A 56,714-nucleotide genomic window follows, 5' to 3' on the forward strand; every position below is an offset into this window, starting at 1 on the left:
CAAAGGAGCGGACACAAAGCGAACGCCTGTAGCCGTAAACCAGAGCCTCTGCCCGCTCCATGAACTCGAAGCCCGGATTCCACATCAGCGAACCGTAGCCAAATACCCAAAATTCGTCCATATCGCACGCCAGACCGGGAATCACATTTGCGATTCACCATTGGAGAACATCATGGCAGCGTCAAGCCGATCCGGCAGCAGCCAATCCGGCAGCGGTAAGAAATTCTGGTTGCTGGGTGGAGGTATCCTCCTGGTGATCGCGCTTTATACCGGCGGCTGGTTCTATGCGGCGTCGGCATTGAAGACCACGGTGCTGAAGGCGATCGCGCCACGCGACCAGGCAGGCGTCAGCGGCGAATGCTCCGATATCGAATTCCGCGGCTATCCCTTCCGTATCGGCCTGTTCTGCTCGAAGATCGACGTCGACGACAATGTCAACGGCGTCTCCGCCACCTTCGGCGCGTTGCGCTCGGCAGCACAGGTCTATGCACCCGGCAAGATTGTCTGGGAACTCGATTCGCCGGCCGAAATCCGCACCAGCAACGGCCTTTCGATCTCGGCCCAATGGACGAACTTGCAGGCGAGTCTTGCAACCCGACTGCAGGGCATCGACCACAGCTCGACCGTCATCGAGGGTCTGAAGGCGATGGCCGTCTCCTCCTACACCGGCCAGACCATCAGCTTCGATGCCGTCCGCACCGAAATCCATCTGCGCCAGAACGGCGCCGATCTCGATGGCGCGATCTCCGTGCAGGATGCGAATACGGCGATCAAGGACTGGCCGCAGATCTTTCCAAAAATGTCTGCCAGCATCGATCTGACCATCGCCGGCAAGGCCGGCCTGATCGACGGCAGTGATCCGAACGGGCTCAATGGCGCCACCGGCAACCTGCGCCGCATCGTCGCCGACATCGGCGACGGCAAGGTGATGACGCTGACTGGCCCGTTCTCCTTTGACGAACGGGGTCTGCTCTCGGGAAAATTCAAGCTGGAGATCGAACAGCTCGGCCCCTGGGGCGACAGCCTGAAACAGGCCTTTCCGGATATCGCCTCGACCGTCAACACGGCGACAAAACTGCTGAAGTCGCTCGCCGGTGGCGGCGACAAGGTCTCTGTCGATCTCGTCGTCGATCGTGGCAATGCCACCGTCAGCGGTTTCATTCCGCTCGGCCGGATTCCGCCGATCTAGCCGATTCGCTTGATGAAGAAGACTTCCGGCACCGATTGCAGGCCGGGCAACTCGATCGCGCCGGTTTCGCAAAATCCGTTGCGGCGGTGCCAGTCCTGAGGCCGGCTTTCGTCGCATTCGCTCGACGTCATCAGCAGGCGGAAGCCGTCGCCGCGCATGGCCTCTTCCCAGGCGAGAAACAGCGCCGTTCCAACGCCCGACCGGCGATGGCCGGGCAGAACGCGGATCATTTCCATATAGGGAACCCTGCCCCAGAAGCGGGAGAAGCGCAGGAAGCCGACAATCTCATCGGCCTCCCTGGCAACCAGATATTCGCCGAGCGCCACGCAACGCGATATCCACGCCTTACTGGCGCTGGCATCCTCGCGCACCAGCCAGTCGATATCCGCCGAGCCGGCGCGTGCCACCTCAACCATCGCGGTGGCTACTTCTTGTCCAGCGCGTGCCGGCCGAAATCAGGCGCGTCGACATCCTGGCCGGCCTGGACTATCGAACGGCGGATGGCGCGGGTGCGGGTGAAGAGTTCGAAAATCTTGTCGCCCTCGCCCCAGCGGATGGCGCGCTGCAGATAGGCGAGGTCCTCCGAGAAGCGCGCCAGCATTTCGAGGATCGCATCGCGGTTGTGCAGGCAGACATCACGCCACATGGTCGGGTCGGAGGCGGCGAGGCGGGTGAAATCACGAAAGCCAGAGGCGGAATATTTGATGACCTCAGACTCCGTCACCGTCTCCAGATCGTCGGCCGTGCCGACGATATTGTAAGCGATGATATGCGGCAGGTGCGAGACGATGGCGAGCACCTTGTCGTGATGCTCGGCATCCATTTCGTCGACCTTCGAGCCCAGCGTTTCCCAGAAGCTGCGCAGCCGCTTCAGCGCAGTCTCATCGGTATCCGCGACCGGCGTGAAGATGCACCAGCGGCCTTCGAAGAGGCCGGGGAAGCCGGCATCCGGGCCGGATTTCTCGGTACCTGCCAGCGGATGGCCGGGAATGAAATGCACATTATCCGGCATATGCGGTAGCATCTGTGCGATGACAGAAGCCTTTGTCGAACCGACATCGGTGACAACAGCCCCGGGCTTCAGGCTTCCAGAAATCTCCTTCGCCACACTTTCCGAAGCGCCGACTGGCACCGAGACGATCACCAGATCGGCATCCTTGACGGCATCCTGCGAGGACGTCGTGTAGCGGTCGCCGAGGCCGAGCTCTTCCGCACGCTTCAGCGTATCGGGGCTGCGCGTGGCGACGACGATCTCCCTTGCAAGACCAAGCCGTCTGATGTCGTAGGCAAGCGAAGAGCCGATCAGGCCGATGCCGATCAGCGCAATCCGATCGAACTGCACGCTCATGCCTGATGTCCCATGAATTCGGTGAGCGCGGCAATCACGCCGCGGTTGGCCTCTTCCGGGCCGATGCTCATGCGCAGCGCATTGGCGAAACCATAGCCGCGCACGGCGCGCAGGATGTAGCCGCGGCCCGTCAGGAATTCGTCGGCATCCGCGGCGCGCTTGCCGTCGATCTCGGGGAAATGAATGAGGACGAAATTGGCGACGGACGGCGTCACTTTCAGCCCGATCGCCTCGAGCGCCTGGGTGAGCGTCTCGACCCACAGCTGGTTGAAGGAAACCGCCTGCTGGATGAAGGCCTGGTCGCGGATGGCAGCGGCACCGGCGGCGATTGCCGGCGCGTTCAAGTTGAATGGTGCGCGCACCCGGTTCAGCGCGTCGACGATCTCGGCCGGCGCATACATCCAGCCGACGCGCAACGCCGCAAGACCATAGGCCTTCGAGAAGGTGCGGGTCATCACCACGTTGGCATTGGAGGATACGACCTCGATGCCGGCTTCATAATCGTTGCGGCGCACATATTCGGCATAGGCGGCATCGAGCACGAGGACGACATGTTTCGGCAGTCCGGCCTGCAGGCGGCGGATCTCGCTAACGGAAACATAGGTGCCTGTGGGGTTGCCGGGATTGGCGATGAAGACGATCTTCGTCCTCTCCGTCACCGCGGCAAGAATGGCATCGACGTCGACGGTATAGTCCTTCTCCTTAACGACGACAGGCGTAGCACCCGCACCCAGGATCTGGATCTTGTAGACGAGGAAGCCGTGCTCGGTGATGATGCCCTCGTCGCCGGCGCCGAGATAGACATGGCAAAGCAGGCCGAGCAGCTCGTCGGAACCGTTGCCGCAGAGGATGTTTGCCGGATTGAGACCGTGCACGGCGGCGATTGCCTCGCGCAGTTCGATCGCCTGCCCATCAGGATAACGCCCCAGATTGTCGGCAACCGCCTTGAAGGCTTCGATCGCCTTTGGGCTGGGGCCGAGCGGCGTTTCGTTGGACGAAAGCTTGTAGACGCGGGCGACGCCCGGCGCATGTTCCTTGCCCGGCACATAGGCTGCGATATCGAGAATACCGGGACGCGGAACGGGCTTGCTCATCTCAACGCTCATGGGTTCGACCTTGGAATTGCCGGAAATCCGGGCTGAAAAACACCAAGTGGCATTAAAGCGGAATGCGATTGTTGTCGAGAGCTACGGGCGTGTCACAAGCAGTTGGGGAACGCCGAGAGCGGCGTCACCTCCTGCATAATTCCTTAAATCGGAATCGATTTAAGGATAAAATTATGCAGCATTCAAAGTGCTACAACGTTCTTTGCGCGTCTCAAAAGACGCGCGGCGCTGTCGTGCGTGTGGTCGGCACGCCATGCGGTGCGAGAACCGGCACGAAAACGCGGCGGGAGGCCCGCGCCGCAACCGGCAGCCCCTGATAAAGCCGCTTCTGCGCCTCGACGATAATGACGCCTGAGAAGGCCGGCCATAGCGTTCGGCCGATCCGCTCGAAGGCGCGGCGAAGGCGCAATATGGCCCTGAGCTTCGAGGGCGGGAAGAACAGCGCTTCAGCAGTCGCGCCCGGCGTGAAATTCGTCTCGCGCAGCAGACTTGTCAGCTGACCGCGGGAATAGGGCCGGCCCGAACCGAAGGGCGTATGTTCCATCCGTGCCCAGACGCCGCGCCGGTTCGGCACGACGATGACCAGCCGCCCGCCCGGTGCCAGCACCCGCCAGAGCTCCTTCAGCGTCTCGCGCGGGCTTTCGGCGAATTCCAGCGAATGCACCATCAGCACCCGGTCGATCGAGGAATCCGGCAGCGGCAGTTCCTCGTCGAAAATCAGCGCCGTCGTCGAGAGCGAGCCCATCGGCCAGTTCACCGCGCCCTGCCCGGCCGGCATGAATGCGAAGGTGCGTTCGGTATCGGCCTGGAAGCGGTCGAGGAAGGGCACGGCATAACCGAGGCCGACCAGACGCTCTTGCGGCAGCCGCACCCAGAGCGATGACAGCGCCATGGCGATCGACTGCTCGGCAAGACGTCCGAGCTCGGAGTGATAGAACTGGCGTAGGTCGACGATATCGGCGTGCATTGCGACAAATGTTATCAGCGGGCGATTGGACTTCAAGGCCGGAACCTCTACATTTCCGCGAGACTCCTGGGATAAGGGATTATTGAACGATGAAACCTTTGGAATTAGACGTTTTTCTCTGCCGCACCGACAATTTCGGCGTTCTCGTGCACGATCCGGAGACAGGCTTTACTGCGGCGATCGATGCACCCGAGGAGGCGCCGATCCTGGAAGCGGCGACACGTCGCGGCTGGAAGATCACCCATATCTTCACCACTCATCATCACACCGACCATGTCACTGCCAACTTGGCGCTGAAGGAGCAGTTCGGCTGCGAGATCATCGGCCCGATCAACGAGGCCATCGCCATTCCCGGCCTCGATCGGGCGATGGCCGATGGCGACAGCTTCCTTTTCGGCGATCACACGGTCAACGTCATCGAGACGCCCGGCCACACCGCCGGCCACATCTGCTATCACTTCGTCGACGATAAGCTGCTGTTTGCCGCCGACACGCTGTTCGCGCTCGGCTGCGGCCGGCTGTTCGAACGCCCTGCCGCCGATATGTGGCATTCCCTGCAGAAACTCGCCGTGCTGCCCGATGAAACCGCCGTTTACTTCGGCCATGAATACACATTGTCCAACGCCCGTTTCGCATTGACCGTCGACCCCGACAATGAGCGCCTGAAGAGCCGTGCCGCCGAGATCGAAGCCTTGCGCGCCGACGGCAAATTCACCATCCCGACGACATTGGGGCTGGAAAAGGAAACCAACCCGTTCCTGCGCGCCGCCGATCCGGCGATCCGCCGCAATCTGCTGATGGAAGGCAAGACGAACGAGGAAGTCTTTGCCGAGATCCGCAAGCGCAAGGACAATTTCTGATGTCGCCCGAGGACATCATCCGCGAACTCGGCATGCAGCCGCATCCTGAAGGTGGCTGGTACGTGCAGACGTTCCGCGATACGGCGGGCGGGGAACGCGGCCATTCGACGGCGATCTATTATCTGCTGACCAGGGGACAGCGTTCGCATTGGCATCGCGTTCATGACGCGGCGGAGGTCTGGCACTATTACGCCGGCGCGCCGCTCTCGCTGCACCGCTCGGAAGACGGAACGGCAAGCGAGACCCTGACGCTTGGAACGAATCTTCCTGCCGGCGAGCGGCCGCAGGCAATCATTCCCGCCAATTGGTGGCAATCGGCCGAAACCCTCGGCGATTTCACCCTGGTCGGCTGCACAGTCTCTCCCGGCTTCGAATTTTCGAGCTTCGAGATGGCGCCGCCCGATTGGAAGCCCGGCGGCTAGAGCATGATGCCGAAAAGTGTGAGCGGTTTTCGGGCAACATCATGCTCAAACTATCTAATTTCGAACATCCTGTCCTAAGGCCTACTCTGCTGCCGCGGACTGCGCCGGAATTTTGCGGCGCAACATCTCCTGGGCGGCGAGCACCGCCCCGCCGGTGACGAGCAGACAGGCAAGGGCGATGCGCCAGTTCGGCTCGGCATATCCGAACAGCACCAGAATCAGTGTCGATAGCAGTGGTGCTGCGTAACTGGCCGCGCCGAGGATCTGGATATCGCCGTTCTTGACGCCGTAATCCCAGGCGTAGAAGGCAGCCCCGACCGGAAAGAGCCCGAGCCCGGCGACGGCGACCCACTCGAAACCCGTTGCCGGCCAGACGGTCGTCTCCAGTCCGAGATGGCAGAAGAACGACAGGATGGAGGTCGCAAGGCAGAAGCCGGTGACGACATCCGTGGAGACGGCGTCGAAGCGCCGCGTCAGCAGCGAATAGCCGGACCATGTGAAGGCGCAGAGAAAGGCAGCCCCGTAACCGATGGCATAGGCGCCGTCGAAATCGATGCCGTTGCGGCTAACGATCAGGAAGGTGCCGCAAAGTCCGGCAAGCGCACCCGCCACATGATACCAGCGCAGCCGTTCGCCCGGCAGCAGCGCCGAACCGACGACGATCAGCAGCGGCCAGAGATAGGCAATCAGCCCCGCCTCCACCGCCGGTGCGTTCCGGAGCGCGGTGAAGTAGAGGAAATGATAGCCGAACAGCCCCGCAATGCCTGTTATCCAAACCTTGGCCGGCTGCTTCAGCAGCGCTAGCCGCGAAGGATTGAGGATAAGCACCACAAGGCCGGGAATGCTACCGATCGCAAAGCAGATGGCCGAAAGCTGGAACGGCGGCATCTTGCCGGAGGCCGCCGTGAACAACGCCAGAAACGACCACATCAGAATGGCCGTAAAGCCGATCAACGTCGCGCGAAGCTTCACCTGTCCCCCTTCACGGAGGCAGAAGCCCCGTCAGCTGTTGCTGCCGTATTTGACGGCAGTGATCGTCACCATTCCATATTCGGTTGGAATGCGCACATAGACGGGAGCATATACATTTGCCGCGTCCGACTTGGCAAACCAGATTTCCATCCGGTTGCTCTTGCTGAGATAGTCGATGTCCTTGCGGCCCTTCTTGTAGCCCGAGCGCGGCACGAAGCGCACGCTGCAGACGGTTGCCTTGCCCTTGAAGCCGTTGGTGGAGAAATCCTCGTCGCCCTTCGGCGAGAGCACCAGATCCATGCGCGTCTCGCCGTCGAAGATCGGCAGCGTCTGCGAGCAGACCTTGGTATCGCCGGTGAAGACCAGGCCGGAGATCGGGTCGAGCACCGAGCGCATGTCGCGCGGTGTGACGTCGATCCAGTTCTTCGGACGCTTCGGCGCCGGTGTCGTCGTCGCCGAGATGATATTGCCGTTGCGGTAGCTGACCTCGTAGACGCGGGCCTTCTTCTTGCCGCTCTTGTAGTAGAGCGAATATTTCTGCGCCTGCAGCCTGTCATTGCGCACGACACCGGTGACGCTGGTCTTTGCCGAAATCGTCGTGACGAGATCGGCAAGACCGGCGGAATTGATGTCACCGGCGATCTTGTAACTGTGATCGTCCTCGATCTGCGTCAGGAACGCGGCGCGCGCGATCGGCAGGCCGGCGAGCGCCACCCGGTATTCCGTCCGATGCTGGATTTCGGCCGCCGATGCCGGTATGGCAAGGAGCGCGGCAATGGCCGAAATGAAAATCCGTCTGCCCGAATGAGCCATGAATCAAGCCTTGTCTTGCCGCGCGCCGGCAGCTCTTGTTAAGCGCTCTATACTCCTGCCGCGAAGGGAAGAAAACAGCAGCTTTTTGACAGAATTGCGGGAAAGGCCAAGGTTTGGCTTGACGCGAGCAGCCTGTCTGACTATAGAACCGCAACTTTCCAATCATGCCCGTTGGATTGCGCGCCTGGCTTTGCCGGGAATGGCAATTCGATGGCCCGAGAAAAAACAAGAATAGGTGTTCCATGTCCCGCGTGTGCGAATTGACCGGCAAGGCCGTCCTGACTGGTAACAATGTCAGCCATGCCAACAACAAGACCAAGCGCCGGTTCCTGCCGAACCTGTGCCAGGTCACGCTGATTTCCGACGCTCTCAACCAGCGTTACCGTCTTCGCGTTTCGGCTGCCGCTCTTCGCACCGTCGAGCATCGTGGCGGCCTCGATGCCTTCCTGCTGAAGGCCAGCGAAAACGAACTGTCGATGCGCGCCCGTCTGCTGCGCCGTCAGATCGCCAAGAAGACCGCCGAAGCCGCTGCTGCGTAAGCTTCTGCCCTTCTTTCATACGGCTTCAAAAGGCTTGAACGGATAAAACCGGACAAGCCTTTTGCTTTGCCGGTCCGTCTCTCCAACTGGTGGCATCACCCAGGATAAAAAAATGCTGAAGACCCGCTCTACCATTGCCTATGTCGCGCTGATGACGCTCGTCGTCGTCGCCTCCAACTTTCTCGTCCAGTTTCCGCTGAACGCCGAAGTCGCCGGCATCAACCTCGCCGACATCCTGACCTGGGGCGCCTTCTCCTATCCGATCGCCTTCCTGATCACCGATCTGACCAATCGTCAGTTCGGCCCGCAGGCAGCCCGCAAGGTCGTCTTTGCCGGCTTCGTCGTCGGCGTGACGCTCTCCTTCTTCACTTCGGTGCCGCGCATCGCCATAGCCTCCGGCTCGGCCTATCTCGCCGGCCAGCTGCTCGATATCGCCGTCTTCAACCGCCTTCGCCGTCAGGCCTGGTGGCGCGCCCCACTGGTCGGCTCGCTGATCGGCTCGGCGCTCGATACGGTGATGTTCTTTTCGCTTTCCTTCGCCGCGTTTTTCGTCCTCCTCGGCCCCAACGATCCCTTTGCGCTCGAAGCAGCCCCCGTCCTCGGCGTCTTCGCCACGGAGGCTCCGCGCTGGATTTCCTGGGCGATCGGCGATTTCGCCGTGAAGATGATCGTCGGCCTCGTCATGCTGCTGCCCTATGGCGCGCTGATGAACGTGCTGCGGCCGATGCAGGCCGCTCGCGCCAGCTAATTGAAGTTACCGACGCCGCCGGATCGCACCGGCGGCGATGGCCGGGTGCAGCAGCACCTCTGCCGCCAGATCGTCGATACCTAGCGATGAATCGAGCCGCAGCACCGGCACTGTCTGCGTTTCCAGCCATTGCTCATGTGCCGCAAGGCTGCGGCGTTCGGGGCCGGCCGTATCGTAGCTCGCCGCCCATTCCAGAAACTCCCCGCTCTTGACGGCCATGTCGCCGCCGGGCCTGATTCTGTTTCCGTATCGGGCAATCTCCCGCGTGAGGATGCGCGTCATTCTAAGCTCCGGATCGATCCTGAGGAACACGATCAGATCGTAGAGTGGCTCAATCGGCCCTCCCCATTTCAGCGCCGATCCGGAGAGAACCCAGCCTTCATGCCGCGCCACCTCATCGAGCAGCAGCCTGATGCGGTCGTCGGCATCCCTCGGCGTCGTGAACGGCGGATCGGTCGGCAGCCAGAAGAAATCGTCGGTGTCGAGATGGGCAATATCGAGCTTCTGGGCGAGCACAAGGCCGAGCGATGTGGTGCCGGAACCGGACGCGCCCATGACGTGAATATGCACCATGATTTCCTCCGCAGGCCAGCCACCGATGCCGCGGGCGGGATAGCCGCGACCTATGACATCAGTTTGACGCTTTGTGTTCGGCCTGTTCGGAAAGCCGGAACTCCAGCATCAGATTGCGCTGCAGGATCGAATGATTGTCGTCCGACACCAGGATGATATGGGTGGTGCCGTCGGCGGCATGAAAGGCATCGAGCCCTTCCATATTGTCGATCTGCGAGTTGAAATTGCCTTCCAGCAGCAATTCGCCGTCAACAATGGCGCCAGGCCTGATATCGGCACCCTTGATGCGCCGAAGACGCATGCCGATGCCTTCGGCCATGTTGAAGCGGCGCTCCAGCAGCAGCAGGTCGCCGTTCGGCAGGAAAGCACCATCGGTGATGTCGAAGCTGCCGTCCCGCTCGACCGAGAAACGCCCTTTCAGCGGCCCGCTGAGAATGGCCGCCAACCGGTTGCCGTCGCTGTCGAGACCGCGTTCGGTGACGATGACCACACCGCCCCGCAGCGGGCTGGATGCCGGCGCCACGGCGATAGTCTCGATGCCGCGGTTGTCGTCCAGCATCTTCCGCGGGATAATAATCGGCAGAGTGGCGATCGCTCCCGAGCCGGTAAAGCCAGGATCGGGATAGATATCGACGCGATGATCCTGCTCGAAGGAGACCAGAATCCGGTCGCCGTCGAGTGCCAGGCCCTCGGCATCCATATGTCCCTTGCCCTCGAAGCTGCGCCCGGCGCTGTTCTTCATCGGCGTGATCTCGACATCCGAGAGACCCGAAAGCCTACCCTTGACGTCACGCTCGATGCCGCCGGTCAGCCACTGGCCGGTATCGAGCACAACGACGAAATGTTTCTGGTCCTGCCGGAAACGGATGGAGGAGAGCGAGCCGAACAGCGCTCTGCTGGAGACCATCTCCAGCCCGCCGAGAAATTCCAGCGAGCCGAATGTCGTCTCCGAAGAGCCGATCCTGAAATCGGAGATTTGCCGGCTAATTACCGGCACGTCGTCGCCGGCCCATGACGAGGAAGCGCCGGCTGCGAGGCAAAGAGCGATCGACGCCGCACGGCAGAGGCGCTTGACCGTCATTCTTCCAGCGGCGTCAGCCGGCACGGCGTATCCGGCCGCCGCGCGGCTGGACGGATTGGTCCTCGAACAGCGAGGCAAGCTGCTCGGTCATCGCACCGGCAAGTTCGTCCGCATCGACGATCGTCACGGCGCGGCGATAGTAGCGCGTCACGTCGTGACCGATGCCGATCGCCAGCAGTTCGACAGGCGAACGCGTCTCGATCTGCTCGATGACGGCGCGCAGGTGCCGCTCCAGATAATTGCCCGGATTGACCGACAGCGTCGAATCGTCGACCGGCGCGCCGTCCGAGATCATCATCAGGATGCGGCGCTGCTCGCGGCGTGCAAGCAGACGATTATGCGCCCAGATCAGCGCCTCGCCGTCGATATTTTCCTTGAGCAGACCCTCGCGCATCATCAGCCCGAGATTGGCGCGTGCCCGCCGCCACGGCGCGTCGGCCGATTTGTAGATGATATGGCGCAGGTCGTTGAGGCGGCCCGGCGTTTGCGGCTTGCCGCCGGCAAGCCAGTTTTCACGCGCCTGCCCGCCCTTCCAGGCCTTCGTCGTAAAGCCGAGGATCTCGACCTTGACGCCGCAGCGCTCCAGCGTGCGCGCGAGAATGTCGGCGCAGGTGGCGGCCACCGTGATCGGCCGGCCGCGCATCGAGCCGGAATTGTCGATGAGCAGGGTGACGACGGTGTCGCGGAACTGGGTGTCGCGCTCCATCTTGAAGGAAAGAGCCTGCATCGGATCGATGATGATGCGCTGCAGCCGGGCCGGATCGAGATAGCCCTCTTCCAAATCGAAATCCCAGGAGCGGTTCTGCTGCGCCATCAGGCGGCGCTGCAGCCGGTTGGCGAGACGGCCGACGGCACCTTGCAGATGCGCCAGCTGCTTGTCGAGGAAGGCGCGCAGGCGCTCCAGCTCGGCAGCGTCGCAAAGTTCCTCGGCGGTGATGATCTCGTCGAACTCTTCGGTAAAGACGTGATAATCGACCTTCTCGTTGAAATCGGCGAAGGGCGTATTTGGACGGCGGGTCTCGCCCGGCGTTTCCGAATCGTCCTCGCCCTCTTCCATCATGTCGTCGTCGGAGATTTCGGCGCCTTCGGTCTCGCCGTCCTCCATCTGCTCGTCGGCGACCTCGCTGTCCTCGACAGGGGCGGCATCCGTGCCGGCATCCTCGTCGACCTCGTCCTGATCCTGCTCGTCGCCGCTCGACTGGTCTTCCTGCTCCGACTGGTCGTCATTGTCGGCATCGCTGTCGTCGTCGCCGTATTCCTCGGCCATTTCCATGGCCGACAGCATGTTGCGGATAACCTTGGCGAAGGCCTGCTGGTCGTTGATCGCGCTCGACAGATTATCGAGTTCGGACCCTGCCTTGTCTTCGATGAAGCCCCGCCAGAGGTCGAGCACCTTGCCGGCGGTTTCAGGCGGGCGCTGGCCGGTCAGCTTCTCGCGCACCATCATCGCAACGGCTTCGCCGACCGGTGCGTCTTCCTGGCGCTCGATGCCGGTGAAATTCGCCTTGGAATATTTCTCTTCCGTCATGGAGCGCAGGTTCGACGCCATGCCCTCCATGCGCAGCGCGCCGATCGATTCGACGCGCGCCTGCTCGACAACATCGAAGATCGCCCGGGCGTCCGAGCCCTGCGGCGCCATCGTCGCGTGCACTTTCTCGTCATGGCAGGCAAGGCGCAACGCCATCGAATCACCGAGCCCGCGGGTGACCGCCAGCTCATGCGCCGTCGGCCGCTTGGAAAGTTCCGGCAGCCGGATGCGCTCGCCGGTCATCCCCGGCCGTTCATTGGCAAAGGTCACCTCGACATCGCCGTCGCCGGCGATCGAGCGCACGCAGCCGGTTATAGCCCGGCGCAGTGGCTCGACGTCGACAGGCGCGCCGGGCTTTGCTTTCGAATTGTCACCGCGAGCTGCCATGATCGGTCGGTCTCAAGCTCCGAGAACGATGTTGGCGGCACTTTCCTTCAGCTCGACGCCGAAGGCGCGCTGATAGTGCTCGGCGACCAGCGGACGCTCCAGCTCGTCGCACTTGTTGAGGAAGGTGACGCGGAAGGCGAAGGCCAGATCGCCGAAAATGTCGGCGTTTTCGGCCCAGGTGATGACGGTGCGTGGGCTCATGACCGTGGACAGATCACCGTTCATGAAGGCGGCGCGCGTCAGGTCGGCGACACGAACCATCTTCGAAACGGTCTCACGGCCGCCTTTGTCCTTGCCGAAGCTCTTCACCTTGGCGGCGACGATATTCACTTCGTGATCATGCGGCAGGTAGTTCAGCGTCGTGACGATCGACCAGCGGTCCATCTGCGCCTGGTTGATCTGCTGCGTGCCGTGATAGAGGCCGGTCGTGTCGCCGAGGCCGATCGTATTGGCGGTCGCAAACAGCCGGAAGGCCGGGTGCGGCCGGATGACGCGGCTTTGATCGAGCAGCGTCAGGCGGCCGGAGGATTCGAGCACGCGTTGGATGACGAACATCACATCGGGACGGCCGGCATCATATTCGTCGAAGACGAGCGCGACATTGTGCTGATAGGCCCAGGGCAGGATGCCGTCCTTGAATTCGGTGACCTGCAGCCCGTCCTTGACGACGATCGCATCCTTGCCGACCAGGTCGATACGGCTGACATGGCTGTCGAGATTGATGCGCACGCAAGGCCAGTTGAGCCGCGCCGCCACCTGCTCGATATGCGACGACTTGCCCGTGCCGTGATAGCCGGAGATCATCACGCGGCGGTTATGGGCGAAGCCTGCGAGAATGGCGAGCGTCGTGTCGCGGTCGAAAAGGTAGTCGGTATCGAGGTCCGGCACATAGGCGTCGCCCTTGCTGTAGGCGGGAACGCGGATGTCGGAATCGATACCGAAGACCTCTCGGACCGAAACGGTGGTATCGGGCAGTTCTGATATATCCAGGTCGATCTTGCTCATCATGTCTCCAAGGCGGGTGCTGCCACCCGGCCATACTGTCTCAGGCCATGTCGCAACCCAGACGCCGCGTTTTTTATTCCGCGCCCGTCCAGGTCGGAACGTCGGCGATACTTCTCCGGGACTGAAACGAAACCTCGGCGGGATAATGACCGCGTGCGAGCATTCTTGAAAGAGTCCCAGACAAGAAACGCCGCGTCCGGAAGGTCGGCGGAGGCGATGTCGGGAAAACGCACAAATATGAGCCGCGTTTGCCTGCGGCCTCAGCCGATTTGGACCATACCCGATTGAAGCCCAAGAGCAAGGACGGGAATTAACAAAAACCGTTCTGCTTCAACAATTGATAGGCCTGTATGACGGCGCGGAAACGCTCCTCCGAGCCACGGTCGCCGCCATTGGCATCCGGATGGTGTTTCTTCACCAGTTCCTTGTAGCGGCTCTTGATCTCCGCCGATGTCGCATTGGCGTCGAGGGCCATCGTTTCGAAGGCCTTGGTCTCCAGCGATTTTAGCTTGCGCGCCTGGGGGAAACGCGGTCCGCTGCCCTTGCCGCCTTCCTTGACGAAGCCGAAGGGATCGCGAACGCGGGTATAGGCGCCGGAGCGGATCTCCGAATGCAGCGGACTGTCCTTCGCCGCCTTGTTGACGCCGACCGTCCATGTCGGCCGGTGGCCGGTGATCGCCTCTTTCTGGTATCGCGCGATCTCGCCGTCCGAAAGACCGGAGAAATAATTGTAGCCCTTGTTGTATTCCTTGACGTGCTCGAAGCAGAACAAGAAGAACTGGCCTTCCGCATTGCGGCCGACCGGAGCGCGATGCGCCCCCTTCTTGTCGCACCCGTCCCATTGACAGGTAGGCGGCGCCTGCTCTGTCTCCGGCTCGCGTTTGCGGCGTGTTCGGATGCGATCGAAATATTTGGAATCAAGTCTCATGACGGCGCTAATTATGGGGCTGTCGCGAAGCGACAACAAGAATTGACAAACGGGAATGTTGCAGGCTTGGTAGGAACCCTTTTCGCGAACCAGCAAGACCGGATGATGACCCTGCGAACCCGCATCGAAGAAAAACTTATCAAAGCCTTCGCGCCCGAACGCCTGAGCGTCATCGACGAAAGCCATCTGCATGCCGGCCACCAGCCTGATATCACGGGCACCGGCGAAACCCATATGCGGGTGAGGATCGTTTCCGGAAAATTCGCCGGCATGTCGAGGCTGGCCCGCCACCGGGCAATCACCGACCTGTTGAAACCGGAGCTCGATGCCGGCCTGCATGCGCTGGCCGTCGAACCGGCTGCACCTGATGAACCGACCCGCTGGTAGCGGCACGCAAGCCCATATAGGCGTTGGCCGTCCAAGATCCAAGCGGAATCAGCCTGGCTTTGCGCCGTCTTCTCCGGCCGGGCGGATGCGCAGCTTGGTGATGCGATTCTTTTCCCGCTTCATGACGACGAAACGCTTGCCGTAGAAGGTGAAGGCTTGGCGCTCTTCCGGGATGGTCATCGATTCGTGGATGACGAGGCCGGCGATCGTCGTCGCCTCCTCGTCGGGCAGATTCCAGTCGAGCGCCCGGTTCAGGTCGCGGATCGGCACGCCGCCATCGACGACGACGGAACCGTCAGCCTCCTGACGCACGCCCTGTATCTCGATATCGTGCTCGTCGGAAATATCGCCGACGATTTCCTCGAGAATATCCTCCAGCGTGACGATGCCCTGCACCTCGCCATATTCGTCGACGACGACCGCGAAATGCTGCTTGCGCCGCAGGAAGGCGTTGAGCTGGTCCTCCAGGTTGGTGCTGTCGGGCACGAACCACGGCTTCTGCGCGATCTTCACGATATCGAGGTTCTGCGGCTCCATATTCGGCTCGGCAAGCGCCCGCAGCAGATCCTTGGCGTGGACGACGCCGATGATGTTGTCGATCGTGCCGCGCCACAACGGCATGCGCGTATAGGGGCTTTCGAGGATGACGCGCACCACCGCTTCCGGCGGATCGTCGGCGTTGATCGCCCGCATCGCGGTGCGATGGACCATGATGTCCGAGAGTTCGAGCTCGCCTAGATCGAGCACGCCGCCGAGACGGTCGCGGTCGGCCTTGACCACCGATCCCTCGCGGTGGAGCAGATCGACGGCGCCGCGCAGCTCTTCATGCGCCGTCAGCATCGATATCTCGCGTGAGAGATTGATGCCGAACAGCGAAAGAATCTGCCGCACGATCGCATTGACAAAGGAGGAAACCGGGCCGACGACGGCAACGAACAGCCTGGCCGGCAGCGCGATAGCGAGTGCGAAACGCTCGGGCGCTGAAATCGCCCAGCTCTTCGGCAGCACTTCGGCGAAGATGACCAGGATGACGGTCATCGCGAGCGTCGCCAGTGCCACCCCGGAACTGCCGAACAGTCCGAGGAAGAGGCTGGTGGCGATCGAGGAGGACAGGATATTGGCGAGATTGTTGCCGATGAGCAGCGCACCGATCAACCGGTCGCGCCGCTCGATCAACTGCCGGACGAGCCCGGCGCGGTCGTCGCCGTTGGCCTCGAGCGTATGGATACGGCTGCGCGAAACGGCGGTCAGCGCCGTCTCCGAGCCAGAAAAGAAGGCGGACATCAGCACGAGCGCCGTGATCGAAAGGATCTCCGGCCAGTATGTCGCGAGAAATGCCAGAGCGCCTTCGACCGTCATCAGGCGTGTTTTTCCTGGAGAAAGCTGATCACTTCGGACGCCGGAACGTCGTCGGCGACGAAGGACTGGCCGATGCCGCGCGTCAGGATGAAGGTGAGCTTGCCGCCCTTGACCTTCTTGTCCTGGGCGATCGCGTCCATTAACTTTTCGGCCGGCGGCAGGTCGCCCGGAATGTCGGAGATGCGGGTCGGCAGGCCGACCTCCTTCAGATGCCGCTCGACGCGGCGCGCATCGTCAGGGCTTGCAAGGTTCATTCGTGCGGAGAATTCGTGCGCCAGCACCATGCCGATCGAAACGCCCTCGCCATGCACGAGGCGGGAGCTGTCATAAGCAGTCGCCGCTTCCAGCGCATGGCCGAAGGTATGGCCGAGATTGAGCAGCGCCCGCGGCCCGTTCTCGCGCTCGTCGGCAACGACGACATCGGCCTTCGCCTGGCAGCTTGCGGCAATCGCCTCGATGCGCGCGGAGCCGCCTGCAAAAACCGCCTTCCAGTTCGCTTCCAGCCAGGCAAAGAAATCCGGCTTGTCGATCAGCCCGTATTTCGCGACCTCGGCGTAGCCTGCGCGGAATTCGCGCGCGCTCAGCGAATTCAGCACATCCGTATCGGCCAGAACCAGGTCCGGCTGGTGGAACACGCCGATCAGGTTCTTGCCGTGGCGGGAATTGATCCCGGTCTTGCCGCCGACGGAGGAATCGACCTGCGACAGCAGCGAGGTCGGCACCTGGACGAAGCGCACCCCGCGGCGGACGATGCCGGCCGCAAACCCGGAAAGATCGCCGATGACGCCGCCACCGAGCGCGATGACGTAATCGTTGCGCTCGACGCGGGCTTCGAGCACCTTGTCGCAGACCGTGATCAGATGCTCGAAGCTCTTGGTCTTCTCGCCGGCCGGCAGGACGACCTCAGCCGAGGCGATACCCGCTTCCTCCAGACTTGCGACGAGGGCCTTGAGATAGAGCGGCGCGACATTTTCGTCGGTGATAACAGCCGCCTTGCGGCCCTTGAGCCGGGAGGCGATCTCGGCGCCGGCCCGCGCAATCAGCCCCGGCCCGATCAGTATGTCATAGGCGCGCTCGCCGAGCGGCACATGCACCGTTCGGATGGCGGAGGCGGAGGTTATCGCATTCATGACGCTGCACTTTCCTTCTGAGCTTCGATCAAGGCCTTCAACACCTCGTCGGCCATGATTTCCTTGCGCACATCGCGCGAAAGCACGGTCAGATCGGCCTGCGCATAGATCGGATAACGCGCATTCATCAGGCCCTCGAGCGTCTGCTTCGGGTTTTCGGTCTTGAGCAGCGGCCGCGTGTCGCGCTTGGCGACCCGGTCCCAGAGCACGTCGAGATCGGCCTTCAACCAGACGGAAAGGCCGCCCTTCTTGATATGTCTGCGCGTCCGGTCGTTGATGAAGGCGCCACCTCCGGTGGAGACGACCCGCGGCCCGCTCTTCAGCAACCGCTTCATCACCCGCGCTTCCAGCGCCCGGAATTCCTGCTCGCCATAGGCGGCGAAAAGCTCGGCGATCGTCATGCGCGAAACCCGCTCGATCTCGAGATCGCTGTCGATGAAGGGAATGGCGAGCTGGTTGGCGACGATGCGCCCGACGGAGGATTTTCCGGCGCCCATCAGGCCGACAAGGATCAGATTGCGTGAACCGAGCGCGGCGCGAGCTCTGTCTTTCAAGCTGTCAGCAACGGTCAGCAGTTGTTCACTCATCGGTCCATTCACACTTTGTTTGCAAACGGTATCGACAAATGCAGGTGGAGCGTCAAGTCGCGGACAAGGGAATCATGGCGTGAATACCGCTTCTTGCACTTGCAGATAGGCTTCTTATAACAGAAGCAGAGCATGAAGGAGTTGCTGAATGCCGACCCTGTTCCGTTTCCTGTTCGTCTGCGCGATCCTCGCCGGGACGGTCTACGGAGCGATGCTGGCGCTTGTGACCTTCGTCGAGCCCGAGCCGCGCGACGTGACGATCCGCATTCCGTCCGAGCGGGTCAATCCGCCCGCAACGGGCGCGATCAACACGACCAGGAAGTGACCGGCATGGTGGATCTCGGCCGCGTCCATGTGGAATCCTTCCTGGAGATGATGAGCGCCGAGCGGGGTGCTGCCGCCAACACGCTGCAATCCTATGAACGCGATCTCGACGATATCAGATCCTTCCTGAAGGAGCGCAGCATACGGCTCACCGAAGCCGCCTCCGCCGATCTCGCCGCCTATCTCTCCTCACTCGCCCGAAAGGGCTTCAAACCCTCCTCCCAGGCGCGCCGGCTTGCGGCCATGCGGCAGTTCTACAAGTTTCTCTACGCCGAGGGCCTGAGGACCGACGACCCCACAGGCATTCTCGACGCGCCGAAGAAGGGCCGTCCGCTGCCGAAGACGATGGGCGTCGAGGAGGTCGGCAGGTTGCTTTCGCAGGCCGAGGCCGAAGCCGATGATGCGGCTCCGGGCCAGCTGCAGCGCCTGCGCATGCTGGCACTGCTGGAGCTGCTCTATGCCACCGGCATGCGTGTCAGCGAACTTGTCTCGCTTCCTGCCCGCGTGCTCGATCAGGAAGGCCGTTTCCTGATGATCCGCGGCAAGGGCAACAAGGAGCGGCTGGTGCCGCTGTCGCAATCGGCGATATCAGCGCTGAAATCCTATGGGCGCCTGCTGGCGGCCGAAAATGCAGCGGCGAAGGAGCCGCAGCAAAGCCCCTGGCTGTTTCCCTCCGTCTCGAAGGAAGGATATCTGCCGCGCCAGGTATTTGCCCGCGACCTCAAGAACCTGGCAATCCGCGCCGGCCTGACGCCGTCGCTGATCTCGCCGCATGTCATGCGCCACGCCTTTGCCAGCCACCTGCTTGCCAACGGCGCCGATCTGCGCGTCGTACAGGAACTCCTCGGCCATTCGGACATTTCGACCACACAGATTTACACCCATGTCCTCGAAGAGAGGCTGCAGCAGCTTGTCCAGACGCATCACCCCCTTGCCAAACAGGCGAAAAAGCACGAATAGGACCGGCGACAAGGGGCGGAGCCAGGAAAACGCCCCGGGCACAAGGAACGGAAACGCACCTCATGCACAATTATCTCGACTTCGAAAAGCCGATCTCCGACCTCGAAGGCAAGATCATCGAGCTGAAGAAGCTCGCAACGGAAGACGAGAGCATCGACACCACCGATGAGATCGGCCGGCTGGAGGTTCGCGTCCGTGAGGCCATCGTTGAAATCTATTCCAGGCTCAATCCCTGGCAGAAGACGCAGGTCGCCCGCCATCCGCAGCGCCCGCATTTCGTCGATTACGCCAAGACGCTGTTCCAGGAATTCACGCCGCTTGCCGGCGACCGCAAATTTTCCGAGGATGCCGCGATCCAGGCGGGGCTTGCCCGTTTCCGCGGCCAGCCCGTCGCCGTCATCGGCCAGGAGAAGGGCAATGACACCAAGAGCCGCCTGAAGCACAATTTCGGCAGCCCCCGGCCGGAAGGCTATCGCAAGGCGATCCGCATCCTTGAGATGGCCGACCGTTTCGGTCTGCCGGTGATTTCGCTGGTGGATACGGCAGGCGCCTATCCCGGCGTCGGCGCCGAGGAGCGCGGCCAGGCCGAAGCGATCGCCCGCTCCACGGAAATGTGCCTGGGCGTCAAGGTTCCACTCGTCTCCGTCGTCATCGGCGAAGGCGGCTCGGGCGGCGCGATTGCCATCGCCACCGGCAACAAGGTCTATATGCTCGAGCATTCGATCTACAGCGTCATCTCGCCGGAAGGGGCAGCCTCCATCCTCTGGCGCGATTCCACCCGCGCCCGGGAAGCGGCGACCAACATGAAGATCACCGCCGAAGACCTGAAATCGCTTGGCGTCATCGACGGCATCATTTCCGAGCCGCTCGGCGGCGCGCATCGTGATCCCGACAGCGTGATCGCAGCAACCGGCGACGTGATCGCCAATGCTCTGGCCGAAATGGCACCCCGCTCCGGCGAGCAGCTGCGCAACGACCGCCGCCAGAAATTCCTCGCCATGGGCCGCAATCTCTAACAGACATTCGGTTTCTCATCGATTGGGGCCAAATCTTGGCCACATTGATGTTATCTGTAGCATTTCGCGCTTGCGGGGATGTTCCAGGCACGTCATAGGCTGGTAAGGACTTATAAAGTATAAGCCGTCTATGATTCCGTTTGATGCCCGGACTCCATGGGCGGACCGGGTCGCATTATCTTTATGGGCTAGTTGGGATGCGCATACGTTATTTTGCCTATATTTCCCTCATGGCGCTGGCTCTCTCCGGCTGCAATGACGCGTTGGAAACCGCGCAGGTCGATCTTTCCAAGGTCAAGAACAAGGTCGAGCAGCCGCTTCCCAGCCACATCCTCACTGCCATGGCCGCCAAGGGCATGGACCGCAATTCGCCGATCATGATCCGCATCTTCAAGGAAGAAGGTGCCATGGAGATCTGGAAGGCGAAGACCGACAACCGTTTCGACAAGATCGCCGATTACAAGATCTGTGCCTGGTCCGGCCGTCTCGGCCCGAAGGTAAAGACCGGCGACCGGCAGGCGCCGGAAGGTTTCTACGACCTGACGCGCGCCAACCTGAATCCCAATTCGAAATATTATCTGGCGATCAACACCGGTTTCCCAAACCGCTACGACGCGGCGAACGGCCGCACCGGCTCCGATCTGATGATCCACGGCGCCTGCTCGTCCTCCGGCTGCTACTCGATGACCGACCAGCAGGTGCTGGAGATCTACGCCTTCGCCCGCGACGCCTTCAAGGGCGGCCAGTCGACCGTGCAGCTACAAGCTTTCCCCTTCCGCATGACGGCGGAAAATATGGTGAAGCATCGCCTCGACAGCAGTTACGACTTCTGGAAGATGCTGAAGGTCGGGTACGACAATTTCGAAGTGACGAAGCGCCCGCCTGAGGTGAACGTCTGCGAGAAGAAATACGTGTTCAACCAGCAGGCAACCGACGGCAGCGCCTTCAATGCCGCCGGCAAGTGCCCTGCTATGTCGACGCCGCCGGCGCTGACGGCGGCCCTTGCCGCCTACGGCAAGACCTACGATGCCGATTATGCCAAGGCGATGAGCAAATTTGACGGCATGGCCTGGTACGACCCGTCTGAAGCCGAACGCAAGGCGGTGGTCGCCAAGACGCGCAAGGGCCGTGAACTCGCTTACGCCCCGACCGGAACCTCGCTGGAAGCCGGCCGCATGGTCAAGGTCGCCGAACTCGAAGACCTGATGGCCAAGCGCACCGAGCAGGGCCTCGCCGCCAAGACGGCACCGGGTGCCACGCCTGTCGCCCCTGCCCAGCCGCAAGCCGTCGCTGCCGCGGCACCCGCGGTCGTGCCGGTGCCGATGCAGAACCCGCTGGCCTTTGCGGCGCCCGAACCGCAGGAAACGGCGGAAGCCACGGCAAAGAAGCCGTTCTGGAAATTCTGGGCGAGGAACTGAACGGCTTGAACCCCGTTCTCTACGATCTTCGCGGCCTGAAATGCCCATTCCCCGTGATCAAGACACGCAAGAAGCTCGCCGCCATGGCGAGCGGCACGCTCATTCGCGTCGACACCACCGATCCGCTTGCGGTGATCGACATGCCGCATTTCTGCAATGAGGACGGCCACGAACTGATCGAGACGGAAAAGACCGAAAACGGCCACCGCTTCCTGATCCGCAAGCGCTAAAGCGCGTCGCGATCTTTCAGATTCGCTTGCCGCGCTTTAGGTCTTTGTTTTCCGCATGTCTTTGGCGCAAAATCGCTGCACACTTTTGCGCGACATGCTTTTAAATTCTGAGGCCGGGGATAGCGAGCGGATTGTCCGACAGCGCCGCACGATCCGGCATGTCGATGCGCGGCTTGCCGAGGAAGGCGTCGAAGAGATCCTTCACGAAGGCTTCCGGCAGATCCCGGGTGATCAGCACCATGCGTGTGCGCCGGTCTTCCCCCGGCCAGGCGGCAAGCCGCACCGGCGGATGGAAGATGCTCTGCACCCCATGCAGCACCAGCGGCCGATCCGGCCGGTCGGAGACCGAGACGATCGCCTTCATCCTCAACAGCTTCTCGCCATGGGCAGAGCGCAGGAGATCGATGAACATCTCGAGCGCCATCGGATCGATCGGCTTCTCCTCGACGATCGAGAAAGAGCGGATCGAGGCGTCGTGACGATTGACGTCATGCGGATCCTGATGCGCGTGCTCATGGTGATCGCCATCACGATCATGATTGTGATCGTGATGATGATGCGCCTCGTGCGCATCCTCATCCTGCAGCCAGCGGCCGACATCGGCGATCTTCGTTGCCGGATCGTAGAGCCCGTTGACCAGCACTGCGGCAGTACCCGCCTCGGCACTGTCGGCATCCATCATCACCGCACGCGGATTGAGCGCCCGCAGGTTTTTTTCCAGCTCGTCCGTTGCCTCGGCCATCGCCTTTTTCGAAACGATCAGCCGATCCGCGACCGCCGCCTGCTTGCGCGCTTCCTCGTGATTGTCGAGCGTCTGCAGCCCATTCACGGCGTCGACGACGGTGACGACGCCGTCCAGCTCGAAATTCGTGGCGATGACGGGATTGCCCATGATCGCCTGCATGACCGGTGAAGGATCGGCAAGACCCGTCGTCTCGATGACGACGCGTTTCACCGGCTTGACGCGGCCTGTCTGCACCGCGTCCATCAGGTTCGCCAGCGTATCCACCAGCTCGCCGCGCACGGTGCAGCAGAGGCACCCGTCTGATAGTTCGATAATCGAATCGCCGGAGCTTTCGACTAGCAGATGGTCGATGCCGACATCGCCGAATTCGTTGATGATGACCGCCGCATCTTTCATCACCGGATCTTTGAGGATGCGGTTGAGCAGCGTCGATTTGCCGGCGCCGAGAAAGCCGGTCAGGATGGTGACCGGAATCCTGTCGTTGAGCGCGCTCATGTCATCTACCTTAAAGCTTAGAAGGATGTCGGGCGCGGCATCGGCACCGGCACGTTGGCGATCGCTCCCGCGGTATCGCCCCGCGCCATTTTTTCCGGCTGCGCTGCCGGCTGCGGGTCTTGGCCCGGAATGAGCCCGGCAAAGACGAATTGCGGATCGTGGTCCATCGGCTGGATATAGGGCGACTGCACTCGCATGCGGCCGACTTCGTCGCGCGTTTCGCTGCGCACCTTGGCGCCCTTGGCGCTGCAGATATCGGCGGTGATGTCGGCAACCTGGTCCTGTCCCGGGCCATAGGGCCTCAGCGAACCCAGCGTGTCGTTGCTGGCAGGCTGGGTGGTGAAGCCCTTCTGCAAGAGGTTCGCCGTCGCATCGGCGCGCGCCGCAAGGCTGTCGGTGCCGAGCACGACCGAGACCAGCGTGCGGCCGTTGCGCGTCGCCGAACCGATCTGGTTGAAACCCGAGGCGCAGATGAAGCCGGTCTTCATGCCGTCGGCGCCGGCGAAGCGGCCGATCAGCATGTTGAGGCTCGGCACGTTCTGCTGGCCGGTGGTAAAGCCTTCCAGCGAGAAATAACCGGCATATTGCGGAAAATCGCGGCGCAGCGTCACCGTCAGCACCGCAAGGTCGCGCGCCGTCGTATACTGCCCCTTGCCGGGCAACCCGTTCGGATTGACGAAATGCGAATCCGTCATGCCAAGCTTCAGCGCCTCGCCGTTCATCCGCGTCACGAAGCCTTCCTGCGTGCCACCGATGGCTTCGGCGACCGCGACCGCGATGTCGTTCGCCGATTTGACCATCAGGATCTTCAGCGCGCTATCGAGCGTCAGCTTCTGGCCCGGTTTGAAATACATCTTGGCAGCCGGCTGCGCGGCGGCGCGCTTGCTGATGACGATGGGCGTATCGAGGCTGATCTGACCGGCGCGGATCGCGTCGAACACGGTATAGACGGTCATCAGCTTGGTGAGCGAGGCCGGATACCATTTGCGGAAGGCTTCTTCATGCTCGAGCACGCGGCCGGTCTGCACGTCGACGAGAATATGCGGATTGGCCTGGGCCAGCGGAACCGAGGCCAGAAAAACGGCAGTCGCCGCTGATACGAAAGAAAGCGGCCGCAAGGCAGCAAACAAACGGAAGTGGCTCGTCGACACGGTTCGTCCTTCGGATATCAGGAAAATCTCGAAATCTTCCCCTATTTAGCCTATATGGCTATGACATGGCAAAGGTCATTGACTAAGTAATTTCCACAGCCTCACACCCTTGTGATGCGATGAAAGATTGTCGAGATTTCATAACAGGAACGCCGATATGCCGATTTTGAACAGAGCCGCGGAGTTGCAGGACGAGGTCGCCGAATGGCGCCGCCACATCCACGCCCGGCCCGAACTCCTCTTCGCGGTGGAAAACACGGCCGCCTTCGTCGCCGAAAAACTCAAGGAATTCGGCGTCGACGAGATCGTCACCGGTATCGGCCGCACCGGCGTCGTCGGCCTGATCAGGGGCAAGGGCGAAGGCCGCCGCACGGTCGGCCTGCGCGCCGACATGGACGCCCTGCCGCTCACCGAAATATCAGGCAAGCCCTGGGCTTCGAAGACGGCCGGCAAGATGCATGCCTGCGGCCATGACGGCCACACCGCCATGCTGCTCGGCGCCGCGAAATACCTGGCCGAAACCCGCAACTTCAACGGCAATGTCGCCGTCATCTTCCAGCCCGCCGAAGAAGGCGGCGGCGGCGGCAATCTGATGGTCAAGGACGGCATGATGGAGCGCTTCGCTATCGAAGAGGTCTACGGCATGCACAATCTGCCGGGCCTGCCCGTCGGCCAGTTCGCCACCCGCAAGGGCGCGATCATGGCGGCAACCGACGAATTCACCGTCACCGTCAAGGGCCGCGGCGGCCACGCCGCTCAGCCGCACAAGACGATCGACCCGATCGCCATCGGCGCCCAGATCGTCGCCAACCTGCAGATGATCGCCTCACGCAGTGCCGATCCGCTGCGCTCGGTCGTCGTCTCGGTGACCAAGTTCAATGCCGGTTTCGCCCATAACGTCATTCCGAACGACGCGACCTTCGCCGGTACGGTCCGCACCCTAGACCCCGAGGTGCGCACGCTCGCCGAGACGCGGTTCCGGCAGATCATCGAGGGCCTGGTTGCGGCCCACGGCGCCGAGGCCGAAATCAGCTTCCATCGCAACTATCCCGTCACCGTCAACCACCCCGTTGAGACCGAGCACGCGGTCGCCACCGCCAGCGCCATCGCCGGCGAGGCGAACGTCAACGCCGAGATCGATCCGATGATGGGCGGCGAGGATTTCTCCTACATGCTGAACGCCCGCCCCGGCGCCTTCATCTTCATCGGCAACGGCGACAGCGCCGGCCTCCACAACCCGGCCTACGACTTCAACGACGAAGCCATCGCCCACGGCATCTCCTACTGGGTCCGCCTCGCCGAACAACGCCTCGGCCTCTAGCAACAATTAAGGCTTGGCTTCACGCCAAGCCTTTTGTATGCATGGCGTGCAAGTGGTCCCGTAGCTCAGCAGGATAGAGCAATTTTAATAGCCTGCAAACTTACTGATTTGCCGCGATACCCTGTCGCGTACGGCGCTACTAAACCAGTAAATTTACCGATGTTGCTCAAGAGTCGAGCGGTTCCTGCGGCTTGCCGCTAGAAGTGATCCAACGTACTCCAGCGCCAAACGACGTGGTCTCAGCAGTAAACTCGATATTCCGAGCTTTTAAAGCAGCTTCCAACCGGTCCAGTTTCACTCGACTTACGGCCTCAAAATCGTCGAGTTCGAGCCGGGCGATGAACTTTTGGTCTACGTCGGCGATCTTCGCCAGCTGCGCTTGTGATAGATTGGCCAAGCCTCTTGCCGCAGGTAGCATCGCTCTCCTGTAAGGGTCTTTCCTACCTGGTACTCGCCACCTGATACCCTGACCGAAGTCACTGCCCGCATCAGTGAATTCGACGCCTTCTTCCTCGTATTTCTCTTTCAGGAGGTAGGCGAAGCGCGGCGTGAGCTTATACCGCCCTGCTTCGAGGGTGTAGACCGACCGGGACTTCAGTTTGAACAGGTCTTCGATGCCAGTTTGGGTATATCCCAACAGGCAACGCGCAGCTCTGAGGAGGTCTGGAAGGCTGTCCATATATCTGGATGAGCAGGCCAACCAAGGAAATGTCAATTAATTCTGGTTGATACATAAGCGCCATTAAAACTAAGTCATAATATTTGCAAATAAGTCATTTCCTTTGCAATTGAGGCGCGAATCAGATTTTGTGTTGCCAACGCAGCGGCTTCGCCGCCGAATCAGAGGGCAACTTGTGTGATGGATAAATGGTTAGGCACGCCACCGGATTTGATAATCCCAAGACTAAGATCGCTGGTCGAAGATTTGGAACGCGTTGCCGCTCCCGGCGGCGTTGCCGGTATCAATGACGCGGTCATCATCAAGAACTGCATCCTCACAAGTCGATCTGTCCCCTGCTTGATCGGCCAAATGCATGGCCACCCGACAATCAAAGACGGGGCGGGTATCACGAGCGAACTTTTCTACCTCGACCGAAAGCGGCGCGTCGCTAGGACACTGAGCCGATGGTATCGGTTCGACGATGGCCTTTTGATCTGATCTCACGTTACGGAGACCACCAATGGAAAAGGCTCTCGCCGACCAGCTTGACCGGTACATTTACAAACTTCAGGAAGCATCGCGAAATTTAAAAGGCTCGCGGTCTATTGGTGCGATAAGAACGAAGCACGACAATGCAGCAATTGCGACGAAGTCCGCAGCGGATTTCTTAGCCTACTGCGCCCTCATCAAGTTCGTTCGACGGAATATCGGCAGCCTGTCGCAACCGTCATGCGTCGCCTTGGTCTGTGTTCCAAGTCAGTGGCTGCTTTCAGATATTGAAGATGCGGCAAAGATAATCTTCAACAACGCGAAGCAGTTCAAAATCTGCCTCCACCCTACGTCAAAGCACAAGCGGGGTTGGGAGATCGACGCAGATGAACTCCTTGCCTCAGACAAACTGATCATTTTCGCGCGGGCTGGCTCGATGGTTCACGAGGATTTCGAATTGGCAGCGACAGTTCGTGACCGGCTTAGCTTGTGCGATGTCAGGCATATCCGCGCACTCAGCGGGCTACGAGGATGTGGCGCACTCACCGACGAGCAGGTGGCGGTGATCGCACCGCAGCCTTCGGAACGAATGGAAGCGATTTTCCGACGCGGGCAACCCGCAAAGCGTGCAGCCGAAAGGCTCATGGATGCTCATAGTAAGTCAACTGACCTGCCCGCGCAGCACCTCGACTTGTCGAAAGGCTTCGGTGAAGCAGGCGTGTGGGCCAAGGAATTGAAAAGAGATATCCAAGAGTGGCGTGAAGGAAAGTTGCCTTGGCCCGAGGTAGATAAGGGGTGTTTGCTCTACGGCCCGCCCGGCACTGGAAAGACACGATTTGCCTCCGCACTCGCTGCAGAATGCGATCTGCATTTGGAGGCGGCTTCGATCTCTAAATGGCAGAGCTTTAAGGATGGCGACCTGGGAGATATGCTGAAGGCAATGTACCAAGCCTTCGGGGCTGCCAGGGAAAATGCCCCTGCGCTGTTGTTCATCGACGAGTTCGACTCCATCGGTGATCGCTCAAAGTTTCCGTCGCAGCACGAGACCTACTCGACAACGGTTGTCAACGCCCTTCTTGAATGTCTAGACGGCATCGGAGACCGAGAAGGTGTCGTCGTGCTTGGAGCATGCAACCATCCACAAAAAATCGACCCCGCACTATTGCGAAGTGGTCGGCTGGAAAAACATGTTTCATTTCCTTTACCAGACGCCGCAGCTCGTTCAGAAATCCTTGCGTTTCATCTTCCCAGCCTATCTGAAGAGGCCGCCCTCAAGGAAATTGGAGCCCGATTGCCAGGCAAAAGCGGGGCTGATCTCGAACGATTGGCAAGGGAGGCTCGGCGCATTGCGCGGCGCGAAAATCGATCAGTTACCATCGACGATGTCAGGGCAAGGATAAAGGTACCTGCGCCGCTCGACGCAGCCACTTTGCACCGAGTGGCGATTCACGAGGCCGGTCATGCCATCGTGGCACACGCTCTTTTTATCGGAAAAATCGAACGTGTGGAAATCTATGACAACGTGCATCGGTTCGCGACCGTCATGGACGCCAACGGGCTGACTACAGTGGAGATATCCGCCAGAGAGTTCACGACACGGTGGGACATCATCAAAATGATCACGATGCATCTCGCTGGAGCGGCGGCAGAAGACTTAGTCTTGGGCCACCGGTCAAATTGGGCGTCGGGCACTCGGGACAGCGATCTCTCGCAAGCGACAACCTTGGCAATCAAGATGGTTACGGAATATGGCTTCGGTAGTTCACTTTATTTCCTTCCTGGTTCCGTCGACATTGAGGCAGCCGTCACACTTTGGGAAGATCAGCCGCTCCGGGATGAAGTTACCGAGATTCTGCAAGAACAGTATCAACGAGCGAGAGACATGCTTGATGGTTTGCGCCCCACCCTACTCAAGCTCGCGGATGCACTTGTAAAAGAAAAGTCCTTGGACGCGGCTCAATTAGAACCGTATTGGCCAGGTGCCCCCAAACGCACGAACGTTTTGCGCCAATAGTGCGGCGCAACGACATCCGGCGACTATCAAGGAAATCGAAATCAACGAGGCAAGGAAACGTCGCGGAAATTGCGGCGCGGTCCCGGACTATTTTGCCTACACGGAAGGTATGACATGCGGGCTTGGATCATCAGCGATATCCACCACGCGCGGATGGACGTTCTCTGGAGCAATCTTGCGGTCCCAAAAGCGGACGTTTGCATTTGCGCCGGGGATATCACGAATTCAATAGTTGATAGCATCGCGCATGTCCGGCGCTTCATCGAGCCACACATGCCTGTGGTCCTTACCCTTGGCAATCACGACTACTATGGTTCGAGTATCGATTTCGCCCTTGAGCGGGCGCGACGCCTCATCGAAGGTACGCGTATTCAACTACTTGAAAATGAGACCTGCATTTTCCACGATTGCCGCTTCGTCGGCGCGACACTGTGGACAGATTTTGCGGTTTCGGTCGGCGACGATGATCACGTCCCGCCAGAGGAGCGACGAGCCAAAGCCTTCGCGTTGGTTCCTTGGCAGATAATGGACTTCCACTGCATCCTTCGATCCGACCCGCGACACCCGGGTGAAAACGGGCTGATCACAGTTCAGGAAATCCTCAAGCGCCACATCGCGAGCCGATCATTCATTGACCGCGAACTGGAAAAGCCATTCGACGGCCGCACTTTCGTCGTGACGCATCACGCACCGCTCATCCAGAGTTTTGACGCCCGATTCTTTGGCCACGTAACCAATGCGGCATTCGGAAGTGATCTGTCCGATTTGATCGCGCGGCGACGGCCGTCCGTTTGGATTCACGGCCATATCCATCGATTCCGCGACTATATGGCTGACGGGACCAGAGTGATCTGCAATCCTCGTGGTTATCGAGGCGAGCGAGATTTGAATGGATTTCGGCCGGGTTTCGTCATCGATCTATGAGAAATCCTGACGAGGCAGTCGATCTTGAGGACATGGCGAGTTATTACGCTAAAGCATCGACATGGGCGCAGTCCATGGTTGGGTAAGGTTAGAAGGCCTCCCGCTCTTCACCCGTTTGGCGATTCCAGCGCAATTGGCGGCGTCGGCGCAATTCCAAGCAAAGTGCCAACGACGGGTCGCCGCCTTCCGGTTAGGACTGCCGGTGTCCATGGTGCCGTTCGGGTAGACAACGGTAAACGTCCAGCCTGCATTGTGGGCATCGCCTGCTAGCCGCGATAGAGAACAAGACAAGAACAAAATTCCTTATGGATGCGAGCACAGATTTTGGCATTAAAGTATACATGCCCGAGTCAGAGGCACGATAGCCATCGAAGGACGAACAGTGAGCACAATAGGCAAAGTCTTCATCAGCCATGCTACCGCAGACGCCGCCTTGGCAAAATTGGTAGTGAATTTCCTGAAGGAAGCCGTAGGCGTGCGGGATGCAGATATTTTCTGCAGCAGCCTCCCAGGTCACAGCATCCCGTTGATGGAAGACTTCAATTTATACCTAAAGAACCAAATCGAGCAGCCCTCTATCGTCCTCGCACTCCTGACACCCGCCTATTTCGATAGCGACTTTTGCTTGATGGAGCTGGGAGCGGCCTGGTCGAGGTCACTGAAGACGCTCGCCGTCGTCGCTCCAGAAATATCGTTCGACCTCGTGACAAAGACCTTGGGACTGAAGCAGGCATGGCTGATCAACGATCACTCCCGGCTTTCTGAATTCAGAGACGCTTTTAAAGAACTAGCGTTGGAAAGCCGAAGCTCCGCAACGTGGGAAGGGAAGGCGGCTGAATGGCGGAAGAGGTTGCCTGCGATCCTTCGCGGGCTGCCGTCATCCAAACTCGTTTCAAAAAAAGACCTCGATGCTGCGTTTTTTGAGATCGAGACGATCAAACGAGCCTCGGCCGCAGAAGCCGAACGGCTATCTAATCTACATCAGGAACTAGCCGGGCGCTCTGCTCGGAAACATCAAGAACTTGAGGAGGAGAACGCCGCACTTCGAAAGCGGCTGGCCGACAAAGAGGCAGGATTGCCCCGCGCCATAATTGTCGAGCCGGAACGCCTTATTGCTCTCGATCTGCAAGAGGTCCTAACGCGGGCTCGATACGATGTTGTTGGCGTTACAAAGTCAAAGCAGGAGGCGATCATCATGGCCCTTGCTGAAAAGCCAGAACTCATCGTTACGGAAATAGACCTTGCTGACGGCTCATCAGGCATTGATCTCGTGAATGCCCTCTACCCACATTTGGAATGCTTCGCGATATTCGTCACCAACCATCCGGAGAAGCTGTTGACAGGCAATCGACCGGAGCCAATCGAACTGATAACGAAGCCGTTCTCACCCGATAATCTGCTAGAAAAGGTCGCTGGCGCGAGGAAGCGCCTTATTGAGAGGCGGGCGCTGGCCGAACGCCAAGCAGTTCGTTGATCACCGTCGCCTCGCGAACCACACCACTGGAAATGTTATCCTTACCGTGCAATTTCTTGGGGCAGGGGCATCTTGGGGACATCGATGATCAGCAGCAAAATTATTGCCGTGGCAGCCGTGATGGCGCTCGCTGCATGCAGCTCCACGTCGCAAGGCGTCGCTCTCGGCGTTCGAGGCAGCCCAGCATGGAACAAGACAGCTCCGAAAGCCGATATCGTGGCCTACTATGACCAGAAGCGCGATTACGAGCTGTGCACCAGCTGGCAAAAGCATCCTGACAGTCCGACGCTGCGGGCAAACATCGCCGATGCCCTGGAACGTCGAGGAAAGCCCGCTGACATGTGCTACCGGCCGGACCTGGATGCGACGCAAGCCGCTGCCGAAGCTTCGCGACCGAATTCGTATGTGCCTCCGCCCGCTGCCCGAAAGCCCGTGAATTGCCAAGGCTACACGATTGGGAACATAACGCAGACGTATTGCAACTGATGGAAAAGCCCACCAAAACGTTCGGTCTGGATGAGCCCATCGACCTTTATCGAAAGCTGCTGTTCGATATCGAGCGCCTTCGAGTCGGAGGCTCCAGCAGAGCCGTGCAGTTTTCTGCATTCGACTGCGCCGTCGATGCGTTCCACTTGATCGACTGGGTCCTGCATGCCGTCAATGATGAGGCTCATCTTCGCCTGACGGGCAAGGGGCGCGGCAAGCATGGCGTAATCCCAGGCTTCATTACGACGAATGCGATCCGACTGCCTGACCTAGAGCTATGCCGCCAGATAGCCAACTCGGTAAAACATGTCGTCATGACATTTGGTCCGAAGATGGAGCACATGTCGACAGGCTCCACGGTGAAGTTCGAACCCGAATTTATACCCGATCAACCGCCTCCACCCGGCTTCCGGATGTTTGCGTGGGTCTACATCGAACTTCACGGCACCAAATATGCTGTCATCGAGCTTTTCGAGCACATGGCGCGACAGTGGGAACAGTTCCTAAGACAGGAAGGCCTGTTTGTTGAAGAGCCACCGGACTGGGAGCCATCTGACGAAGCGTAGAGCGCACATGTCTAACGGGGAACTGCAAAAGGGGCAGCTCGCGCCTTTGTTACCAAAACCCCTTCCGTGGTAGCTCCGCTTCGGGAAATGGAATGTACTTAAAATATTCTTTTTTACATCCAGAGCTGGTGGTCATTTCCATGTTGCTGCCGCCATCGATCACTTCGAACATTACAGCCCTTTGAGGCACCCGCACCCTTTCGGTCTTGCCAATCACAACAGAGTATTTAGCGCAGACGACTGAAACCCCGTTGTCGTATGTGTGCATCCCCGAGATTTCGGCCTGCTTTATCGTATCGGGATAGGCGAAATGTTTGTGCATGTAGTCAGCAAGCAATTGTCTTTGCTCCGGCGTCGAGGGGAAATCCTGCTCAGCGAATGCGGGTGAATAAAACGCCAGAGCCAGTGCTAGTTGGAGAAACATTCTCACGGTAAATCCTCTACTTTTCCGAGGTGTCTTTTAACTGCGCAGCGAGGATTGTCGATATCCGAAGCTGTTCAAACGAGACTCTTAAAGGATTTGGTGCTGGAATGGCTGCATGACGAAACCGCCGCGCCCTCCTCGATCTAAGCCGCTGCTCCGCGACGACGGCGGGCCCTTGCAATCGCGCCCGATCCGAAAGCGGAATCCAGCGCAACCGGCGCTGCCTTTCGATCCCATGCCGCCAAGGGTCGAACCGGCGCTGGCGTTGCTGAAGCAAAAGCCGCCGCCAGGTGATGATTGGGGCTGGGAAATCAAATGGGACGGATACAGGCTGGCCGTTCACGTCGAACCTACCGGCGTGCGAATCTTGACGCGAGGCGGTTACGATTGGGCCGATAGATTTCCGGGTATCGAGGCGGCTGCTCGGTCGCTCGGTCCCGCGTCCATGATTCTCGACGGTGAAGGCGTCGTCTTGGACGAACAAGGGCGCTCCGACTTCAACGGACTCCAAAATTCCTTGGGCGCGGTCGGCCGCCGTTCCGGCAATCTGACGGCCGGAAACGCGATCTTTATGGCGTTCGATTTGCTCTATCTCGACGGCCACGATTTGCGCGGCCTCGAATATCGAGACAGGCGGCATCTGCTTGAAGAGACCTTGGCCGGTTTCGGGGGTGCTATTCGGCTATCGGAAGAAATCGACGCCGATCCCGTCGCCATCCTCGATCATGCCTGCCGCCTCGATCTTGAGGGGATAGTCGGCAAGAACCGAAACAGCAAATATCAATCCGGACGAACCGGCGATTGGGTGAAGCTGAAGTGCGCCCAGTCGGAACCATTTCTGATTGTCGGTTACGAGCCGTCGACAGGCGCATACGGCGGTTTCGGTTCGCTCCTCCTTGCGGCATATCAAGGCGACGATCTGCGCTATGTCGGTAGCGTAGGAACCGGATTCAAAGAGCGACCTTCGGTCGCGCTGCGGGCCATGATGGACAAGCTACCGTGGCGGCGGAAAGCGCCGCCAGTTGCGTATGAAGGGAACCGGCGGGTCGTATGGGTCCAGCCGACGTTGATTGCAGAAATCGAATTTCGCCAATGGACGCCTGACATGCAGCTGCGGCACGCCGCTTATAAAGGGCTGCGAGACCGCCAGGACAACGCGGACGTTTTCCGGCTGGACGATGACGAGGGACGATGAAGCGATCTATCCCAAGGGAACTATTCGCCCGTGACTCCGGGTGACGAAAGATCGCCAGCATCGACAATCAAACGAGCGCGTTCATAGAGTTCGTCGAATGTAACGACTTCTGGCCGCAGCAGGTTTCTTCGGAAGCGCTCGAAACATCCGAATTTTCGTTCGTTGATGCCGTGTTCAGTTTCGAACTCATTGAGGCGGCCGCAGATGACAAAAGATCGAGGTTCAGTCGTATAGATGGTCTCGCCGGTCGGATCGCCGTCCCTGTCCGTTATCCGCACGGAGGAGCCCCACTGTGCTAGGGCTGCGGCAACAGTTCCTTGGACTTGTGCGACCGCGCCGGAAAGCTCCTTGGAAGGCGTCCAAATGCCCGAGCGATACTGGTCTGGCGATACCAGCTCCGTCCTATGATGCTTCAACTCCACGAAAGCGGCCGTATTCAGGATGGCCCGGGATCGAAGCAAAGCGTCAACCCGCTTTCCGGGTCCCCCAAGGTCGTGTCCCCTAACCGTCTGCTCTAACTTGCGGTCGTCCAGTGGACCGAAATTGATCAAGCTGAGCGAATATCCTAGAATCCACGGGTTCTTCTCTAAAAACTGTTGCCAGAGCGCTTCAGGTCCCTTGCCGCGCTGGGCTGCGCATTTGTCGAAGTAGTCGTCATCAGACAGCCACCGTTCGAAAAGAGCGAGCTGCTTCTTTCTATACGATAAAGCGACGACGTCTTCGGTCGTGATCTCATTGCGAGCAATGGCAGCTAAGAGCTTCTGGTTGTCGGCTGCGATCCTCCGCATCTGGTCAGGTTTGAGAAGCAAGTCTTCAAGGTCACGGTCTGAGATATTCAGGCGGCCATCATTTGGAAAGTGGATGCGCTTGATGTTCGCCATGAACTTAAGAAGGGCAGTCATCTCATGCGGACCGAGCGTGAAGTATTCCTTCGCATTGCCCTTCGAGGTAAATTTTTGGATGGTGACCGATCTGAACAACCTGTCGTCTTCGAGAAAACTGGCTTTGATCTGGAAGCGACCAGCTTCGGTCTGCCGCAGAACAAGTTCGTCTTTCACCTTTACAAATTCGTAGCCGGGCTCGCCATCGATCACCTTGTTGGCGACACGGAGTTTTCGCCCCGTGTAATCCTTGAGCGCCGGACTAGCATACGTTTTGTCTGGCCGGGAATTGCGGAATATTTCCTCTTCGCTGCTCATAATCTCAACCCGTTGGAAACCATTTTGGGTTGTAGCAGATAACCAGACGCGATACTTCACAATACCAGATAGTTGACTAGGCTTACCTCACCAAATCCCCTTAATTTTACTCGTCCGCTATCTGAACGTGCGCAGCACCAATTCGAAGAGGGCAAAAAATGCCGGAGTTTTCTTCGCCCCAGAGCGGCTTCGACTTCGTTCCGCTGATGAACTATGCGCCAATTGCGTCTATCGAACTGCTTGGCGATTGCCCCCACTTGTTCCACGGTGACAGGATCGGATTCCTATCCATATAGTGGTCTGCTAGCTTGGAGAGAGAATGTATGGGCGGCGTTGCAAAAAGCATCGATGAAGTTATCAAGCGTGGGTTTGCGCAATTGCTCAAAGGTGAGGAGTTTAAGAAGTCGGGACGCAACTGGCACCGGCCTCATGGCGAGGATTGGCTGATCGTGAACCTGCAAGCGAGCAACTCCAATTTTGGAGAGAACGGCAAGTTTACGGTGAACCTCGGCGTGTTTGTGGCTGCGGTGGCCTCCATGGCAGGGCAGAATGCGATCGAGGGAAAACCTTCAGAGCCGAGCGCGACCCTTCGCGCCAGATTGGGAGAACTGGTTCATGGCCGAGACCATTGGTGGGACGTTACGGCGGCCACGGACCTGGATTTGGTTGCGGCTGATCTGGTTGACAAGATGCAGTCCATTGGCATTCCATGGCTCGAATTTCACCTTGATCGCTCGCACCTTGCAACGGCTCTAAAAGACAGCCCCTCTTTGCTATCATTCAGCGCCGCCTTGCTTTCGGGCGACAGGGACGAGGCAACTCGGCGACTGCGGGAGGCAATAAGACTTCGGCCTGCGGGCAGAACGCATTTCCTCGCCTGGGCGAGCAATAACGGCATTTCTCTTTGAACTACCGAGATTGAGCGACACAGGTCGACCGTCCGCCTCGGGCCGTCAGCGTTGGCATTATCGCATCATATTGGCGATTTTACCCACTGATTTAACGTGGCTGCAAGCGGACCGGCCAAATCACCACGGGATAATTCTGCAATACTGCCGTTAGCTGCTTGCGTCGATCTGCACAATTTGGGCAATGTGGAATCACGCGATTTGCAGATACGGCGGCTTCCACCCCCGTCGCTTGGATAGGTCCAAACTATCCGTGAAAGAACCGCAACTGGCGAAGCGGAGAGAGAGAAGGAAACGGCATCCAAAGCCCTTCCTTCCCCTCTGCGGTCCTTATCCCCTTGTGAGAGGATGGGGTTATCTGTGCCGCTGTTCGCCCTTCGTGGCAATAGTTGACGGTCTAAAAGGTTGTGCAAATAGTCTAAAGTTTATACGCCAGCACATACTTTCGACCTTCCCTTGCGCATTGATCCATCAATCCGAAATCGATGGGATAGCGGAACGATAACCGACGAAGAACTTTAAAACTTCCGGTTATGGACCACAGGTCGCTCACTTCTGAAGATGGATCGTGTGGGTTGTGTAGCAACCGCCCCATTGATCGGGGAGCCAAAAAACTCATGAGCGTCAACTGTCAGTGTTGGAGAAATGACGGTCTTGCATTGTCTTCAGATTGGAGCTGAATTTCTCTTTTGATTCCGGAGATAAGAAGCCGGATTCTCGTGAGTTCCGGAGCAGCGCCGCATGTTGAAACCTGATGGTAGCTGCAAGGGCAATCCACATGGCGAGTGCTTCAAAGGTTTTTGATCCCAACTTTTTCGCCTCGGCCATCAACCGCTCATGGTCGTTTAGCCAGCGGTTTGCCTCCCAGTTCCGAGCCGTAAAAAGGTCCGTCATAAACTGTTCGTAATAAACTTTGCCGGACGGGTCCTCCATCAGGATGTTCCACTCGGGTGAAAATACTGGCACGAGCCAGCTGTCGGCATCGGCTAAAGATGTGGCAACACCGATTCCTGGGCACGGCGCTAATGGGTGATCGGTCACCAGCTTTTTTATGAGTCCTGCGACAGCGATGTCCCAGCTCTCGCTTGTCTCTTTGTCCACCGTCCCGTCGAATAACTGGCGGGCGAGGTCGTACAAATTGAAGGGCGTAGCAAACTGCGACGGCAATCGCTGGACACATGTGCCGAGTATGATTCTCTCGTAGTAGTTCCCCTTCTGGAGGTATTCTTCATAGGATGCCCCCATCAGGGTTGCCACCGCTGAATGGGTTGCCCTCTCTACCGTCTGAACTGCCTCACCAATATCTGCCAAAACAGAGGAGTTCGCGAGATCACTCGGCTTGCATTCCCATGGGGGAAGCTCTGAGACTGGTGATCCTATGGACTCGTAAGCGGCGGCGGCAAGTTGTGAGCAGAAGTAGCCAGCATCCGTCTGGTCGCGCAGGAAGGGCAATATCGTTCCCACTGCGCCTTTCGTGGAATATGGACGGAACAACAGCGACCAAACAAAATCTGCGAGTTCGTCCCGCTGCTTCTGAGATAGGCCCGTCGCGCGAAGAACGCGAAGCTTCACATTTGTCTCATAGCTGACCGCCGGAAGAAAGACCGGTATCACACCAGGATCATTTGCTTCGACTGCGATGCCATTGCCAACGTGCAGGGCAGCATGACTAAACGATCCAAGAGTGGCTGCCCGGATCAGCCAACTTGTCTTGTTCTCTCCCGTCGAGAGGATGATGTCTCCGGGCAACAGCGCAGCAGTATTGATAACTGTAATGCTGGTCATTCATACGGTCCTTTGCCTCAGGCGAGAACCCATCAGACGATGCGAACTGAACGTTAACGGCACAACTACTGCGTATTCAAGCTGTTCGCATTAGGCTCCACGCGACCAACTGAATCCATGATAGCGCGATTGCACGCATCATCCAGTGGCAATTGCGTCCTAGCACCCAGGGTATGCGCCGCATCGCCGTGCGCTCGCACGATCTTGCGCGTTCTCGTACCGCGCAAGGTTAGTCCGTCGGCGTGGACCCGAATAGTGCCACATGGGGCTGCTCCCGGTTTAAACCCTGGTAAATGCCGATTTACGAAATGGGTCTGGCCTGCGGGGCAAGTGGTCGAGGATCGTTGCTAAAGAATGACCGCGCCCCGGAAAAGACGGCGCGATTGTGATGCCCATTGCCTAGAGGAGAATCGGCTGGGACACCGGCTCCCCGGACGAGGTCACGATGGTCGAACCATAGCGTTCCCGTGACGTCACCACGATCTGGTCGTTCGGAAGCGGCCGGGCGAGCGCCTTCGCCTCCTCCCAGGGTGCACGCATCCATACATCCACCTCTTCCTGCGTCAGCAAGAGGACCGGCATTGCCTTTGGGTGAATCGGTTTGACGATGTCGTTGGGATCGGTCGTCAAAAATCCGTAGAGATCATCTGTGGTCAAGCCGTCTTTGACCTTCCGAACGCTCTGCCACTGCGGAACGTGCACGCCCGCGAAGAACATAAGCGGCTTGTTTTCGTCGCGAGCGAACCACGCATTCGGCGTGCTTCCACCGTCCTGTTTGCTGGCGGGGTCGGGTTCGGCAAAGCTGGTTACCGGCACGATGCAACGGCTCTGCACACCGAACCATTTCTTCCAGTGGGCAACATTGAGGTTCCGGACGTTGGTGACGCCCTTGTCCGGCTCCATCCGGATGAGCATGTCCATGTCGACGGGCTTGCCCTTCTGCCGCAACTTCTCTGCCCGAGCCTCGGCCGCCTGCTTGATCACGAAAAATGGCGAAGGAAGGCCCCACCGCGCATGCACAAGCTGCTTCCGGCCGTCCGCCGTATTGCGAACGATTGGTCCAGCTTGATCCGGATTCATCTGGTAGGCGGGCATCAAGTTAATCAGGCTCTCGGCGTCCAATGCCCATTTGCTGACCCAGTCCTTATCCTCCATGCGGTAAAGATTGCACATGATCGCGACTACCTCCATTTCGCTTGGTTGATAGCCTAATCGTTCCGATCAGGACGTCAAATATTACCCAGCACACGATATTGGTGGGCTGCGATGCTTAAGGCCCCGGCCAAGAAGTCCGATGGACACCGTCACCTTCGAGCGTTTTTGTCTAATAACGGCGACGTTGCCCCTCATGGTGGCAGTTGGTAGACGTGATGCCGTTATTGGAGCACAAAAGAAGAATGCGAACCGATCTCACCAATGCAGAAGAGACCGTCAAGGTTCTTGAGGCCAACGACGGCCTAAAGCGTGTTTGGATCGTCCAGCGATCTGATGCCGTGTACGTCCTTCGACCGGAAGAATGGTATCAAGACGTGTTCGAAGGGGAGATCGTCGCAGAAGGGTGGAAACCCATATATGGCAATTTCGGACTATTCGGAAGCGCTGACTTAGCCGAGAGTGAAGCGATCACCAGTTTTGAATGGCTAGCGCATTCTCCATGTAAGAATGCCTAGTATGCGCCCTGGATCGCACATTGATCGCACGCCCTTCTCACTGATAGCAGCCATTCCTTTCGGACAGGGCGTCAAACTGTCGGCCGAGAGTCCCTATCATCGCCACCCGTGAGGGCCACTCCAGTTTTTGCTCAACTTAGGCGTTTGGCGGAAACCGCTTGTAAGCCCACCATCTCTTGGCGACAGGAGCCTTCGGCCCATCTGAAGGAAGTGACGTAAAGACCGTCCTTATCGTTTCATCGCCGAAGTCCGCGACGACCTCAGATGCGACGACTTCCATACGCTCTCGATCTTCATCGTTGAAGTCCGGGTCAACCAAGAATTCGAGGACAATCTCGTTGCCATTCCAGCCGCACGTAACAGCGGCTACGGCTGATGAGACTGCCCCAAGCAACGCGCGTTGCACGCTAAGTCGAAGTCTTATTTCTCGATCAAGTGTGGGCATCGAACCTCTGTTATGGAGCGCTTTACCGCAACATTCCGACGGCCTCTTCAACAGGATCAATCCCGGTAAAGCTATCGAATATCACTCCGTCCTTTCCCTGATCAGCTCGACGTCCGCCACCGGGATAGAAGGGTGCGAAGTCCCTCGACAATGACTTGGTGCTGAGGAATGGCATCCTTATCGAAGCTCAGCCGCGCGTACATTCGCAAATCCTTCAAGTCGACATTTCCCTCACATCTATGGAATGGGGCATAACATTCGATCACGACATCCTCCCCGGGACCGAATTTATACCAATAGGTCATCTGCAAGCTGCCTATCGGAACCACGGTATGCCAAAGCCCGTGCTCCTCGACGCTCCCCGGGGAACGACCATCGAGCTGTCTTGCCCCCTTCAGCCATTCAATCGATCTTCGCCCATGTGAACGATCATCATCGTACCCAACGATCCAAAAAGCTTCCACGACCGACTCGTCGGGTCCCGGGTTAGGCCTGGCACGCTCCTTTGGTCGGTTTGTCGCTCCGTTATAGATGATCTCTGCTTCAGGCATATCGAGGCTGGGTATCCAATATTGGAGACTGGCCTGTTTCCGTGGAGGGCAGTTGAAGCTTGTCGGGTTCGGGCGACTAGCATAGTAGCCCCACGGAATATCATAAGGTTGCGAGGCAAGCACGACCCGAACTGGATGGCTCAGTTCAATGAGCGAACGCCGCCGCCATATCAACTCCCGCTCAGCAAGTGTTCCACCGGAGTATCCCTTGCTGCATGGCAGATTGTAGATTTGCTCTGTCGTCTCATTGCTCGGCAGCACTAGGGCCGGAGCCCTGGTCGCCATCAGCAACATGGGCAAGAGGATTATGGCGGCGCATACCATGAGGATCGCCCAGAGAACAACGCGCAGGACTAGACGGCTCAACGAGTGGAATTTTGAGGAGAGCACGATCTAACGAACTTTCATGGTTTGAGAGAATTGAAGATCGCTCGGGCATTGGCCGCGACAGCCGCCGACTGCGTTATGAAAAGCTCGGCGGTGCTTCTGAAATCGTACGAGATGGCGAGCTTGTCTGATAGTTCCTCTGTTGCCGTGCAGGAGAGCCAAGGTTGGCTCTTCGAACGATGGTCGTGGCATTGGGCGAAATATCCATCCGGCCGCTGCAGATAAGAGTCGTTTTGCGAGCGATAGGTTCTGAGGCCGTCGGACGCCACAATGGCCTGGGTCTTCAACATAGCCTCACGTTCGCGCACCGAAGGATCAAAGCCCGGAGCCTTGACGGAAACGGTCATTTTCACAGGCTTGCCGGGAATAACGTCGGTCGGGATCAGGTGACAGGCCATCTCCGCCCAGGGATATTCAGGGTGCGGGCGCGAACAGAACGGTCGTTTGGTTTCCATCTCTCTCCGCGCCGGGATGCCATCCAGCATAAAGACTACTGACTTCAACGTCGCGGTCCCTCCATCTGCCTTCCCGCAGAAGGCCCTAGCATCAGGATTGTTCCAAAGAAGATAATGGTCGCCATACATGCCGTCGCCGTACAGCAGGAGGCCGGGCGCAACCGGAAGCGCGATGTCGACATCCGCGATCCGGGCAGGATGCAGGTTGTCGAGGCATGCCGCAGATGGCGGTGCATATCGAGCTTCTCTGGTTTTCTGCTGGGTCCAGGTGACCGCGAAAAAACTTCCGAAGCCTAAAATGAAGACGACAGGAAGCACGTATACGGCCCGCAGCGCATTCAATCGTGTCGTGCGGCCGATTAATACGACTCCGCTTGCGACGAAACCGCTGGCGGCCCCGATCATCGCGAAGATCACGAGGATGATCCCGAATGCTGCGCCAGCCCCGTCCGAGGCATTGACACTGGCGAATTCGACTTTGGCCAGAACTGCCGCCACGAGCCCAGCGGGTACGAGCAACCACCAACGCCACCAGAAACACAAGGCGAGGAAGCCAATGAGGTATGGAGTTGCCGCCAACGTGGCGAGCGATCCGAAATGATCCATGAACGGCAGTCTCCCCAGTCGCCACCACTTGCGGTGTCGCCAGATAGCTATCTGTTCAACCTGAACCCGGCGTAAAACTCCTTCCTCAATTTTTAATGGCCATTTGCATCGCTGACCAGAGGCGCTCTCCACTCACAACTGTCCCAAATTAACCCATAATTTAGCATTCGCTTGCATGCGCGAACTCCGATGCTACCGTCGCAGACATCGTGGGGGATCGCGCATGACAATTGAAGAGCTGATCGATATACAGGAAGCAGGTTCAAGAGCGCGGGTGCTCGGGCTGAAGGCCCACGAGAACCCATACCTAGCGGCCGATAGGATGCCCACTGGTGATGCCGGTGCTCTCGGGGATTGGCTTGCGCGTCACGACGCTTGGAAGTTCGGTTGGGAGGCGGAGGACGCGAGTCGCGAGGATAGGATTGTTACTCACTTCAAGGAACTGATCTCGTTTGCCAACCGACGTCCACTCGATGCGTAATGTCATAGCGCGTTCCAATGAAAAATGAACTCATCCACGAAGTCTGGCTCGATCCCGAACCTGATGGTCAGACGCTTCCTGGTCTTTGTCTTGCTGGCCCCATGGGCAATGATTTCAGGGCTCTCCTTAAACCAGAAGCGGTAAAGGTCGCCGAGCTGAGGGGACATAGCCATTTCGACGCCATGACCAAGTATTGGAAGCTTCAAGGCTGGGGCGAGTACGAGGCGGAATGTCCGCAAGATCACGAGCCCTATCCAGATGAATGGGCAGCAATTCAGCGCACTTTTCTCGATGGCCGAGATTGAGGTGCGGTCCGCAATCAGTGGCCGCAGTCAGAACCTTGTTTGCGCATCCCTCTCCTAATGGAAGTTTCGGCTCTTCACCTTGAGCTGATCAACGTGAAGGTCCGGCACGAAAATATCCCGCGATTTCATTCCCTGACCTAACGGCTCGCGCGAATCCGGCCTACCGGGCGTGCCATGAGCGAACTCATCTCCTCTCCCGGTCGGCAGCCGAAATTCCAGATCGCGATCTGCAAGGCCTGCCAGGCTTCCCGAGAGATCGAACAGCTGCTGGGCAACCAGATGAACGACACCGCCTTCCCGCTGAATGCGCCCATTGATTGCCAGCATTGAGGCTCCCAGCGCAACGCGCCGCGACCGCTCGAACAGCTTGGGCCAGATGACGACGTTGGCAACGCCTGTCTCGTCTTCGACGGTCATGAAGATCACGCCCTTTGCGGAGCCGGGCCGTTGGCGCACGAGAACCAGCCCAGCCGCCATCAGCCAGCGGCCGTCGCGAGCAGACATCGCCTCCGTGCAGGTGACGATCCGGCGTTCCGCGAGTTCTCGACGCAGAAAGCTGACAGGGTGTTCGCGCAATGTCAGGCCGGTATGCCCATAATCGAGGACCACGTTATGACCTTGTGTCATCTGTCGAAGTTCGACTTGGGGTTCCTGCTGCTCTGCAATCGTTCTCGCCTCCCGCTCGGCGGCCGCCGCAAACAGCGGCAAAGGCTCGTCTCGCAATGCTTTGATCGCCCAGAGCGCATCGCGGCGCTCCAGCCCGAGCGAGGGCAGAAAGGCGTCCGCTTCTGCCAGCTCTACCAGCGATGCAGCCGGAACGCCCGAGCGCCGCCACATGTCGTCGACGCTGTCGAAGGGCTGATCGGCACGCGCAGCAACGATCCGGGCAACGTCCGCTGTGGCGAGGCCGCGCACCATCCGCATTCCAAGCCGCACTGCATGTCGGTCGGTGTCCTCGACTGGTTCCAGCGTGCAATCCCATCTTGAGCGGTTGATGCATACCGGGCGAACCTCGACGTCGTGCTCCCTGGCATCGCGCACGATTTGGGCTGGAGCATAGAAGCCCATCGGCTGCGAGTTTAGGAGCGCTGCGCAGAAAACATCAGGGAAATGGCATTTGATGTAGCTCGACGCATAGGCGATCAGGGCGAACGATGCTGCGTGGCTCTCCGGAAAGCCGTAGCTGCCGAAGCCTTCGAGCTGGCTGAAGGTCTTCTCCGCGAACTCCGGCGAGTATCCGTTTCGTACCATGCCGGAGACAAGCTTGTCCTTGAAGCGGCTCACCCCTCCGGTGAACTTGAACGTCGCCATCGATTTTCGGAGTTGGTCCGCCTCACCGCCAGTGAAACCGGCACAAACCATGGCCACCTTCATTGCCGATTCCTGAAAAAGCGGCACCCCAAGCGTTTTGTGAAGCACCGCTTCCAGTTCGGGTGTTGGGTATTCGACCTTCTCCTTACCCTCCCGGCGACGGAGATAGGGATGTACCATGTCGCCCTGGATCGGACCGGGGCGAACAATGGCGACTTGGATCACCAAATCATAGAAGGTTCGAGGCTTTAGACGCGGCAACATTGACATCTGCGCCCGGCTCTCGATCTGAAAGGTGCCGAGCGTGTCTGCCTTGCGGATCATCGCATAGGTCTTGGGCTCCTCCTGCGGGATCGTCGCGAGATCGAGAGCGATGTCCTTCTCCTGGGCGAGGAAAGCAAAGCTCTTGGCCATACAGGTCAGCATACCGAGAGCAAGGACGTCCACTTTCATGAACTTCAGCGCCTCGACATCGTCCTTGTCCCACTCGATGACCTGGCGATCCACCATAGAGGCCGGTTCGATTGGAACCAGGTCGTCGAGCCGGTCATGGGTGAGCACGAAGCCGCCCGGGTGCTGGCCGAGATGGCGTGGGGCTCCCATCAGCTGTTGCGCCAGTTGAAGCGTCAAGGCGAGCCGCCGATCATCAGGATTGAGATTGAGTTCTCGGACCTGCTTTTCGCCGACGGCTTCCGACCATGCCCAGACGCCGGAGGACAGAGCCTTGATCAGGTCCTCGGGCAGGCCCAGCGCCTTGCCGACATCCCGTATCGCGCCCTTCGTCCGATATCGCGTGACCGTCGCGCAGAGCGCAGCCTTATGGTGTCCATAGGTGTTGTAAATCCATTGTATGACCTCCTCGCGGCGCTCGTGCTCGAAATCGACATCGATGTCCGGCGGTTCATCGCGTTCCTGGCTGACGAAACGCTCGAACAGAAGATCGTTGGTTTCAGGATCGATGGAGGTGACGCCGAGCACGAAACAGACAGCCGAGTTGGCCGCTGATCCCCGTCCCTGACACAGAATGCCTTGGGACAGCGCGAACCGGACGATGGAAAAAACTGTCAAAAAATAGGGGGCGTATCGCATCGTTTCGATCAGCGCCAATTCATGCCGGATGGTCTTTTCGACATGGGTGGGCAAACCATCAGGGTAGCGCACCTTCACGCCTTCCCAGGTGTAATGCTCCAACGACTGCTGGGCTGTCATGCCGGGGATCAGGGCTTCTTCCGGATACTGGTAGGTCAGCTCTTCCATGGAGAACGTACAGCGTTCGACGATCTCCTTGGTCCTGGCCAGCGCCTCCGGATATCGCGGAAACAGACGCTCCATCTCCTCCGGCGGCTTCAGAAACCGATCCGCGTGGCGCTGCCGTTCGAAGCCGACGTCATCGATAGTGGTCTTCGTGCGAATGCAGGTGACGACGTCCTGGAGCTGGCGGCGGGACGGCTCATGGAACAGCACGTCATTGGTGACGACGGTCTTGACCTTATGCCGAACCGCCATGTTCGAAATCTCGTGCAGGCGAACCTGGTCGTTCGGTCGACGGCGCAGGCATAGTGAAACATAGGCCCGGTCTCCGAAAACTTCGGACATCTTTCGGAGTTGGATAGCGCAGGTCTCATCCGGCAGATCGGGAACAAGCATGCCGAGCAAGCCCTCGGCGTAGAGTGCAACGTCTTCAAGGTTCAGAATGCATTTCGCCTTGCCGCCGCGCGACTTGCCGAGGGTCAGCAGCCGCGTCAAACGCGAATAGCCCGAACGATCCGTCGGGTAGACCAGGATCGACATGCCGTCCTGCAGATCAAGGCGACAGCCGACAACCAGCCGCAGGCCTGTGGCACGCGATGCCTCCAGTGCCCGGACGATACCGGCCAGGCTGTTGCGGTCGACGACGCCAAGAGCTTCGATGCCCATGAGCTTTGCGGTCGCGAACAATTCCTCAGCCGAGCTTGCGCCCCTGAGGAACGAGAAATGCGTGGTGACCTGAAGTTCGGCGTAGCGCATCAGGCAAAGACCCCGTGTAGGAACCACCGATGCGATCCCGTGTCCGCGTCAACGCCGTCACCTGATCGATAAATCCAATAACGTTCGCCGGTCTCGTCCTCGACCGTGAAATAGTCGCGGACGGCCGTCCACTCGGATGTTCGCTGCCACCATTCTCCGAATATCCTCTCAGGACCATCGGCACGTTTGACGCGCCTGCGTTTGCCGCGCCAGACGAAGGACACAGGGGGATGGTCGGGCAGGAGAGCGATTACCTCAATCGGCTCCGGGCGATCCATCAGGCGCACCGGCCGGGGCCAGGTCAGCGGCCATGTCCGCCCGTCTTCATCGGCGACCGGCGAGATGCGCTGTACTGAGCGCTCCGGCACATCACTGGAGACTGGGGCTTGCCGATAAATGCGGTGCGTTCCCCGGTTGCCCAGTACATCGATCAGGGAGGTGACATCGATTTCAGTGGCCTCCACGAGACTGGAAACGATCTGTCTGTCGTTCAGCGGCTCCACCATAGTTGCCGCAAGACTGAGTTTCTCGATGCCAAAGCCGGGATCGATCTTCTCAATTCGGTCGTGCAGGAGCTTCGTCAGCCAGGCGACATCTCGCACCGGCTTTGCTGTCCCCGCTCTGAGCGCCTGTATCGTGTTGTCGACACGATGGACAATAAGGTCGGTGCGCCGGACACCTAGCCCCTTGGCCTGCAGTTCGAGGCAGAGTGCTGGCACAAGCCGCGAGATATATTTTCCAATAGTCTCCGCAGCGCCAATCGGTTCAGCGAAGGCACGATGGACTTCGATGATCTCGGGACAGCGGATGGGATCGATGGGCTCGGCGATCCTGCCAAACATCTGGTCGAGACGACGGCCGATCTCTGGGCCGAAGCGCAGGGCAATCGGCGCACGAGGTGTCGCCGCCAGCTCGCCGACGGTTTTGAAGCCGAGCGTGCGTAGGCCGACAATCGTCTCGGCACTCAACCGCAATGCCGAGAGGGGAAGTCGTACAACAGCGTCGGCCGTCTTCCCTGTTGGAATGACCTTGATTTCCGCCGTCATGGATCGCGCCAACCCGAATGCAGCTCCCCAGGTATCGGCAATGACAGCACGAGCTGCCAGCCCGCGTGCACGAAACCGGTTCACGAGACCGGACAGCATCAGCTCTTCGCCGCCTTGCAGGTGATCGGCCCCTTCCGTGTCCATGACGATGCCATCAGGAGGATCGGTTGCCACAACCGGCGAATATTGCGACAGCGCCCAAAGCGTCAGGCGTTCCAGTGCTGCAAGATCGGCGACGGGGTCGGCGTCGACCATGTGGAGACCCTGGACCAATGCCTGTGCTTTTGCGGCTGCCATGCCAATGTACAGGCCGACCTTTGCTGCGTTCTGATCGACGGCAGACAGCCAGCGTTTCGAGCCACTCCGGGCGACAATGACAAGCGGCGCTTCAGCCGGAATTGACAGATCGGCGCGTCTGATCCGATCCGTTGCCAGCGTCGGAAAAAAGACTGATACGACCCTGGGCATCGCATGCACCTATTTCAAAATCCGCACTCTCGCCTGCCTTGACCCTGATCAGTTCTGCCAGCCATCGGGCCCGGCCGATACCGGGCACTGGAAGCGGGTCAGATGGCAGGACGGATATTCGCCATCGTGTTGCCGCCGCTGTTGGATGGCCAAAGTCTCCGGCCTCGGTCTGCCGCCGCCATCGTCGGATCACCAAGCCGATGGTGCCCGAGCTTTCGGCAGCAAGCTGCAGACGGCGAGATGCGACCATTGGCAAGCGCACCAGCTCGGCAACGACGGCTGCGAGCCCACCGAACCGCAGCGCTTCCTCGAAGGCTTCGAGAACAAGTTCTTCGCGGATCGCCTCAACGTAGATGACGCGATCCGGGTGGAGGCCGACTTGGGCCAGCGCCGGAGCGAAGAGGTCGGGGCGTGCCAGGCACCAAACGACCTTGCCTTTGGTTCGGGCCGCGACACCGGCCACAAAGAGCGCGGCTGCGGCTCCATCAACCGCCCCTGATCCGCCTCCGGCGAATTCGTGCAACGCGCCGTAAGCTAGCCCGCCACCCGGAAGCTGCGCGTCGATGTCGGCAACTCCGAATGGGAGGACCGTTTTAGGGCGAGCCACGGCCCCTTCAAGGTGCTGTATGCGATCTCGAAGGTCGGAAATGATCGGGTTCGCGCCGTTCTGCGCCATTCGAAGCCTTCTTCAAAACCAGTTTTCATCCCACTCGAAAGCGAGTATGTTCCTCTTTTGTTCCTTATCGAAATGTGAGTCAATGTGCATATAAAGGTGAGTGCTCCACGAACTGCAACCTGTCCACATGCCACTGAAGCCGAACTGCGAATGGATTCAATCGCGTAACAAGGAGCCGTCCATAGGCTCGAAAAATGTCATCGATGAGAAAATATACCTATGAGGAACAGCCCGCACTCCATGTCTACGGAGACTCGCAATTACTATCGAATGCAAGGCAGCTGGACATTCAAGGCGGATATCGCACCTGTTCGACCGGATTGCCGAGCTTGAATAATGAGCAGGAAATGCTCAGCTCACCGGCCGATGACCAAGGATATTGAGTGCGATGTCGCAACCTGATGCGGTGATATGCGATCTAACCCCCATCGCCGTGCAAAAACAGCGCAAGGTCATTCATGTCGACATGGATGCCTACTACGCTTCCGTCGAGCAACGTGATAACCCCGATCTTCGCGGCAAGCCAGTCGCTGTCGGCGGGTCAGACGCGCGTGGCGTCGTTGCTGCCGCAAGTTACGAGGCCCGCAAGTTTGGCGTCCATTCCGCAATGCCATCAGTGACTGCCAAGCGCAAATGTCCCGACCTAATCTTCGTCAGGCCCCGTTTCGATGTCTACAAGGCGGTCTCGCAGCAAATTCGGGAGATATTCGCCGAATACACGCCGATGATCGAACCACTATCGCTCGACGAAGCATATCTCGATGTCACCGACAATCTGAAGGGAATGAAAATCGCGACTGAGATCGCGCAGGAGATACGCGCCAAGATCAAGGCAGCGACCGGGCTGAACGCGTCTGCCGGAATTTCATATAATAAGTTCCTGGCGAAAATGGCGAGCGATCTCAACAAGCCAAATGGACAGGCGGTGATCACTCCGAAGAACGGCCCGGCGTTCGTGGAGGGCCTTCCCGTCAAGAAATTCCATGGCGTCGGTCCAGCAACGGCGGAGAAGATGCATCGACTTGGCATCGAGACCGGAGCTGACCTCAAAGCCCGCAGCCTCGACTTCCTGATCGAACACTTCGGCAAGTCTGGGCCTTATTTCTATGGCATCGCACGCGGCCTCGACGACCGGCAGGTCAAGCCAGATCGCGTGAGGAAATCCGTTGGCGCAGAAGACACGTTTATGGTCGACATCCATTCGTTCGATCCGGCCCGGGAAGGCATCCAACCGTTGATCGAGAAGGTATGGACCTATTGCGATGCCAATGAAATTAGCGCCAAAACGATAACGCTGAAGGTGAAGTACGCCAACTTCTCTCAGGTCACGCGCAGCAAAACCGTGGCCCTGCCATTTGAATCACTCAGTGACCTGGAGAATGCGGTGAACTTGCTTCTGCAGGCGATCTTTCCTGTCAGCCGAGGCGTCAGGCTTCTCGGCGTGACGCTATCGTCGTTGGAATCCAAGGCGGCCGCAAATGAGCGACCGCAGCTGCTGCTGTTCAGATAGTACAGGAGCAAACACCGCCACGCTCACCGCACGCGGAGTAGACGTTGGTCATCGCTCAGTGCAGCGTCGCTATCCACAACCGACTTCGATCACTGCGATAATGCTTTTCGATGCTCCTACAGACCGAGACTTTAAAGGTCGTGCTGGGAGCCGCCAGAGAAAAGGAGTTCCTAAGGCTGATTGCAGGTGACTAAACAGCGCCGTCAATAGCAGGTTTAAAAGTGCCTTCTTCATGATGGATAGCTTGATTGCTGCCCAGCCTTACATCTTTTCGCGCGAATCTTTTTGAGTCCAACAGTCGCTGTTGACATTCAGTCAACGGATTGTGCAATCGTTACGGGAAATGACTAGGTGAGCTAAAGTTGTTTATCAAAATCCCAAGATCGCGACCAGGCGAGGCAGATTTTCCACGCGTCCTCTACGTGCGGCTTACGCGCCTCGATTATTTGAGCGATAGCGAATACAAGCGTGCATCAATTGAGTTTGACGGAATCGATGCGGAAAAGGTTGATGGAATAACGGATGTCGAGGAGAGATTGTTTACTGAGTCTTCTCATCTGCCATTCGCTTTGATCCGTATCATTACTACAAGAAGGCGCTTCGAAGAAGTGTTGGGCGCTCCTCCGGCCGTAGGCACATGGTTTCGACTCAGGATCGAACCACAGGGTCCCGGTCTGATGACCTGGCAGGCCCAAATGGGGCCTGACGGTTATTATGCACAAAGCAGAATGTCGACGACCGGTGGCGGACCACTGCTCGATCCCTTGGAACCGCCTCGTGGTCCCTCGCCAAGGTCTCTTGGCGCAGCAGTAGCGAAAGAGCCGTTACCGACAAGCATCGCCGAGCTTTCAAACCGCTTCACAGTGGGGACGGATTGGACCCTTATTGAACAAATCCTGCAAGCGGTGCCACCGCCCGAAAAAATTGTTATCCGTGACGTGGGTCAGGCCAGTTTCGCATCGTTTCTCAATGATGCCGAGCAATCGTATCTCCATTTCGACACCGGCTTACCGGTTTCTTGGAATGCCCATACGGCTCCGAAGTCGATTGGGATAACATTCGCGAACGAACAGGTGGTTGTGCTCTCTCACTGGGATTGGGATCATCTGCACGCCGCCTTCAGCATCAAGCAGCTTCTAGACGCTAAATGGATTGTGCCGAGCCAAAGGCTTGGACCTGGGGCTGCACGTCTTGCCATGGCAATTGCCAAAAAAGGCAATCTGTTCGTTTGGCCAGCGGGCAAAACGTTCAACGGCTCGCACATGTGGATAGCAGAATGTAAGGGGTCGCCCAAGAATGCGAACAACACCGGCCTGGCGTTACGCGCGAAACTGCAGAGTGGTAGCGAGGCATTGCTATCCGGCGACGCAGACTATTCAAATATCCCAATGAGCTTGAAAGCTCCCGCCGATTTTCTGTTGGTAACACACCACGGCGCAGCAATGGCCCAGGGGAGCACGCCTATTGGCCGAGCGAGCAAAACAGGCTTTGCTGCTGTCTCCTATGGAGCTGGTAATTCCTATCGGCATCCACATGACGCGACACAGCAGCATCACACTTTGGCCGGTTGGGGCCACTGGAGAACAACGGCACGTCGCCCTTCAAGGCCGAGAGATAACCGTTACTTCACTTGACCAAGCAGCGCGTGACATCCGGATTTAAGCTCGCACGAGGTCATTGGGATGTCGCTTCTTAGAAATTCTATCGTCCACGTTGGTTCCTGGGCCGCCCTCGTCGGCTTCAGCCTCTGGACCTACTACGACCCAGGTTTCGAGCCAGTCATCGGGCTGATAGCGGGCGTCGTCGGGATTGTGACCAATGTTGAGGATTTTCCGCTTGGTCGCGGAAGTCGTCGGAAACTGACGCCGGAAAAGAAGATCGAGTTGCGCGACAAATGGGGGCCAGTCTTTAAGGATTTTTTCCTGAGGGCCGCTCGTGATAGCTATCGCACGGATGTCATCGTGCATGACGTCGCCCGCCTCGATCATTATCCCGACGTCGAAGAAAAGGGGAGCGGCATCTCGCCATGGTTTCGCGTGGGCTTCATGGGAACCTATCAACGCGGCATCCTGCTTGGGCTTAGATGGACATACTTGAAGCAGGGCGCGGATGGCAATTGGCATGAATATCAGCTCGACCGGCCAGATGACGTCATAAAGGTGATCCTTCTCGCTGAAGTGCCTTACGAATTAATCGAGTCCTTTAATCCCGATGGCGACAATTTTTACCACAAGCCGCATCTCTACCTCCATTTCGACTACGGCGGACAGCCGTACGAGCGGCTATTTTACGGTGAGCAAAGGCGACTCTTTGAGGATTCGCCATTCTTTTACTCTCAAATTGCAGAGTTCAAGCCGCCGCCGTGGATTCAGCGGTTGAAGGAAAAGTACCGTCTTTTCTGAAGTTCACATAGCGACGGAAACTTTGCGCCAACGAAAATCCCAAACTGAACGCGGCGATTCGGAACGAGTTAGACCTATATTCTCATCTGTTTGACCCCGACCAAACGAAGCCACGGATTTGACTGCTCGTAAGGTTCAGGCATCACGGCGTCGAAGACGTCAGATTGGTTTGCAAACAACACGTAGTTCGTTCCCTTTTCACCAGTCGCGCTTCGATAACGCAGCCCATCTATACAACCGCCGTCAAATTCGAAGTCGCGGAGAAACTCCGTGAAAACCTGGGTCGGGATGTAATCGACGTTCACTCGATCATTTCGTTCCACCGGTTGGATGATCAATTTCGCGAACTGCCGGAGGAAGCGAAGGACCAATCGATCCATACGAGTAGCCGTTGAGAAAAACCCGGGCACTTTTGGCAGCGATGCCAGGTCCAATATTCGGACCGGCCGCGTCGTTTCAAATCGGCCGACCGACGCCATCGTGTTCCTGATTTCCGCTACCGCGAGCTTTTGTTGGTCCGCTCCATAGAACATTGGAATTCCCGGCGGGTTCATGCGGTTCGATTGGGTCGCATACTCCTCGGGCGGCGGCCCTAATTCGGCAGGCGTCCAAAATGGGCGTCTGGCTTCCCGTGGTCGCGCTCTAAAAAGGGCGAGGCCGGTTGGCTTTTCAACTATAAGGCCAAGGCTCTGTGCGTGGCCGCAAACATCGATAAGGAACTCTAGCGGAGAGCGTTGGTCGGGCTCAAAGCCATCAGACTTGTTTATGTCGTGGAAGAAGAAGCGACGCTGGTGCTTGACGATCTCACAGAACCGGCTCCATGAAAAACGAAGGCTTTCGTCCGGTTCGAGGACCAGCCAATCGTATTTGCACCATTGATCGTCACCAATTCCATCGACCAGTGCTTGGAACAAGCTGCCAGAACTGTCACGAGGAAGATCGAGGGCGAGTTCGTCGCCGATCATATCCCAGCTATCAATATTCCAAGCCTGATAACCGCCTTCCCTGGACTCATATGGAAGGTCATCTGCGGCTTTCGAATATGACCCCTCTATTCGTTCACGAATGAATTCCGCTAGGTCATCAAGGGGCATCGTGGCAGCGTCTTTCCGCCCACAGAAATAACAGCCGCGAGGGCCTGCGTGCATTCGGATCAAGAAACGGAGGTCATCGTCCCCGAAGCACTGATAGCAAACGTTCGACATTAAATGCCTTCTTCATCTTCAAATTCAGGGCCAGACTCAGGCGTTTCCTGCCCGGAACGTCCCTTTTTTCGCTATATAGCTAGACACGGACAACCCTTTCGGATCGAAGCTTCGGCCGCCAAAATCTTCCTGAAACCGACGTTCCAGCCTGAGCTGAGTGTTTAGCGGTTTCTTTACCAAAGCTGGTACAATGCCAAGCTATTTTGGAGCTGGCGATGGCCGATACCACTATCGAATGGACGGACGCAACGTGGAACCCGGTGGCGGGTTGCACGATCATGAGCGCTGGCTGCACTAACTGCTACGCTATGCGCATGGCCGCCCGTCTGGAAGCGATGGGCGTCGAGAAATATCGTGGTCTGACGCGCAAATCAGGCGGCCGCCCGAAGTGGACCGGAGCGCTTTTCCTCGACGAAAACGCCCTCCAAATTCCGATGACATGGTCGCGATCCAGGAACGTCTTCGTCAATTCCATGTCGGACCTTTTCCATCCGGATGTACCGGTCGACTTCGTTCGCAAGGTTTGGTCGGTTATGGCAGAGACCCGTCGGCACACCTATCAGATATTGACAAAGAGACCGGACAGGATGGGAGCCGTCCTGCAGGATGGTTTCGATGTGCTGCCAAACGTCTGGCTCGGCGCAAGCATCGAAGATGGTCGCGTAATCCATCGCCTTGACGAATTGCGGGAAGTCCCGGCCGCTCTGCGCTTCGTATCCTTTGAGCCCCTTATTGGCTCGGTTTCAGCCGGAAACCTCAAGGGTATTCAGTGGGCAATCGTGGGAGGAGAATCCGGCCCACACGCGCGACCCATGGACCCGTCCTGGATCGACGAAATCTTCGATATGTGCACCGACGCTGACACCGCGTTCTTCTTTAAACAATGGGGCGGGCACAACAAGAAGAAGACTGGGCGCTCCTATCGCGGACGAACATGGGACGAGATGCCAGCGCTAATTATGTGACGTGCAAATCTATTTGCCAGGTCGATTGCCTTCGGTGACGGGTTCGAAGCTGCGAAGAACAACGAAAATCTCTGAGGCTTCTTTTGCGGCGGTAACGGAAACGGGTCAGCCACCAGCGGAAAAATAGTCTCAAGCCTACGCTTTACGTATGACTCAAGACCAGCGACGTCTGCGTTTCGCTGTCTCTCTTCCGGCGCTTCTAGAGTGCCGAGTAGATCAATAATTGGAGGCACCGGACTGTAAAGCTCCGCCTCCCATTCGTCCGTACCGAGCATGGTCGTCAGCGCCTTGCGCTTGGTGGCGTCCACGCCGCTGATGTTACGTGCTGCTTGCCGATAAAGCCCCGACAGAGGAAACAGGAACCAGACGTCGATGGCCTTGGTTTTTGCGATTGCCTGCAATGTCTCCCAAGCGACTTCCATCCCATACGGATCGAGAAACATGATCGCGCGTCTTGACGACCAATCTACACGGTTGATGTTATTTTGGATGATTACGTTGGCGTCGCCATTGAGGACATGAACATCGCGACCGGGATGAGATGCCTTCAGCGCCTCCAACGCCGCACAGTGCGCGGGCTTTTGATCCATGAATATGAGGCGGTCAAACCTGGGCTCAATGTCCAACGCGATTTTCGCCGACCCTCGTCGACTCTCCACTCGCTCGGGAACAGGCTCATCGAGAAGGTCCCCGTCCTTCGCATCAATCCTCACTGTTCGCGAACCGGTCCCCGCAAAAGCATCAATGTACCAAAGAGAATTGAATTTCTGCCTGAGCGCCGTCGAATAAGCCTTCAGGTATTTTTCGACGAGTTCGAGCTTGATCTCGGTGTGCTGCCCGCCAAATTCGTGATCATCCGTCGATAACGTTTTCGCGTCCCTAACTAATGCCATGTGTCCCTCGACTCGTTACCGACGAGGCTACCGCAACTTCTATTCGAAGAAAATCGGCAGCAGGCACAACCAGCTGGCAACGGTTATGACGCCCCTGCTACTACGGCCCTTGGAAGTGCTTAGTCGGACGAATTTGGCTGATTTGCATTAGGCATGTATAGTGTTTATCCGCTGCCCGTCGGGTAAAACAAATAAATTGTCACTCAGTTATAGGTAATTGTCTTTCATCTCGGGATCGTGGGGCAACAATGTTCAAACAGATGGCCGTGATGGGCGTGACCGTCGCCTTGGCAATCCTTGCGCTTATAGTTTATTTTGCGGGAGGTAGACTTGCCATTGAACAAAATCAGATGTTTTTTTGGGATATGGTAATTAAGGCTCTAGGCGGTTTCGCGGCTCTTGCTGGTGCATGGTTGGCATTTTCAAAATACTTACATGAGAAAGCAATAGAGAATCAGGCTGCTATGATCGAGGCCAAAAAGCCATTCTCCGCCAAGCGACAAGAAGTGTATTACGACTTGGTGTCCACGACTTCAAGGATTGCAAATAGGGGCAAGGACGATCCAATCCGGAAGACTGCTGAAGAAAATTTTTGGTGGCTTTTCTGGGGAGGAGTACCGATGGTTGCGGACCTGGAAGTAGGTGGGGCGGTAAACCGTTTTGAGAACGTACTTTCATTTCACCCACATGACGGCGAGCAACTGCGCAATAGAAGTATGGACGTCGCCAAAGCTTGCCGCAATTCGCTTGGTTTTGTCGATATGACAGGCGTCGACATTGCGAATAGTTCCAACCGTCAAGATAGTGCTCCACGGTCGGAACCATAGCAAAGGATTAGCGCCAACCGGACTTGGCGGATTGATTTCAAATGGATCGGTTCTTAGACGAAGCTTCGGCGCTAACGCCTCTTATTGAGGGCAGAGCACAGTTTCTTAGCCCTTACTGGTCCCACCAAACGACGCGATGAAGCCATCGAAGCCTTGTCTCGCAGCTCTCGCTCGATCAGAACGCGTTCACCGCCGTCGCCGGAGGAGCCTTTTTTTCGACGGTTTGTGTCCGAGCGATATCAGCTTCCAGCCACTGTCGATCCACCAGTGTTTCGAGTGCCAACTCGATATGTTGGGGGCTGAAACGGCGCTTGCGAGCATTCCAAGCGTAAACCAGTTCCTCGGTTCTCGCCGAAGTTTTCGCACCTTCTTTTTTGGCGACCCAATAGACTGTCGCCAGAAGTTCGAGGCCAAATGGACTTTCAAAGCCACTGACCAGTTTTGCAACTCGGTCGAAGCGCTCCAGAGTATCAGGGCGGTCCTTCAGGAATTTTTCGGCATCCTCATTCGCACCAGGCACAATCGAAAGCTGCTTCGTCGGGTCATCACCTCCATCGGCATAACCGGAAATCAAATGCCCTTCCACGGCGCGTAGGGCGTGTCGAAGGGTTTCAGCATAAGGACCGTACTGGCCTTTCACGTAGTTCAATTTCAGAGGCTCGCCCGCCTCTTGTAAAAAGAACATCAGTTTGTGCGCTTCCAGAAGTGTCACGAAGGGGTCCATCAAACCGTTCAGGTATCTTTGGAGCAGAGCGACGAGCGCCGCTCTGCCAGGCGTCATGTTCGGAAC

The 56,714-nt window shown here is 58.5% G+C and carries 56 protein-coding genes and 1 riboswitch (2 of these 57 cut by a window edge); of the genes, 27 read left to right on the forward strand and 29 right to left on the reverse strand.

Translation table 11 applies throughout. The features are described 5' to 3' along the window. Positions 1-121: the 5' end (the start) of a gamma-glutamylcyclotransferase gene (locus N1937_RS20040; RefSeq protein WP_162116796.1), read on the reverse strand. Its footprint begins 410 nt before the window's first position; 121 of the gene's 531 nt are visible here — the first part of the coding sequence; its start codon is at positions 119-121; its stop codon lies beyond the left edge, outside the window. Positions 122-172: 51 nt separating this feature from the next. Here N1937_RS20040 and N1937_RS20045 point away from each other — a divergent pair, with 51 nt between their 5' ends. Then, positions 173-1,189, forward strand: coding sequence for a DUF2125 domain-containing protein (locus N1937_RS20045; RefSeq protein ID WP_222293088.1), 1,017 nt, complete (start codon positions 173-175; stop codon positions 1,187-1,189). Here the strand turns inward: N1937_RS20045 and N1937_RS20050 are convergent. From N1937_RS20050 to N1937_RS20065, 4 genes are all read right to left on the reverse strand, one after another. Beyond that, entirely contained in the window at positions 1,186-1,605 is a 420-nt protein-coding gene (locus N1937_RS20050) for a GNAT family N-acetyltransferase (protein WP_222279651.1), read from the reverse strand. The two genes, N1937_RS20045 and N1937_RS20050, sit on opposite strands and share 4 nt — an antisense overlap. Before the next feature lie 8 nt (positions 1,606-1,613). After that, positions 1,614-2,537: a prephenate/arogenate dehydrogenase family protein gene (locus tag N1937_RS20055; RefSeq protein ID WP_017966342.1), complete on the reverse strand. Its 924-nt coding sequence runs from the start codon at positions 2,535-2,537 to the stop codon at positions 1,614-1,616. After that, positions 2,534-3,631, reverse strand: coding sequence for a histidinol-phosphate transaminase (gene hisC / locus N1937_RS20060; protein ID WP_260056823.1), 1,098 nt, complete (start codon positions 3,629-3,631; stop codon positions 2,534-2,536). Before hisC ends, N1937_RS20055 begins: the two co-directional genes overlap by 4 nt. A gap of 223 nt (positions 3,632-3,854) precedes the next feature. Continuing rightward, on the reverse strand, positions 3,855-4,646 hold the full coding sequence (locus N1937_RS20065) for a class I SAM-dependent methyltransferase (protein ID WP_162116800.1): 792 nt from the start codon (positions 4,644-4,646) through the stop codon (positions 3,855-3,857). Positions 4,647-4,699: 53 nt separating this feature from the next. On the opposite strand from N1937_RS20065, the gene gloB reads away from it, so the two are divergent. Together gloB and N1937_RS20075 are read left to right on the forward strand one after the other, a co-directional pair. Beyond that, a complete protein-coding gene (gloB, locus tag N1937_RS20070) occupies positions 4,700-5,470 on the forward strand; it encodes a hydroxyacylglutathione hydrolase (RefSeq protein ID WP_260056824.1) in 771 nt (256 codons plus the stop codon). Further along, a complete protein-coding gene (locus N1937_RS20075) occupies positions 5,470-5,892 on the forward strand; it encodes a cupin domain-containing protein (RefSeq protein WP_168324669.1) in 423 nt (140 codons plus the stop codon). Before gloB ends, N1937_RS20075 begins: the two co-directional genes overlap by 1 nt. Before the next feature lie 81 nt (positions 5,893-5,973). On the opposite strand, the gene yddG is transcribed toward N1937_RS20075, so the two are convergent. Then, positions 5,974-6,864 carry an aromatic amino acid exporter YddG gene (gene yddG, locus N1937_RS20080; RefSeq protein ID WP_260056825.1) on the reverse strand — a complete coding sequence of 297 codons (891 nt, stop codon included), beginning with the start codon at positions 6,862-6,864 and terminating at the stop codon, positions 5,974-5,976. A gap of 30 nt (positions 6,865-6,894) precedes the next feature. Further along, positions 6,895-7,677: a DUF3108 domain-containing protein gene (locus N1937_RS20085; protein ID WP_162116804.1), complete on the reverse strand. Its 783-nt coding sequence runs from the start codon at positions 7,675-7,677 to the stop codon at positions 6,895-6,897. Between the two features lie 242 nt (positions 7,678-7,919). Here N1937_RS20085 and rpmB point away from each other — a divergent pair, with 242 nt between their 5' ends. Beyond that, complete coding sequence (gene rpmB, locus N1937_RS20090) at positions 7,920-8,216, forward strand: 50S ribosomal protein L28 (protein WP_003543341.1); 297 nt, start codon at positions 7,920-7,922, stop codon at positions 8,214-8,216. 112 nt (positions 8,217-8,328) lie between these two features. Continuing rightward, a complete protein-coding gene (locus N1937_RS20095) occupies positions 8,329-8,964 on the forward strand; it encodes a VUT family protein (protein ID WP_170257067.1) in 636 nt (211 codons plus the stop codon). Positions 8,965-8,970: 6 nt separating this feature from the next. Here N1937_RS20095 and N1937_RS20100 read toward each other — a convergent pair whose 3' ends face one another. The 5 genes from N1937_RS20100 to N1937_RS20120 form a co-directional block, all read right to left on the reverse strand. Continuing rightward, complete coding sequence (locus N1937_RS20100) at positions 8,971-9,537, reverse strand: ATP-binding protein (RefSeq protein ID WP_222293066.1); 567 nt, start codon at positions 9,535-9,537, stop codon at positions 8,971-8,973. 58 nt (positions 9,538-9,595) lie between these two features. Next, positions 9,596-10,618: an esterase-like activity of phytase family protein gene (locus N1937_RS20105; RefSeq protein WP_260056826.1), complete on the reverse strand. Its 1,023-nt coding sequence runs from the start codon at positions 10,616-10,618 to the stop codon at positions 9,596-9,598. 13 nt (positions 10,619-10,631) lie between these two features. Beyond that, entirely contained in the window at positions 10,632-12,533 is a 1,902-nt protein-coding gene (gene cobT / locus N1937_RS20110) for a cobaltochelatase subunit CobT (protein WP_260056827.1), read from the reverse strand. A 12-nt stretch (positions 12,534-12,545) separates the two neighbouring features. After that, the gene (cobS, locus tag N1937_RS20115; protein ID WP_017966331.1) at positions 12,546-13,538 is read right to left on the reverse strand and encodes a cobaltochelatase subunit CobS; all 993 of its coding nucleotides are present in this window, start codon (positions 13,536-13,538) and stop codon (positions 12,546-12,548) included. 310 nt (positions 13,539-13,848) lie between these two features. Continuing rightward, positions 13,849-14,466: a J domain-containing protein gene (locus N1937_RS20120; RefSeq protein WP_017966330.1), complete on the reverse strand. Its 618-nt coding sequence runs from the start codon at positions 14,464-14,466 to the stop codon at positions 13,849-13,851. A gap of 102 nt (positions 14,467-14,568) precedes the next feature. On the opposite strand from N1937_RS20120, the gene N1937_RS20125 reads away from it, so the two are divergent. Further along, the gene (locus tag N1937_RS20125; RefSeq protein WP_017966329.1) at positions 14,569-14,853 is read left to right on the forward strand and encodes a BolA family protein; all 285 of its coding nucleotides are present in this window, start codon (positions 14,569-14,571) and stop codon (positions 14,851-14,853) included. A 48-nt stretch (positions 14,854-14,901) separates the two neighbouring features. Here the strand turns inward: N1937_RS20125 and N1937_RS20130 are convergent, their stop codons facing one another. Genes N1937_RS20130 through N1937_RS20140 form a run of 3 tightly spaced genes read right to left on the reverse strand, consistent with a single transcriptional unit; the run spans position 14,902 to position 17,929 of the window. Beyond that, positions 14,902-16,212 (reverse strand): HlyC/CorC family transporter, encoded by a 1,311-nt coding sequence (locus N1937_RS20130; protein ID WP_170260984.1) that lies wholly within the window; start codon positions 16,210-16,212, stop codon positions 14,902-14,904. Next, entirely contained in the window at positions 16,212-17,342 is a 1,131-nt protein-coding gene (aroB, locus tag N1937_RS20135) for a 3-dehydroquinate synthase (RefSeq protein WP_260056828.1), read from the reverse strand. Before aroB ends, N1937_RS20130 begins: the two co-directional genes overlap by 1 nt. Next, positions 17,339-17,929, reverse strand: a complete 591-nt coding sequence (locus N1937_RS20140; RefSeq protein ID WP_162116810.1) for a shikimate kinase — start codon at positions 17,927-17,929, stop codon at positions 17,339-17,341. Before N1937_RS20140 ends, aroB begins: the two co-directional genes overlap by 4 nt. Before the next feature lie 148 nt (positions 17,930-18,077). On the opposite strand from N1937_RS20140, the gene N1937_RS20145 reads away from it, so the two are divergent. The 5 genes from N1937_RS20145 to N1937_RS20165 all read left to right on the forward strand — a co-directional run bounded on the left by N1937_RS20145 (position 18,078) and on the right by N1937_RS20165 (position 21,877). Further along, a complete protein-coding gene (locus tag N1937_RS20145) occupies positions 18,078-18,254 on the forward strand; it encodes a hypothetical protein (RefSeq protein WP_017966325.1) in 177 nt (58 codons plus the stop codon). A 5-nt stretch (positions 18,255-18,259) separates the two neighbouring features. Then, positions 18,260-19,213 carry a site-specific tyrosine recombinase XerD gene (gene xerD, locus N1937_RS20150; RefSeq protein WP_260056829.1) on the forward strand — a complete coding sequence of 318 codons (954 nt, stop codon included), beginning with the start codon at positions 18,260-18,262 and terminating at the stop codon, positions 19,211-19,213. Between the two features lie 62 nt (positions 19,214-19,275). Continuing rightward, positions 19,276-20,229, forward strand: coding sequence for an acetyl-CoA carboxylase carboxyltransferase subunit alpha (locus N1937_RS20155; RefSeq protein ID WP_017966323.1), 954 nt, complete (start codon positions 19,276-19,278; stop codon positions 20,227-20,229). Positions 20,230-20,426: 197 nt separating this feature from the next. Continuing rightward, complete coding sequence (locus N1937_RS20160; RefSeq protein WP_162116812.1) at positions 20,427-21,647, forward strand: L,D-transpeptidase family protein; 1,221 nt, start codon at positions 20,427-20,429, stop codon at positions 21,645-21,647. A gap of 5 nt (positions 21,648-21,652) precedes the next feature. After that, complete coding sequence (locus tag N1937_RS20165; RefSeq protein WP_012759205.1) at positions 21,653-21,877, forward strand: sulfurtransferase TusA family protein; 225 nt, start codon at positions 21,653-21,655, stop codon at positions 21,875-21,877. Between the two features lie 100 nt (positions 21,878-21,977). Here the strand turns inward: N1937_RS20165 and N1937_RS20170 are convergent, their stop codons facing one another. After that, a complete protein-coding gene (locus N1937_RS20170; protein ID WP_222279675.1) occupies positions 21,978-23,117 on the reverse strand; it encodes a CobW family GTP-binding protein in 1,140 nt (379 codons plus the stop codon). Positions 23,118-23,134: 17 nt separating this feature from the next. Next, positions 23,135-24,268, reverse strand: a complete 1,134-nt coding sequence (locus N1937_RS20175) for a D-alanyl-D-alanine carboxypeptidase family protein (protein ID WP_260056830.1) — start codon at positions 24,266-24,268, stop codon at positions 23,135-23,137. Between the two features lie 157 nt (positions 24,269-24,425). On the opposite strand from N1937_RS20175, the gene N1937_RS20180 reads away from it, so the two are divergent. Then, positions 24,426-25,589: a M20 aminoacylase family protein gene (locus N1937_RS20180; protein ID WP_260056831.1), complete on the forward strand. Its 1,164-nt coding sequence runs from the start codon at positions 24,426-24,428 to the stop codon at positions 25,587-25,589. Between the two features lie 166 nt (positions 25,590-25,755). Here N1937_RS20180 and N1937_RS20185 read toward each other — a convergent pair whose 3' ends face one another. Beyond that, positions 25,756-26,268, reverse strand: coding sequence for a transcriptional regulator (locus N1937_RS20185; RefSeq protein ID WP_260056832.1), 513 nt, complete (start codon positions 26,266-26,268; stop codon positions 25,756-25,758). Between the two features lie 502 nt (positions 26,269-26,770). Between N1937_RS20185 and N1937_RS20190 the strand changes: the two genes are divergently transcribed. From N1937_RS20190 to N1937_RS20210, 5 genes are all read left to right on the forward strand, one after another. Then, positions 26,771-28,753, forward strand: coding sequence for an AAA family ATPase (locus N1937_RS20190; protein ID WP_260056833.1), 1,983 nt, complete (start codon positions 26,771-26,773; stop codon positions 28,751-28,753). A 114-nt stretch (positions 28,754-28,867) separates the two neighbouring features. Then, on the forward strand, positions 28,868-29,677 hold the full coding sequence (locus N1937_RS20195; protein ID WP_260056834.1) for a metallophosphoesterase: 810 nt from the start codon (positions 28,868-28,870) through the stop codon (positions 29,675-29,677). 382 nt (positions 29,678-30,059) lie between these two features. Next, entirely contained in the window at positions 30,060-31,151 is a 1,092-nt protein-coding gene (locus N1937_RS20200; RefSeq protein WP_260056835.1) for a TIR domain-containing protein, read from the forward strand. Between the two features lie 84 nt (positions 31,152-31,235). Beyond that, on the forward strand, positions 31,236-31,637 hold the full coding sequence (locus N1937_RS20205; protein WP_260056836.1) for a hypothetical protein: 402 nt from the start codon (positions 31,236-31,238) through the stop codon (positions 31,635-31,637). Beyond that, positions 31,637-32,203 (forward strand): hypothetical protein, encoded by a 567-nt coding sequence (locus N1937_RS20210; RefSeq protein WP_260056837.1) that lies wholly within the window; start codon positions 31,637-31,639, stop codon positions 32,201-32,203. The genes N1937_RS20205 and N1937_RS20210 overlap by 1 nt, the downstream gene beginning before the upstream one ends. Positions 32,204-32,252: 49 nt before the next feature. Here the strand turns inward: N1937_RS20210 and N1937_RS20215 are convergent, their stop codons facing one another. Further along, the gene (locus N1937_RS20215; protein WP_260056838.1) at positions 32,253-32,627 is read right to left on the reverse strand and encodes a hypothetical protein; all 375 of its coding nucleotides are present in this window, start codon (positions 32,625-32,627) and stop codon (positions 32,253-32,255) included. Positions 32,628-32,742: 115 nt separating this feature from the next. Here N1937_RS20215 and ligD point away from each other — a divergent pair, with 115 nt between their 5' ends. After that, positions 32,743-33,822, forward strand: a complete 1,080-nt coding sequence (gene ligD / locus N1937_RS20220) for a non-homologous end-joining DNA ligase (protein WP_260056839.1) — start codon at positions 32,743-32,745, stop codon at positions 33,820-33,822. Positions 33,823-33,842: 20 nt separating this feature from the next. Here ligD and N1937_RS20225 read toward each other — a convergent pair whose 3' ends face one another. Next, entirely contained in the window at positions 33,843-35,021 is a 1,179-nt protein-coding gene (locus N1937_RS20225) for a Shedu immune nuclease family protein (RefSeq protein ID WP_260056840.1), read from the reverse strand. A 323-nt stretch (positions 35,022-35,344) separates the two neighbouring features. On the opposite strand from N1937_RS20225, the gene N1937_RS20230 reads away from it, so the two are divergent. Further along, positions 35,345-35,929, forward strand: a complete 585-nt coding sequence (locus N1937_RS20230) for a DUF4304 domain-containing protein (RefSeq protein ID WP_260056841.1) — start codon at positions 35,345-35,347, stop codon at positions 35,927-35,929. Between the two features lie 58 nt (positions 35,930-35,987). Next, a riboswitch (SAM riboswitch) is annotated at positions 35,988-36,066 on the reverse strand. A 487-nt stretch (positions 36,067-36,553) separates the two neighbouring features. Here N1937_RS20230 and N1937_RS20235 read toward each other — a convergent pair. Continuing rightward, entirely contained in the window at positions 36,554-37,714 is a 1,161-nt protein-coding gene (locus N1937_RS20235; RefSeq protein WP_260056842.1) for a hypothetical protein, read from the reverse strand. 399 nt (positions 37,715-38,113) lie between these two features. After that, a complete protein-coding gene (locus N1937_RS20240) occupies positions 38,114-38,887 on the reverse strand; it encodes an SOS response-associated peptidase family protein (RefSeq protein WP_260056843.1) in 774 nt (257 codons plus the stop codon). A 224-nt stretch (positions 38,888-39,111) separates the two neighbouring features. On the opposite strand from N1937_RS20240, the gene N1937_RS20245 reads away from it, so the two are divergent. Continuing rightward, on the forward strand, positions 39,112-39,384 hold the full coding sequence (locus N1937_RS20245) for a hypothetical protein (RefSeq protein ID WP_018481306.1): 273 nt from the start codon (positions 39,112-39,114) through the stop codon (positions 39,382-39,384). Positions 39,385-40,784: 1,400 nt separating this feature from the next. On the opposite strand, the gene N1937_RS20250 is transcribed toward N1937_RS20245, so the two are convergent. Continuing rightward, a complete protein-coding gene (locus N1937_RS20250; protein WP_260056844.1) occupies positions 40,785-41,828 on the reverse strand; it encodes a hypothetical protein in 1,044 nt (347 codons plus the stop codon). Between the two features lie 223 nt (positions 41,829-42,051). Here N1937_RS20250 and N1937_RS20255 point away from each other — a divergent pair, with 223 nt between their 5' ends. After that, positions 42,052-42,309, forward strand: coding sequence for a CrpP-related protein (locus N1937_RS20255; RefSeq protein WP_018481310.1), 258 nt, complete (start codon positions 42,052-42,054; stop codon positions 42,307-42,309). 17 nt (positions 42,310-42,326) lie between these two features. Continuing rightward, positions 42,327-42,614, forward strand: coding sequence for a hypothetical protein (locus N1937_RS20260; RefSeq protein WP_260056845.1), 288 nt, complete (start codon positions 42,327-42,329; stop codon positions 42,612-42,614). 54 nt (positions 42,615-42,668) lie between these two features. On the opposite strand, the gene N1937_RS20265 is transcribed toward N1937_RS20260, so the two are convergent. The 3 genes from N1937_RS20265 to N1937_RS20275 are packed head-to-tail and all read right to left on the reverse strand — an operon-like array spanning position 42,669 to position 48,122. Further along, complete coding sequence (locus N1937_RS20265; RefSeq protein ID WP_260058987.1) at positions 42,669-45,932, reverse strand: error-prone DNA polymerase; 3,264 nt, start codon at positions 45,930-45,932, stop codon at positions 42,669-42,671. After that, positions 45,932-47,446 carry a DNA polymerase Y family protein gene (locus N1937_RS20270; protein WP_260056846.1) on the reverse strand — a complete coding sequence of 505 codons (1,515 nt, stop codon included), beginning with the start codon at positions 47,444-47,446 and terminating at the stop codon, positions 45,932-45,934. The genes N1937_RS20265 and N1937_RS20270 overlap by 1 nt, the downstream gene beginning before the upstream one ends. Continuing rightward, positions 47,367-48,122 (reverse strand): ImuA family protein, encoded by a 756-nt coding sequence (locus tag N1937_RS20275; protein ID WP_260056847.1) that lies wholly within the window; start codon positions 48,120-48,122, stop codon positions 47,367-47,369. The genes N1937_RS20270 and N1937_RS20275 overlap by 80 nt, the downstream gene beginning before the upstream one ends. A 388-nt stretch (positions 48,123-48,510) precedes the next feature. Between N1937_RS20275 and dinB the strand changes: the two genes are divergently transcribed. From dinB to N1937_RS20290, 3 genes are all read left to right on the forward strand, one after another. Then, complete coding sequence (gene dinB / locus N1937_RS20280) at positions 48,511-49,632, forward strand: DNA polymerase IV (RefSeq protein WP_260056848.1); 1,122 nt, start codon at positions 48,511-48,513, stop codon at positions 49,630-49,632. Positions 49,633-49,994: 362 nt separating this feature from the next. Further along, complete coding sequence (locus tag N1937_RS20285; RefSeq protein WP_260056849.1) at positions 49,995-51,266, forward strand: MBL fold metallo-hydrolase; 1,272 nt, start codon at positions 49,995-49,997, stop codon at positions 51,264-51,266. A 48-nt stretch (positions 51,267-51,314) separates the two neighbouring features. Further along, complete coding sequence (locus N1937_RS20290) at positions 51,315-52,034, forward strand: hypothetical protein (RefSeq protein ID WP_260056850.1); 720 nt, start codon at positions 51,315-51,317, stop codon at positions 52,032-52,034. A 74-nt stretch (positions 52,035-52,108) separates the two neighbouring features. Here the strand turns inward: N1937_RS20290 and N1937_RS20295 are convergent, their stop codons facing one another. Continuing rightward, complete coding sequence (locus tag N1937_RS20295; protein WP_260056851.1) at positions 52,109-53,128, reverse strand: HEPN-associated N-terminal domain-containing protein; 1,020 nt, start codon at positions 53,126-53,128, stop codon at positions 52,109-52,111. Between the two features lie 326 nt (positions 53,129-53,454). On the opposite strand from N1937_RS20295, the gene N1937_RS20300 reads away from it, so the two are divergent. Continuing rightward, positions 53,455-54,204 carry a DUF5131 family protein gene (locus N1937_RS20300; RefSeq protein WP_260056852.1) on the forward strand — a complete coding sequence of 250 codons (750 nt, stop codon included), beginning with the start codon at positions 53,455-53,457 and terminating at the stop codon, positions 54,202-54,204. Here N1937_RS20300 and N1937_RS20305 read toward each other — a convergent pair. Beyond that, positions 54,159-55,097, reverse strand: a complete 939-nt coding sequence (locus N1937_RS20305; RefSeq protein ID WP_130801926.1) for a three-Cys-motif partner protein TcmP — start codon at positions 55,095-55,097, stop codon at positions 54,159-54,161. The genes N1937_RS20300 and N1937_RS20305 overlap by 46 nt on opposite strands. Positions 55,098-55,345: 248 nt before the next feature. Here N1937_RS20305 and N1937_RS20310 point away from each other — a divergent pair, with 248 nt between their 5' ends. Continuing rightward, entirely contained in the window at positions 55,346-55,924 is a 579-nt protein-coding gene (locus N1937_RS20310) for a hypothetical protein (protein WP_260056853.1), read from the forward strand. Between the two features lie 175 nt (positions 55,925-56,099). Here the strand turns inward: N1937_RS20310 and darG are convergent, their stop codons facing one another. Further along, positions 56,100-56,714: the 3' portion of a type II toxin-antitoxin system antitoxin DNA ADP-ribosyl glycohydrolase DarG gene (gene darG / locus N1937_RS20315; RefSeq protein WP_260056854.1), read on the reverse strand. It continues 486 nt past the right edge of the window; the window shows 615 of its 1,101 coding nt (coding positions 487-1,101); the start codon falls outside the window, past its right edge; the stop codon is at positions 56,100-56,102.

Source organism: Rhizobium sp. WSM4643, assembly GCF_025152745.1.
Classification (GTDB): domain Bacteria; phylum Pseudomonadota; class Alphaproteobacteria; order Rhizobiales; family Rhizobiaceae; genus Rhizobium; species Rhizobium leguminosarum_I.

Coding starts and splice junctions, on each gene's coding strand:
- N1937_RS20190 (WP_260056833.1), top strand. CDS start 26,771: ATGGAAAAGGCTCTCGCCGACCAGCTTGACCGGTACATTTACAAACTT.
- N1937_RS20270 (WP_260056846.1), bottom strand. CDS start 47,446: ATGCCCAGGGTCGTATCAGTCTTTTTTCCGACGCTGGCAACGGATCGG.
- N1937_RS20275 (WP_260056847.1), bottom strand. CDS start 48,122: ATGGCGCAGAACGGCGCGAACCCGATCATTTCCGACCTTCGAGATCGC.
- N1937_RS20085 (WP_162116804.1), bottom strand. CDS start 7,677: ATGGCTCATTCGGGCAGACGGATTTTCATTTCGGCCATTGCCGCGCTC.
- N1937_RS20205 (WP_260056836.1), top strand. CDS start 31,236: ATGATCAGCAGCAAAATTATTGCCGTGGCAGCCGTGATGGCGCTCGCT.
- N1937_RS20100 (WP_222293066.1), bottom strand. CDS start 9,537: ATGGTGCATATTCACGTCATGGGCGCGTCCGGTTCCGGCACCACATCG.
- N1937_RS20170 (WP_222279675.1), bottom strand. CDS start 23,117: ATGAGCGCGCTCAACGACAGGATTCCGGTCACCATCCTGACCGGCTTT.
- N1937_RS20295 (WP_260056851.1), bottom strand. CDS start 53,128: ATGCCCCTTGATGACCTAGCGGAATTCATTCGTGAACGAATAGAGGGG.
- dinB (WP_260056848.1), top strand. CDS start 48,511: ATGTCGCAACCTGATGCGGTGATATGCGATCTAACCCCCATCGCCGTG.
- N1937_RS20230 (WP_260056841.1), top strand. CDS start 35,345: ATGGGCGGCGTTGCAAAAAGCATCGATGAAGTTATCAAGCGTGGGTTT.
- cobS (WP_017966331.1), bottom strand. CDS start 13,538: ATGAGCAAGATCGACCTGGATATATCAGAACTGCCCGATACCACCGTT.
- N1937_RS20095 (WP_170257067.1), top strand. CDS start 8,329: ATGCTGAAGACCCGCTCTACCATTGCCTATGTCGCGCTGATGACGCTC.
- N1937_RS20305 (WP_130801926.1), bottom strand. CDS start 55,097: ATGGCATTAGTTAGGGACGCGAAAACGTTATCGACGGATGATCACGAA.
- N1937_RS20125 (WP_017966329.1), top strand. CDS start 14,569: ATGATGACCCTGCGAACCCGCATCGAAGAAAAACTTATCAAAGCCTTC.
- N1937_RS20180 (WP_260056831.1), top strand. CDS start 24,426: ATGCCGATTTTGAACAGAGCCGCGGAGTTGCAGGACGAGGTCGCCGAA.
- N1937_RS20310 (WP_260056853.1), top strand. CDS start 55,346: ATGTTCAAACAGATGGCCGTGATGGGCGTGACCGTCGCCTTGGCAATC.
- N1937_RS20260 (WP_260056845.1), top strand. CDS start 42,327: ATGAAAAATGAACTCATCCACGAAGTCTGGCTCGATCCCGAACCTGAT.
- N1937_RS20045 (WP_222293088.1), top strand. CDS start 173: ATGGCAGCGTCAAGCCGATCCGGCAGCAGCCAATCCGGCAGCGGTAAG.
- gloB (WP_260056824.1), top strand. CDS start 4,700: ATGAAACCTTTGGAATTAGACGTTTTTCTCTGCCGCACCGACAATTTC.
- N1937_RS20225 (WP_260056840.1), bottom strand. CDS start 35,021: ATGAGCAGCGAAGAGGAAATATTCCGCAATTCCCGGCCAGACAAAACG.
- rpmB (WP_003543341.1), top strand. CDS start 7,920: ATGTCCCGCGTGTGCGAATTGACCGGCAAGGCCGTCCTGACTGGTAAC.
- N1937_RS20105 (WP_260056826.1), bottom strand. CDS start 10,618: ATGACGGTCAAGCGCCTCTGCCGTGCGGCGTCGATCGCTCTTTGCCTC.
- N1937_RS20055 (WP_017966342.1), bottom strand. CDS start 2,537: ATGAGCGTGCAGTTCGATCGGATTGCGCTGATCGGCATCGGCCTGATC.
- N1937_RS20245 (WP_018481306.1), top strand. CDS start 39,112: ATGCGAACCGATCTCACCAATGCAGAAGAGACCGTCAAGGTTCTTGAG.
- N1937_RS20250 (WP_260056844.1), bottom strand. CDS start 41,828: ATGGATCATTTCGGATCGCTCGCCACGTTGGCGGCAACTCCATACCTC.
- N1937_RS20255 (WP_018481310.1), top strand. CDS start 42,052: ATGACAATTGAAGAGCTGATCGATATACAGGAAGCAGGTTCAAGAGCG.
- xerD (WP_260056829.1), top strand. CDS start 18,260: ATGGTGGATCTCGGCCGCGTCCATGTGGAATCCTTCCTGGAGATGATG.
- N1937_RS20215 (WP_260056838.1), bottom strand. CDS start 32,627: ATGTTTCTCCAACTAGCACTGGCTCTGGCGTTTTATTCACCCGCATTC.
- N1937_RS20300 (WP_260056852.1), top strand. CDS start 53,455: ATGGCCGATACCACTATCGAATGGACGGACGCAACGTGGAACCCGGTG.
- N1937_RS20075 (WP_168324669.1), top strand. CDS start 5,470: ATGTCGCCCGAGGACATCATCCGCGAACTCGGCATGCAGCCGCATCCT.
- N1937_RS20120 (WP_017966330.1), bottom strand. CDS start 14,466: ATGAGACTTGATTCCAAATATTTCGATCGCATCCGAACACGCCGCAAA.
- N1937_RS20265 (WP_260058987.1), bottom strand. CDS start 45,932: ATGCGCTACGCCGAACTTCAGGTCACCACGCATTTCTCGTTCCTCAGG.
- N1937_RS20195 (WP_260056834.1), top strand. CDS start 28,868: ATGCGGGCTTGGATCATCAGCGATATCCACCACGCGCGGATGGACGTT.
- N1937_RS20130 (WP_170260984.1), bottom strand. CDS start 16,212: ATGACGGTCGAAGGCGCTCTGGCATTTCTCGCGACATACTGGCCGGAG.
- N1937_RS20240 (WP_260056843.1), bottom strand. CDS start 38,887: ATGTGCAATCTTTACCGCATGGAGGATAAGGACTGGGTCAGCAAATGG.
- cobT (WP_260056827.1), bottom strand. CDS start 12,533: ATGGCAGCTCGCGGTGACAATTCGAAAGCAAAGCCCGGCGCGCCTGTC.
- N1937_RS20155 (WP_017966323.1), top strand. CDS start 19,276: ATGCACAATTATCTCGACTTCGAAAAGCCGATCTCCGACCTCGAAGGC.
- N1937_RS20160 (WP_162116812.1), top strand. CDS start 20,427: ATGCGCATACGTTATTTTGCCTATATTTCCCTCATGGCGCTGGCTCTC.
- N1937_RS20050 (WP_222279651.1), bottom strand. CDS start 1,605: ATGGTTGAGGTGGCACGCGCCGGCTCGGCGGATATCGACTGGCTGGTG.
- hisC (WP_260056823.1), bottom strand. CDS start 3,631: ATGAGCAAGCCCGTTCCGCGTCCCGGTATTCTCGATATCGCAGCCTAT.
- N1937_RS20185 (WP_260056832.1), bottom strand. CDS start 26,268: ATGGACAGCCTTCCAGACCTCCTCAGAGCTGCGCGTTGCCTGTTGGGA.
- N1937_RS20235 (WP_260056842.1), bottom strand. CDS start 37,714: ATGACCAGCATTACAGTTATCAATACTGCTGCGCTGTTGCCCGGAGAC.
- ligD (WP_260056839.1), top strand. CDS start 32,743: ATGACGAAACCGCCGCGCCCTCCTCGATCTAAGCCGCTGCTCCGCGAC.
- N1937_RS20290 (WP_260056850.1), top strand. CDS start 51,315: ATGTCGCTTCTTAGAAATTCTATCGTCCACGTTGGTTCCTGGGCCGCC.
- N1937_RS20140 (WP_162116810.1), bottom strand. CDS start 17,929: ATGAGTGAACAACTGCTGACCGTTGCTGACAGCTTGAAAGACAGAGCT.
- aroB (WP_260056828.1), bottom strand. CDS start 17,342: ATGAATGCGATAACCTCCGCCTCCGCCATCCGAACGGTGCATGTGCCG.
- N1937_RS20210 (WP_260056837.1), top strand. CDS start 31,637: ATGGAAAAGCCCACCAAAACGTTCGGTCTGGATGAGCCCATCGACCTT.
- N1937_RS20145 (WP_017966325.1), top strand. CDS start 18,078: ATGCCGACCCTGTTCCGTTTCCTGTTCGTCTGCGCGATCCTCGCCGGG.